The organism is Xanthomonas sp. NCPPB 1067 (assembly GCF_020783795.1).
In the GTDB taxonomy this organism is placed as follows: domain Bacteria; phylum Pseudomonadota; class Gammaproteobacteria; order Xanthomonadales; family Xanthomonadaceae; genus Xanthomonas; species Xanthomonas melonis.
Map to the genome: position 1 here is coordinate 1 of NZ_JAJGQG010000004.1, position 56786 is coordinate 56786.

47 protein-coding genes, 5 tRNA genes and 1 pseudogene (1 of these 53 running past the window's edge) are annotated in these 56786 nt (G+C 66.3%); 29 read left to right on the top strand and 24 right to left on the bottom strand.

The features are described 5' to 3' along the window. Positions 1–442 precede the first annotated feature (442 nt). The gene (locus LL962_RS04300) at positions 443–847 is read left to right on the top strand and encodes a Rap1a/Tai family immunity protein (protein WP_228316038.1); all 405 of its coding nucleotides are present in this window, start codon (positions 443–445) and stop codon (positions 845–847) included. Positions 848–1057: 210 nt separating this feature from the next. Here the strand turns inward: LL962_RS04300 and LL962_RS04305 are convergent, their stop codons facing one another. The 4 genes from LL962_RS04305 to LL962_RS04320 form a co-directional block, all read right to left on the bottom strand. Next, complete coding sequence (locus tag LL962_RS04305; protein WP_228316039.1) at positions 1058–1699, bottom strand: hypothetical protein; 642 nt, start codon at positions 1697–1699, stop codon at positions 1058–1060. Between the two features lie 44 nt (positions 1700–1743). Beyond that, positions 1744–2871 carry a Cache 3/Cache 2 fusion domain-containing protein gene (locus LL962_RS04310; protein ID WP_228316040.1) on the bottom strand — a complete coding sequence of 376 codons (1128 nt, stop codon included), beginning with the start codon at positions 2869–2871 and terminating at the stop codon, positions 1744–1746. 400 nt (positions 2872–3271) lie between these two features. Next, the gene (locus LL962_RS04315; RefSeq protein WP_104587017.1) at positions 3272–3913 is read right to left on the bottom strand and encodes a response regulator; all 642 of its coding nucleotides are present in this window, start codon (positions 3911–3913) and stop codon (positions 3272–3274) included. Next, positions 3906–7010, bottom strand: a complete 3105-nt coding sequence (locus LL962_RS04320) for a sensor histidine kinase (RefSeq protein ID WP_228316041.1) — start codon at positions 7008–7010, stop codon at positions 3906–3908. Before LL962_RS04320 ends, LL962_RS04315 begins: the two co-directional genes overlap by 8 nt. A 457-nt stretch (positions 7011–7467) precedes the next feature. Here LL962_RS04320 and LL962_RS04325 point away from each other — a divergent pair, with 457 nt between their 5' ends. The 7 genes and pseudogenes from LL962_RS04325 to LL962_RS04355 all read left to right on the top strand — a co-directional run bounded on the left by LL962_RS04325 (position 7468) and on the right by LL962_RS04355 (position 13041). Beyond that, positions 7468–7893, top strand: a complete 426-nt coding sequence (locus LL962_RS04325; RefSeq protein ID WP_104587166.1) for a helix-turn-helix transcriptional regulator — start codon at positions 7468–7470, stop codon at positions 7891–7893. Next, positions 7890–8547 (top strand): annotated as a pseudogene (locus tag LL962_RS04330) (hydrolase). The gene LL962_RS04325 and the pseudogene LL962_RS04330 overlap by 4 nt, the downstream one beginning before the upstream one ends. Positions 8548–8567: 20 nt before the next feature. Further along, a complete protein-coding gene (locus LL962_RS04335) occupies positions 8568–8981 on the top strand; it encodes a DoxX family protein (protein WP_425510050.1) in 414 nt (137 codons plus the stop codon). A gap of 113 nt (positions 8982–9094) precedes the next feature. Continuing rightward, entirely contained in the window at positions 9095–10936 is a 1842-nt protein-coding gene (locus tag LL962_RS04340; protein ID WP_228316043.1) for an amidohydrolase, read from the top strand. Between the two features lie 82 nt (positions 10937–11018). Next, the gene (locus LL962_RS04345) at positions 11019–12653 is read left to right on the top strand and encodes an MFS transporter (protein ID WP_228316044.1); all 1635 of its coding nucleotides are present in this window, start codon (positions 11019–11021) and stop codon (positions 12651–12653) included. A 2-nt stretch (positions 12654–12655) separates the two neighbouring features. Continuing rightward, complete coding sequence (locus LL962_RS04350) at positions 12656–12886, top strand: DUF1427 family protein (RefSeq protein ID WP_104587167.1); 231 nt, start codon at positions 12656–12658, stop codon at positions 12884–12886. Beyond that, positions 12883–13041 carry a DUF1427 family protein gene (locus tag LL962_RS04355; RefSeq protein WP_104587021.1) on the top strand — a complete coding sequence of 53 codons (159 nt, stop codon included), beginning with the start codon at positions 12883–12885 and terminating at the stop codon, positions 13039–13041. Before LL962_RS04350 ends, LL962_RS04355 begins: the two co-directional genes overlap by 4 nt. A 283-nt stretch (positions 13042–13324) precedes the next feature. On the opposite strand, the gene LL962_RS04360 is transcribed toward LL962_RS04355, so the two are convergent. Continuing rightward, a complete protein-coding gene (locus LL962_RS04360; RefSeq protein ID WP_228316208.1) occupies positions 13325–14149 on the bottom strand; it encodes an alpha/beta fold hydrolase in 825 nt (274 codons plus the stop codon). 500 nt (positions 14150–14649) lie between these two features. After that, the gene (locus LL962_RS04365; protein ID WP_228316045.1) at positions 14650–15984 is read right to left on the bottom strand and encodes an Nramp family divalent metal transporter; all 1335 of its coding nucleotides are present in this window, start codon (positions 15982–15984) and stop codon (positions 14650–14652) included. A 143-nt stretch (positions 15985–16127) separates the two neighbouring features. Here LL962_RS04365 and mntR point away from each other — a divergent pair, with 143 nt between their 5' ends. The 3 genes from mntR (at position 16128) to orn (ending at position 17764) form a co-directional block, all read left to right on the top strand. Further along, positions 16128–16595, top strand: coding sequence for a manganese-binding transcriptional regulator MntR (mntR, locus tag LL962_RS04370; RefSeq protein WP_104587023.1), 468 nt, complete (start codon positions 16128–16130; stop codon positions 16593–16595). A gap of 56 nt (positions 16596–16651) precedes the next feature. After that, the gene (gene tadA, locus LL962_RS04375; protein WP_104587169.1) at positions 16652–17107 is read left to right on the top strand and encodes a tRNA adenosine(34) deaminase TadA; all 456 of its coding nucleotides are present in this window, start codon (positions 16652–16654) and stop codon (positions 17105–17107) included. A gap of 72 nt (positions 17108–17179) precedes the next feature. Continuing rightward, entirely contained in the window at positions 17180–17764 is a 585-nt protein-coding gene (orn, locus tag LL962_RS04380; protein ID WP_228316046.1) for an oligoribonuclease, read from the top strand. Positions 17765–17934: 170 nt separating this feature from the next. Here orn and LL962_RS04385 read toward each other — a convergent pair whose 3' ends face one another. Together LL962_RS04385 and ppsA are read right to left on the bottom strand one after the other, a co-directional pair. After that, a complete protein-coding gene (locus LL962_RS04385) occupies positions 17935–18891 on the bottom strand; it encodes a mechanosensitive ion channel family protein (protein WP_104587025.1) in 957 nt (318 codons plus the stop codon). Continuing rightward, positions 18891–21284: a phosphoenolpyruvate synthase gene (ppsA, locus tag LL962_RS04390; protein WP_104587026.1), complete on the bottom strand. Its 2394-nt coding sequence runs from the start codon at positions 21282–21284 to the stop codon at positions 18891–18893. Before ppsA ends, LL962_RS04385 begins: the two co-directional genes overlap by 1 nt. A gap of 142 nt (positions 21285–21426) precedes the next feature. Here ppsA and ppsR point away from each other — a divergent pair, with 142 nt between their 5' ends. The 3 genes from ppsR (at position 21427) to LL962_RS04405 (ending at position 23648) form a co-directional block, all read left to right on the top strand. Next, entirely contained in the window at positions 21427–22248 is an 822-nt protein-coding gene (gene ppsR / locus LL962_RS04395; protein WP_104587170.1) for a posphoenolpyruvate synthetase regulatory kinase/phosphorylase PpsR, read from the top strand. A gap of 201 nt (positions 22249–22449) precedes the next feature. After that, the gene (locus tag LL962_RS04400; RefSeq protein WP_104587027.1) at positions 22450–22959 is read left to right on the top strand and encodes a DUF1249 domain-containing protein; all 510 of its coding nucleotides are present in this window, start codon (positions 22450–22452) and stop codon (positions 22957–22959) included. Between the two features lie 200 nt (positions 22960–23159). After that, on the top strand, positions 23160–23648 hold the full coding sequence (locus tag LL962_RS04405; protein WP_228316047.1) for an NUDIX hydrolase: 489 nt from the start codon (positions 23160–23162) through the stop codon (positions 23646–23648). Between the two features lie 195 nt (positions 23649–23843). Here the strand turns inward: LL962_RS04405 and LL962_RS04410 are convergent, their stop codons facing one another. Continuing rightward, on the bottom strand, positions 23844–24602 hold the full coding sequence (locus LL962_RS04410) for a 3-hydroxybutyrate dehydrogenase (protein ID WP_228316048.1): 759 nt from the start codon (positions 24600–24602) through the stop codon (positions 23844–23846). Between the two features lie 83 nt (positions 24603–24685). On the opposite strand from LL962_RS04410, the gene LL962_RS04415 reads away from it, so the two are divergent. The 5 genes from LL962_RS04415 to LL962_RS04435 all read left to right on the top strand — a co-directional run bounded on the left by LL962_RS04415 (position 24686) and on the right by LL962_RS04435 (position 28382). Next, a complete protein-coding gene (locus LL962_RS04415; protein ID WP_208621428.1) occupies positions 24686–25348 on the top strand; it encodes a CDP-alcohol phosphatidyltransferase family protein in 663 nt (220 codons plus the stop codon). A 58-nt stretch (positions 25349–25406) separates the two neighbouring features. Further along, positions 25407–26555 (top strand): class III poly(R)-hydroxyalkanoic acid synthase subunit PhaE, encoded by a 1149-nt coding sequence (phaE, locus tag LL962_RS04420; protein WP_104587030.1) that lies wholly within the window; start codon positions 25407–25409, stop codon positions 26553–26555. Further along, entirely contained in the window at positions 26552–27628 is a 1077-nt protein-coding gene (locus LL962_RS04425; RefSeq protein ID WP_104587031.1) for a class III poly(R)-hydroxyalkanoic acid synthase subunit PhaC, read from the top strand. The genes phaE and LL962_RS04425 overlap by 4 nt, the downstream gene beginning before the upstream one ends. Positions 27629–27729: 101 nt before the next feature. Next, positions 27730–27927 (top strand): PspC domain-containing protein, encoded by a 198-nt coding sequence (locus LL962_RS04430; protein WP_104587032.1) that lies wholly within the window; start codon positions 27730–27732, stop codon positions 27925–27927. After that, the gene (locus LL962_RS04435) at positions 27897–28382 is read left to right on the top strand and encodes a hypothetical protein (protein WP_441004851.1); all 486 of its coding nucleotides are present in this window, start codon (positions 27897–27899) and stop codon (positions 28380–28382) included. Before LL962_RS04430 ends, LL962_RS04435 begins: the two co-directional genes overlap by 31 nt. Positions 28383–28568: 186 nt before the next feature. On the opposite strand, the gene LL962_RS04440 is transcribed toward LL962_RS04435, so the two are convergent. Continuing rightward, positions 28569–29780: an NAD(P)/FAD-dependent oxidoreductase gene (locus LL962_RS04440; RefSeq protein WP_228316050.1), complete on the bottom strand. Its 1212-nt coding sequence runs from the start codon at positions 29778–29780 to the stop codon at positions 28569–28571. Between the two features lie 189 nt (positions 29781–29969). On the opposite strand from LL962_RS04440, the gene LL962_RS04445 reads away from it, so the two are divergent. Then, positions 29970–30197 (top strand): hypothetical protein, encoded by a 228-nt coding sequence (locus tag LL962_RS04445; protein WP_104587035.1) that lies wholly within the window; start codon positions 29970–29972, stop codon positions 30195–30197. Between the two features lie 103 nt (positions 30198–30300). Next, a complete protein-coding gene (locus tag LL962_RS04450) occupies positions 30301–32658 on the top strand; it encodes a Tex family protein (protein WP_228316051.1) in 2358 nt (785 codons plus the stop codon). A 276-nt stretch (positions 32659–32934) separates the two neighbouring features. Here LL962_RS04450 and LL962_RS04455 read toward each other — a convergent pair whose 3' ends face one another. Together LL962_RS04455 and LL962_RS04460 are read right to left on the bottom strand one after the other, a co-directional pair. Next, on the bottom strand, positions 32935–36690 hold the full coding sequence (locus tag LL962_RS04455; RefSeq protein WP_228316052.1) for a PAS domain S-box protein: 3756 nt from the start codon (positions 36688–36690) through the stop codon (positions 32935–32937). A 62-nt stretch (positions 36691–36752) separates the two neighbouring features. Continuing rightward, a complete protein-coding gene (locus LL962_RS04460; RefSeq protein ID WP_228316053.1) occupies positions 36753–37133 on the bottom strand; it encodes a response regulator in 381 nt (126 codons plus the stop codon). 139 nt (positions 37134–37272) lie between these two features. Between LL962_RS04460 and LL962_RS04465 the strand changes: the two genes are divergently transcribed. Beyond that, positions 37273–37359 (top strand) — tRNA-Leu (locus tag LL962_RS04465). A 298-nt stretch (positions 37360–37657) separates the two neighbouring features. Then, complete coding sequence (locus tag LL962_RS04470) at positions 37658–37834, top strand: hypothetical protein (protein WP_104587037.1); 177 nt, start codon at positions 37658–37660, stop codon at positions 37832–37834. Positions 37835–38010: 176 nt separating this feature from the next. On the opposite strand, the gene LL962_RS04475 is transcribed toward LL962_RS04470, so the two are convergent. From LL962_RS04475 to LL962_RS04500, 6 genes are all read right to left on the bottom strand, one after another. Further along, positions 38011–38086: transfer RNA gene (locus LL962_RS04475), tRNA-Glu, on the bottom strand. A 47-nt stretch (positions 38087–38133) separates the two neighbouring features. Beyond that, positions 38134–38209 (bottom strand) — tRNA-Ala (locus tag LL962_RS04480). Positions 38210–38756: 547 nt separating this feature from the next. Beyond that, a tRNA-Glu gene (locus tag LL962_RS04485) sits at positions 38757–38832 on the bottom strand. A gap of 47 nt (positions 38833–38879) precedes the next feature. Then, positions 38880–38955, bottom strand: a tRNA-Ala gene (locus tag LL962_RS04490). A 103-nt stretch (positions 38956–39058) separates the two neighbouring features. Continuing rightward, the gene (locus LL962_RS04495) at positions 39059–39520 is read right to left on the bottom strand and encodes a c-type cytochrome (RefSeq protein WP_167395292.1); all 462 of its coding nucleotides are present in this window, start codon (positions 39518–39520) and stop codon (positions 39059–39061) included. Positions 39521–39528: 8 nt separating this feature from the next. Then, positions 39529–39939, bottom strand: coding sequence for a c-type cytochrome (locus LL962_RS04500; protein ID WP_228316054.1), 411 nt, complete (start codon positions 39937–39939; stop codon positions 39529–39531). A 204-nt stretch (positions 39940–40143) separates the two neighbouring features. On the opposite strand from LL962_RS04500, the gene LL962_RS04505 reads away from it, so the two are divergent. From LL962_RS04505 to LL962_RS04515, 3 genes are read left to right on the top strand one after another with little or no spacing between them, the layout of a single operon-like run. Further along, positions 40144–41277: an efflux RND transporter periplasmic adaptor subunit gene (locus LL962_RS04505; RefSeq protein WP_228316055.1), complete on the top strand. Its 1134-nt coding sequence runs from the start codon at positions 40144–40146 to the stop codon at positions 41275–41277. After that, positions 41274–44786, top strand: a complete 3513-nt coding sequence (locus LL962_RS04510) for an efflux RND transporter permease subunit (protein WP_228316056.1) — start codon at positions 41274–41276, stop codon at positions 44784–44786. Before LL962_RS04505 ends, LL962_RS04510 begins: the two co-directional genes overlap by 4 nt. Further along, entirely contained in the window at positions 44783–47869 is a 3087-nt protein-coding gene (locus LL962_RS04515) for an efflux RND transporter permease subunit (protein ID WP_228316057.1), read from the top strand. The genes LL962_RS04510 and LL962_RS04515 overlap by 4 nt, the downstream gene beginning before the upstream one ends. Positions 47870–48177: 308 nt before the next feature. On the opposite strand, the gene LL962_RS04520 is transcribed toward LL962_RS04515, so the two are convergent. The 5 genes from LL962_RS04520 to zwf all read right to left on the bottom strand — a co-directional run bounded on the left by LL962_RS04520 (position 48178) and on the right by zwf (position 54052). Continuing rightward, positions 48178–48837, bottom strand: coding sequence for a bifunctional 4-hydroxy-2-oxoglutarate aldolase/2-dehydro-3-deoxy-phosphogluconate aldolase (locus LL962_RS04520; RefSeq protein ID WP_104587042.1), 660 nt, complete (start codon positions 48835–48837; stop codon positions 48178–48180). A gap of 50 nt (positions 48838–48887) precedes the next feature. Beyond that, positions 48888–50804 (bottom strand): phosphogluconate dehydratase, encoded by a 1917-nt coding sequence (edd, locus tag LL962_RS04525; protein WP_228316058.1) that lies wholly within the window; start codon positions 50802–50804, stop codon positions 48888–48890. Between the two features lie 97 nt (positions 50805–50901). Continuing rightward, positions 50902–51621, bottom strand: coding sequence for a 6-phosphogluconolactonase (gene pgl, locus LL962_RS04530; RefSeq protein WP_104587044.1), 720 nt, complete (start codon positions 51619–51621; stop codon positions 50902–50904). Then, positions 51618–52625 carry a glucokinase gene (gene glk / locus LL962_RS04535; RefSeq protein ID WP_104587045.1) on the bottom strand — a complete coding sequence of 336 codons (1008 nt, stop codon included), beginning with the start codon at positions 52623–52625 and terminating at the stop codon, positions 51618–51620. Before glk ends, pgl begins: the two co-directional genes overlap by 4 nt. Then, the gene (gene zwf / locus LL962_RS04540; protein ID WP_228316059.1) at positions 52622–54052 is read right to left on the bottom strand and encodes a glucose-6-phosphate dehydrogenase; all 1431 of its coding nucleotides are present in this window, start codon (positions 54050–54052) and stop codon (positions 52622–52624) included. Before zwf ends, glk begins: the two co-directional genes overlap by 4 nt. 419 nt (positions 54053–54471) lie before the next feature. On the opposite strand from zwf, the gene LL962_RS04545 reads away from it, so the two are divergent. After that, on the top strand, positions 54472–55560 hold the full coding sequence (locus LL962_RS04545) for an ABC transporter ATP-binding protein (protein ID WP_228316060.1): 1089 nt from the start codon (positions 54472–54474) through the stop codon (positions 55558–55560). Here LL962_RS04545 and ygfZ read toward each other — a convergent pair. Then, positions 55557–56429, bottom strand: coding sequence for a CAF17-like 4Fe-4S cluster assembly/insertion protein YgfZ (gene ygfZ, locus LL962_RS04550; RefSeq protein ID WP_228316061.1), 873 nt, complete (start codon positions 56427–56429; stop codon positions 55557–55559). The two genes, LL962_RS04545 and ygfZ, sit on opposite strands and share 4 nt — an antisense overlap. 39 nt (positions 56430–56468) lie before the next feature. On the opposite strand from ygfZ, the gene LL962_RS04555 reads away from it, so the two are divergent. Further along, positions 56469–56639: a DUF1674 domain-containing protein gene (locus LL962_RS04555; protein WP_104587049.1), complete on the top strand. Its 171-nt coding sequence runs from the start codon at positions 56469–56471 to the stop codon at positions 56637–56639. 56 nt (positions 56640–56695) lie between these two features. After that, positions 56696–56786, top strand: the beginning of a protein-coding gene (gene sdhC / locus LL962_RS04560) for a succinate dehydrogenase, cytochrome b556 subunit (RefSeq protein WP_104587050.1). It continues 305 nt past the right edge of the window; only the first 91 of its 396 coding nucleotides appear in the window; it begins with the start codon at positions 56696–56698; its stop codon lies beyond the right edge, outside the window.

The following is a 56786-nucleotide window of genomic DNA, read 5'->3' on the forward strand; positions in this document are numbered from 1 at the left end:
CGCGCCCGTCGACTGGTGATGCATCATGATCGACTGGCCCACGTCGCCGAAGCGTGGGTCTGGTTGACCGAAGCGAGGTTGCTGCTTCGCCGGTTAGTAACTTGATTATGTAAACACCCTCTAAGCCGTGTGGGTTTGCGTGGCCTGTTGATGATGGAGTGGGGGGATCGGACGAGGACGGCTGCGCTCGTCCGTCGCCGCCGTTGCGGTTGGCGTGGTGATTGGTAATGCGGTTTGGCGGCAGCATGTCCGGATGTATGCTTGGACAACTGCTGTGCTACCCGGAGGCGCTTGTCACGAGGCACTCAGCGGCGGACCCGCCACGGGGCGATGCAGGCGCCATTGCGCGCGTGGTGAACTCCAACTGTGCAGAGTTGTGCAAGACGCTAGCCATGGACACCGCAGCCATTGGCAGCTTACCGATCTTCCTGAGGAACCATGCATGAGCTGTGCTGTCGTTTGCAGTAGTTTTCGAACGTTGGCTGCGGTGCTGCTGTGCGCAGCGATGCCGGCAGCATGGGCGCGTCCGTCCGATGCCGGGCGCACCTGGATCCTCAGTGGAGCCGAGCTGGTGCAGGCGATGGAGGGCAAACTGGGCGATCCGGCGCACAATGGCCCTGCGCGGCGTCAGTTGTCGAGTGCGCGCGCGCGGGCCTATATCGAGGGGGTGGCCGATGCCACCAGCGGGGTGCGCTGGTGCGGGGCAGGGAAGGTGCTTCCGCACGAGCTGGTCGATCGGGTCTACACCTATCACCGGGGGTTGCCCGCCACGCAGCTGCAACAAAGTGCAGCGACGCTTGTGGTCGATGCCTTGGCACAGGCATTTCCCTGCGCTTCCAGGCCTTGATTGGAGGTGCCTGCATACGTGGACGTGCGCTGCAGGAAAGCAAGGCGCCAGATCCTGCGATGCTCATGCATGGAGTGTCTTCGCAGATGAGCCATGCGATGCTCGGCTGTGGCCTGCGTTTTGTAGTGCAGCGCTTGCCGGGTGCGACCGCCGCGGCAACAAAAAGCCGCGCGATGCGCGGCCTGATGCACGACCCGCGGTGAGTGCGCTTCAGCGCAGCTTGGCCAGTGCCACGCGGGCGTCGGCCATGAACTTCTGCGCTTCCTGCGGTGTCGCCAGATTGGCGGCGAGCTGGCTGAGTACCTGCTCGATGTCGCTGGACGCTTCCCAGGCCTCGTCGCACAGCATGCCGGCGATGGGGCCGAGATAATTCAATGCGACTTTTTCCAGCACGTCGCGGACGCGCTCGTCTGGCGCGCCGGCGCCGCTGCTGGCGGACGCTGCAGGGGCAGGCGATGCCGCCGGTGCCGGTGCGGCTGCAGGCGCTGGAACAGCTGCGGGTGTGGGCGCAGCCGGCGCGCGTGCCGGCGACGGTGCACCACCGAGGTCCTGTTCGAACCCGCCCATCAGCCACTGACGCGAGTCCTCGCTCAATAGCGAGGGCTTGCCCGTGCCGGCGCCCGGATCGGCCTGGAAACGGGCCTTCGCTGCGCCGACCATGGTGAGCCGTTGCACCGCCTCGTCGTTGCGCAGCATGCGAAATACCACTTCCTCGATCTGCCCGGCGTTGATGCGGACGATGCAGGAATGGTTTTCCTCGGTGACGACGAACAGAAAGCCGGACGCCTTTTTCAATGCCAGCGCTCTGAGCTCGCGCAGGATCTCGATCAGCGGGCGGAATTCATTGGACATGGCGTCTTCCTGGCATCGTCTGGTACGGAGGCATCTGCAGTGGCTCAGCGCTTGCTCAGCCGCTCCATGGCCAGGCGGACACTATTGGACAGGCGCGAAATGGCACGTGCCAGGGTGCCGATTTCGTCCTTGAGATTGACCTCGGCGATGGTGTGGTTCCATTTGCCCAGGCTCAGTTCTTCGGCCACGGTGGTCAGGTGCTGGATGGGGCGCAACACGCGGCTCCAGATCAGCGCCCACTGCAGGCCGAGCAGCAAGGCGCAGACCAGCAGGCCGATACCGGCGATCCACAAAGACTGGCGCACGATGACGCCGTTGACGTCGCTCTTGGGGTACGCCGAGACCAGGGTGAAGCCCCAATCGGGCACTTCCTGCTTGGTCACGACCCAGTCGTCCGGCGTTTCCTTGACGATGCGCTCGATGGTGGCAGTGTCGGTGGTAGCGCCGGTGGTCGACTGGAAGCGCAGCTTGTTCTTGCTGTCGAAGACGGCGATGAAGCCGGAATCGAGCACGCGACGGCTGCTGACCACGTTCTCCAGGGCCTGGGTGTCGGCCTTGTAGCCGACGTACCATGCGCCGATCACGCGCTTGTCGCTGCCGGCGAAGATCGGCTCGTAGCCGGTGACGTAAGGGTTGCCGAGGATGTCGACCACGCCGTAGAAGCTTTCGCCGTTGCGCAGCTTGGCGGCTGCCTGGCCAGTGGGGTCGAGCACGGTGCCGATGGCGCGGCTGCCGTCGTCCTTCTTGACGTTGGTGGAAATGCGCACGAAATCGTCGCCGGTGCGCGAGAACAGCGTGGCGGTGCCTTCGTGGATGGCGGTCACGTCATCGAGCATGCTGAAGTCGTTGGCCTGCGGGCGCTGACCCAGCAACAGATCGTTGGCGTTGCGGTCTGCGACGCGGACCTCGTTGCCCAGGCTCGGCGCGCCGTGCGCGTTGGCTTCCTTGCGCAACTGGCGCATCGAGGAATTCACACGGTCCAGCATCATCGAGCGGGTGACGGCGAACAGGGTCTGCAAGGACACCGACTGGCGCTCGATGGAGTCGCCGGCCTCGAACCTGACCCGGTTCGCTTCGGTAATGGCCAGAATGACCGTCAGTGCCACCACCACGACCAGCACCAAGGCCAGCACCGGCAGCAGCAGGCGCACCCGCAAAGAGTGACGAAGCATCGCAATTCCCCTGAACGCGTTTAAAAGATGAAGCGACTGACGCCGAAGCGAGGTACGGCGGTTTGGTCTAGCCCTTATCGGCCATCAGTGACGGTGCTGAAGCGGCCCCCATGCCGCACGCGGTGCATACGATAGCCTAAGCCGATGCCTTTGACAGTACGGCTCGAGCGCGGCGTGTGCCTGGCGTTCAAGAATCGTGGACGGTGTGGCACCCCGTCGGCCATAGTGCGGGATGAAGCTCACCGTCGGTGTGCGCCCGGATCGGCGTTGGCGGCTGCGGTATGGCCGGATGCCGCACTCCGCTCGTTGCGACGGTGCCGAAGCGAGCGCGTGCGCTGTGTGCCTGGCGCCGGCAGCCCGGCGTCTCGGGTTCGACTCGCAAGTCGCGGTCCGTCCCCGCTCAGGTGTCCAGCGACAGGATGCCGCGGCGCAGGGCCACCGTGACGGCATGCGTACGGTCGCGCACGCCCAGCTTGCCCAGGATGTTCTTCATATGCGCCTTGACCGTCTCTTCGGAGATCGCCAGGGCATTGCCGATCTGCTTGTTGGAACAGCCGGTGGCGACCAGGCTCAGTACTTCGGTCTCGCGGGCGGAGAGCGCATCGTCGAGTACATGCGCGGCGATGTTCTCGGCCACCGAGGCGGGCACCTGGCGGCGCTGACCGCGGCGCACGTCGCGAATGGTGTCGATCAGCTCGCGCCGCAGCGCGCTCTTGAGCAGGTAGCCGCAGGCGCCTGCCTGCAATGCGCGCACCGCACGCACGTCGCCGGTATAGGTGGTCAGCACGATGACCTTGGCCAGCGGGTCGACGCGGCGGATACGCTGGATGGCTTCCACGCCGTCCACGCGCGGCATCTGCAGATCCATCAGCACCACGTCGGGGCGCAGGCTGGCATAGCAGGCAACTGCCTGCTCGCCATCTTCGGCTTCGCCCACGACGCGCATGTCGCATTCGGCGGCCAGCATGGCGCTCAGGCCGTCGCGCAGCAGCGGGTGATCGTCCACCACCAGGACGTGGGTCGGTCGGACCAGTTCAGCCATCGCGGCGCTCCGTGGGTGATACGTGTCGAAATGGCCACCACCAGCGTGGCGGGCTGGCATAGGCGGTACGTGCGGGCAGTGCGATCTGGATTTCGGTGCCGCTGCCAGAACGCGACCACAACTGCATCTTGGCGCCGATGCGCTGTGCGCGTTCCTGCATGCCGGTCAGCCCCCAGTGTCCGGTGCGGGCGTGACCATGCAAGACATCCGGATCCAGGCCGCGGCCATCGTCGCGGATGCGCATGACGAAGTCACGTGAACCGTAACGCAGTTCCAGCGCGATGCGGCTGGCGTTCGCATGCCGGTCGGCATTGGCCAGGGCTTCGCGGCCCAGTTGGAACAATTCGTCGGCCACCAGCGGACGCAGCGCCATCACCCGTCCTTGCACCGACACCTGCAGCTCGGCCGCGCGCGCTGACACGCTCGCGCTGCGGGCGCGTTGCAACGCTGCAGCAAGCCCTTCGCGCAGGCCGTGGCTGTCGCGCAGGCCGTTGACCCGTTCGCGGCCTTCGACCAGCGCGGTCTCGGCCAGATCCACCGCATGTTCCAGCTCGCGCCGGCGCGGGTCGTCGCAGGGCAGCGACCGGCTGGCGACATGCAGGCGCAGGATCAGCCCCTGGGTACCCTGCAGCAGGGTGTCGTGCAGTTCGCGGGCGATGCGCTCGCGTTCGCGATAGCGCTCTTCCAGGCGCGCGCGCAGCCGGCCGGCCACATGCCGGGTGCGCAGGCGCCAGGCGACCGCAAGCGCGAGCAGCGCGGCCAGGACGCCACAGAGCCTGAACTGCCAGGTCTGCACGAACGCGGCATCGATGACGAAGTCCAGCGTGTCGCCACGTTCGTTCCAGACGCCATCGTCGTTGGCGGCGACGATACGGAAGCGATACCGTCCCGGCGCAAGATTGGTATAGAACGCCTCGTTGCGATTGCCGGCGTCCTGCCATTGCGCGTCCACACCTTCGAGGCGGTAGCGAAAGCGCACCCGTTCGGGCCGGGTCAGGCTGACCGCGTCGTACCCGATGCGCAGGCGGTCGGTCCATTGCGGCAGGTGCAGGCCTTGCGTGCGCGGGTAGGGCCGATCGTTGGCCACCACATCGGTAATGAAGACATCCGGTGCGGTGGGGTTGCGGTGGGTCTGCTCGGGGTCCAGCCAGGCCAGGCCTTGATTGGTGGTGAACCACAACAGGCCATCGGCAGCGGCGTGGGCGGTGGGTACCGGCGAAGCCTGTTGGGCGACGCCGGGCAAGCCGTCCAGGGTGTCGTACACGCGCAGCGCGGGGCTGACCACGCCGGTGCGGACGCTGTCCTGCAGGGCGCGTTGCGGCAGTTGCACCACGCCGCGGTTGCCGTTCAACCACAGCGTGCCGCGGCGATCCTGCACGATGCCGGTGATGCCTTGCAGGAGCGGATCGGCCTGGTCGGCCACCCGACGGAAGCGACCATCGGCGCCGAGCGCGGCCAGGCCGGTTTCGCCGGCGACCAGCGTGAGTGCGGCGCTGTGCCAGATCGCAGTGATCGGGCCGACCGCCAGACCCTGCCTGGCCGCATACCGCTTCGGTCGCCGGCCCTGCAGCATCCGCACCTCACCGTTGACGGTGCCCACCCACAGGCTGCCGTCGGGTGCGATGGTCAGTACCGAACAGGCGGTGTCCTGCGCATCGGCGAGCGGCAGCCAGCGTTGGCCATCGAAGACGGCTGGGCCACTGGCGTCGGGGCATACCCATGGACGGCGGCGGTCATCGACTGCGAATGCGCGGATGGCTCCGGTCGGCACGTCATGCGGCAGCGTCACCCTGTGCGGACGGCCATCCTGGACGTGCAGCAGCGACTGTTCCCCGAGCACCCAGGCATCGAGATCGGGCGGGATGGCCAGCGCGGTGGTCCGCGTGTCTGGCGACGCTGCGCGCTGCAGTCGCGCGAGGCGCTCGCGGCTCAGCGCCAGCAGGCGCCCATCGCGCAGGCTGGCCAGCAGCGGGCGCGACGAAGTGCCTGGCAATGCCTCGAAGGTGGCCACCGCCATGGCCTGGCCTGGCAGCAACGGCGCCAGAGGAAGCAATGCGCGGTGCCGGAAGCGGTTGAGTCCCAGGTTGGTGCCCGCCCACAGATTGCCTTCGCGATCTTCCAGCAAGGGCCCGGCAGTGGCCGAGGTCAGCCCCTGCGCAGCGCTGAAGCGTTCCGGTCTGGCGCCGGGCGCCGCAGGTGTGGCGATGCGGAACAGCCCGTGCGCGGCGTAATCGCTACCCCACAACGCGCCATCGCGCATGAAGCGGATGCGCCGTGCGAACAGCCCGGGAAATGCGGGCCGTGCGCGCGCGTTCGCCGGCAGCAGCGCACCGCGTGTATCGGTCAGTGCGAACACGCCACGCGACGGGTCGGCGACCCACACCGCACCGTCCGGGCTTTCGGCCAGGGTGGCGTAGTGGCCAACGGTCTGGCCGCTGGGGGCAAACCGTGCCGCACCCGGCCGCAGCGACAGAATCTGCGCCCCGTCGCTGACCCACAGCACGCCGCGGCGATCGCGCAGCAGCCACTGCGCGCGATCGCGCGAGTAGCCCCATTCCGGGCCGGCACGATGCCAGCGCTTGCCGTCGAACCAGCACAGGCCGCCGTCGCTGGCTGCCCACAGCCGTCCGCTGCCATCGCGCTCGATCCGGAACACCATGCCGGCCGGCACGTCCTTGCCGGCGGCGAAATGGGTGAGGTGGCCGTCGGCCAGGCGGTCGATGCCGGCGTTGAAGTAGCCGATCCAGGCCGTGCCGTCCGGCTGCAACGACAGCGCGGTCATGTTGTGTGAGGCGTAGGTCTGGCCGACCGGCGGCGCCTGCCTGGTGAAATGTTCGCCGTCGAACTGGAACAGACCGAAACCGGTCGCCAACCACAGGGGGCCGGTATCGGCTTGCTGGATGTCCCAGATATCGGCCGGCGCGCCGCGTTCGGTGCTCCAGGCGGTGTGATGGAACTGCAGCAGTCCCGCGCGACCGGAGGCGACGCCGGCCGCCTGTGCGGGCGCGCACGCCAGCAGGCAGGCGCACAGCATTGCCCATATCGCAACACGCAGGCGAGACGATGCTGGCGATGGAATGACAGGCTCATGCGGCATCGCGGCATTGTCGGGCGAGATCGAGGGAAGCACCAACACCTCTTTCGGGGGAGCGACGTGGACCACCCGATCGGTTACGCAGGTGGCGCGCGATTGCATCGCGCGGCGGATGGCTGTCGCGCAGCGTGCGCTACCAGGCGGGTGCAAGGTCGGCGGTGGAAGCGGAGCGGCATCGCGGAGGTGCTCGATGGCGGTGGCGTTCGCCTGTCTGCCGTGTTGCGGAATGCATCGGTGCCAGGCGCCGCATCGCACCGAACGCCGATGTTGCCAGCAGCGCTCGGGCCGGCGTTGCCATCGCGATTGGTACACGCCCGCCCCCCGAAAGAGTGAGCGATCGGCCTCACCATCAGGGGTGGGGCGATCGGCTTGGCCGCCGCACCATGGCCGCATTCCTTACCAGAGACGCCGTATGGCAGGTCCGTTTCTCGCTGTGCGTCCCGGCGCAGAGGTTGGCTGCATGTCGTTGCCGCATGCCACGCGGGCACGCGCCGTGGCCAGGGCGCTGCACTACATCGACACGCATCTGTGCGAGCCCATCTGCGTGACGCAACTGGCTGGCGCTGCGTGCATGAGCCGCTTCCATTTCGCACGCGTGTTCCGTGAGGCGACCGGCGCCAGCCCCATGGAGTATCTGCGCCAGTGTCGGCTCGAGCGCGCGCAGGCAATGCTTCGCGAGGGCCGCCACACCATCAGCCAGATCGCCACCGACCTGTGCTTCTTCGACCAGAGCCACTTCGTGCGCAGCTTCCGCAACGCCACCGGCTGCACGCCGGCACGCTTCGCTGCGCGAGTGGCCATCGATAACGGCTCAAGCGCATTCCAGGCGTCGGCACCGCGGTGCACTGCGCCTGGCTTTTCCCCTTCCCTGGAGCACCCGACATGAGCATCGCCACCGCCGTTCCCGGCAAAACCCTGTTGTCTCCCGGCGATCACGCTCTGATCCTGATCGATCATCAGTCGCAGATGGCGTTCGCCACGCACACCATCGACATCTCGGCGCTGCGCAACAACGTCGCCTTGATCGCCAAGGGCGCCAAGGGTTTCGAGGTCCCGGTGATCCTGACGACAGTGGCGGAGAAGTCCTTCTCCGGACCGTTGTTTCCCGAATTGCCGGAGATCTTCCCGGGTGAGCCGGTGCTGGACCGCACCAGCATGAATGCCTGGGAGGACCAAGGCGGTGATCGATCGCGTCAACAGGATCGGCAAGCAACGCCTGGTCATCGCCGGGCTGTGGACCAGCGTTTGCATCGTCGGGCCGACGCTGTCGGCGATCGAGCAGGGCTTCGAGGTCTATGTCGTCACCGATGCCTGCGGCGATGTCAGCGACGAAGCGCACGAACGCGCGGTGGCCCGCATGCAGCAGGCCGGTGCGGTGCCGATCACCAGTGTGCAATATCTGCTGGAGCTGCAGCGCGATTGGGCGCGCGGCGACACCTACGAGCTCACTACCGGCATCGCACGCGCGCACGCCGGCGGCTATGGCATCGGCATCCAGTACGCCAAGAGCATGTTCGGCGCGCAGGAAGGCGGGCATTGAGCGCATCCACAGCACGCGGCATGCATGGCCCTGCGGCGGCGCTGCCGATGCTGCGTCTTGCCGGAGGCGGATTCCTGCTGCCGCACGGATTGGGCAAGTTGCTGGGCTGGTTTGGTGGCCCGGGATTGCCCGGCTTCGCCGCTGAATTGCAGCAGTTCGGCGTTCCCTCTGGCGCGCCACTGCCGTTGCTGCTGGCACTGGGACAGACGCTGTCCGGCCTGGCCGTGCTGCTGGGGTTGTGGACGCGCGCAAGTGCTGCGCTGGCGGCGGTATTCATCGCCGCGACGGCGCTGGTGGCGATGCCCAAGGGCTGGTTCTGGATGCACGGCGGCATGGAATACCCGGCGATGTGGCTGTTGGTGTTGCTTGCATTGGTGGCTGCCGGTGGCGGCGCATGGTCGCTGGATGGCCTGCGCAGGCGCGGTGCGACATGACCGGCAGCGCAAGCGATCACGATCCCGGACGCCGCCGATGGATGCAGGGGGCAGCGGCGGGTCTTGCGTTGGGCGCGTTGCCCGCGACGTCGTCTGCCGAGAGGACAGTGCCGATGGTTGATCTTGTCGTTCGCAATGCACGCATCACGACGCTCGATCCACGCTTGCCCGGCGCCACAGCGCTTGCGGTGGCCAATGGCCGCATCGTGGCAGTGGGTGACGACGCGCAGATCATGGCAATGGCCGATGGCGCCCAGGTCATCGATACGCAGGGGCGGCGCCTGCTGCCCGGGCTCAACGACAGTCATACCCATCTGATCCGCGGCGGGCTCAACTACAACCTGGAACTGCGCTGGGATGGCGTGCGTTCGTTGGCCGATGCAATGGCCATGCTGAAAGCCCAGGTCGACCGCACACCGGCCCCGCAGTGGGTGCGCGTGGTCGGTGGCTTCACCGCGCATCAGTTCGTTGAAAAGCGTCTGCCGACGCTGGACGACATCAATGCGATTGCGCCGGAGACACCGGTATTCCTGCTGCATCTGTACGACCGCGCGTTGCTCAATCGCGCCGCCTTGCGCGCCTGCGGTTATGACAGGACCACACGCGATCCGCCTAGCGGCCACATCGAGCGCGACAAGCTGGGCAATCCCACCGGCCTGTTGCTGGCCAAGCCCAACGCGCTGATGCTGTATGCAAGCCTGGCCAAGGGACCGCGCCTGCCGCTGGAATACCAGGCCAATTCCACCCGCCATCTCATGCGCGAACTCAACCGGCTGGGCATCACGTCGGTGATCGATGCCGGTGGTGGCTTCCAGAACTATCCGGAGGATTACCAGGTCATCGAGCAGCTGCATGCGGCCGATCAGCTGAGCGTGCGTATCGCCTACAACCTGTTCACCCAGAACAAGGGCAAGGAGGTGGCCGACTTCCGCGGCTGGACCGAGCTGCTGCCCGTGCGCAAGGGCGACGATCTGCTGCGCCACAACGGCGCCGGCGAAATGCTGGTGTTCTCTGCTGCCGATTTCGAGCAGTTCAGCGCGCCGCGCCCGGAGCTGCCGCCGGAGCTGGAACCCGAGCTGGAACAGGTGGTACGGCTGCTGGCGGAAAAGCGTTGGCCGTTCCGTATCCATGCCACCTACGACGAGAGCATCGGGCGCATTCTCGATGTCTACGAGAAGGTCAATGCCGACATACCGTTCGATGGCCTGCACTGGTTCATCGATCATGCCGAGACCATCACGCCACGCAATATCGATCGCATCCGCGCCTTGAATGGCGGTATCGCCGTGCAGCACCGCATGGCCTACCAGGGCGAGGCCTTCGTGCAGCGCTACGGCGTGCAGGCGGCCCGGCAGACGCCGCCGATACGCCGCATGCTGGCCGCAGGAGTTGCGGTGGGCGCCGGCACCGATGCCACCCGCGTGGCCAGCTACAACCCGTGGGTGGCGCTGTCGTGGCTGGTCACCGGGCGTACCGTGGGCGGGATGGCCCTGTATGGCGAAGAAAACCTGCTCGATCGCGAGCAGGCCTTGCGGTTGTGGACGCAGGGCAGTGCCTGGTTCTCCGGCGACGAGTCGCACAAGGGCACTCTGGCGGCGGGCCAACTGGCCGATTTCATCGTGTTGTCGGACGATTACTTTCGGGTCGACGATGCCGCCATTGCCGATATCACCAGTGTGCTGACCGTCATGGGGGGACGGGTGGTGCACGGCGCTGGCGACTTCGCCGCGCTGGCGCCGAGTCTGCCACCGGCCATGCCGGACTGGTCGCCGGTCAACCGGTTCGGGGGGTATCAGGCCAGCCACAGCGTAGGCACGCTGGCCGGTACCGCGCATCGACACGGCAGCGGCTGTTCTGCGCATGGGCCGCATCGACATGCCGCGCACCATGCCGCGCCCAGCGGCGATCTGCGTGGATTCTGGGGAGCGCTGGGCTGCTCGTGTTTCGCCTTCTGATGCGGGCCATTGCTTGCCGCCGCGTGCATGCCCGGTCTGTTGCCGGGATCGTCTGTGCGGTGTCCATTGGAGCCTTGCCGCGATGATTTCTACTGGCACGCCAACCGATGGCGGCGCCTGGACTCCGCTGCGCGAGCCGATCTTCCGTGCGTTGTGGCTGGCGATCCTGGGCAGCAATATCGGTACCTGGATCAACGATGTCGCCGCCTCCTGGGTGATGGCCGGGCAAACCGGCTCGCCGCTGATGGTGGCGGCGGTGCAGGCGGCTACCACCTTGCCAGTGGTGCTGTTCGCGCTGGTCGCAGGGACGCTGGCCGATAGCGTCGACCGTCGCCGCTACCTGCTGCTGACCCAGGGCTGGATGTTGCTGGTGGCCGGCGCACTGGCCTTGTTCGCGCAACTGCAGTTGCTGACACCTTGGGTGTTGGTGGGCTTGACGTTTGCGATGGGTGTGGGCGCGGCGATGGCGATGCCGGCGCAGGCAGCGATCGTCTCGGAACTGGTGCCACGCCCGATGCTGGCATCGGCGGTGGCGCTCAATTCGATCGGAATGAACATTGCGCGTTCGATCGGCCCGGCGATCGGCGGCCTGATCGTGGCGCAGTTCGGTCCTCCCTGGGCCTTTCTGCTCAACGGTGCGACGTTCGGCTTGATGTGGCTGGTGTTGTGGCGCTGGCGTCGCGACGCGCATGCCTCGACACTGCCGCCGGAAAGCTTTGGCACCGGCCTGCGCGCCGGTCTGCGTTATGCCGCGCACGCTGGCCGGCTGCAGGCAGTGTTGATCAAGGCCGCCGGCTTCTTCCTGTTTGCCAGTGCGTTGACCGCCTTGCTGCCGTTGGTCGTTCGCCGCGACATGCAACTGGGCGCCGGCAGCTATGGCATCTTGCTGGGCTGCATTGGTATCGGCGCCATTGGCGGCGCCTTGTTGCTGCCGCGCCTGCGGGCGCGCTATGACCGCGATGTGCTGGTGTTCGTCGCCACGCTGGTCTGCGCGGTCTCGCTGCTTGGGCTGGCACTGTCGCGCCAGATCGCGGTGCTGTGCGCGGTGATGGTGGTCAATGGGCTGGCCTGGATCGCTGTGCTGTCGTCATTGCAGATCGCCGCGCAGACTGCCGTGCCCGCCTGGGTGCGTGCGCGCGCGTTGTCGCTGTACATCGTGGTGTTCTCGGCCGGCATGGCAGCCGGCTCGCTGATCTGGGGAGCACTGGCGCAACGCACCTCGATCGCGGTTGCCCTGCAGATCGCTGCCGCAGGCGCGGTGATTGCGGCGCTGCTGGTCAAGCGTGCCCGCATCGCCGGTACCGAGCAGCAGGATCTGACGCCGGGTGGTCATTGGCCGGCACCGGCGCAGGTGGAAGCGGTCGATCACGATCGTGGACCGGTCCTGGTGACGGTGGAATACCACATCGCTGCCGAGGCACGCGCGGTCTTCGTGCACCTGATGACGCAACTGGGCAATGCGCGGCGGCGCGACGGAGCAGTGGTCTGGGGGATCGCCGAAGACGCGGCCACTCCGGGCGTGCAACTGGAATACTTCATCGTTGCCTCGTGGCTGGAGCACCTGCGCCAGCACGAGCGCGTCAGCGGCGACGATCGCCAGCTGCAGGAGCAGATCCGTGCACTGCATCAGGGCGAGCGCGCCCCGTTGGTCCGTCATTTTGTCGGCGGTGGTGGGATCGGCGTGCCGCCGCACGCGCATTCGGAACCGCTGAGATGACGGTGAACTGGAAACTTGTCATCGGCCTGGCGCTGGGGATGGCCATTGGTTCCGGATGCCGGATCGCAGGAATTCCATCGCCTGCGCCGACGGCATTCGTGGGCGCGCTACTGGTATTGGCAATGACCTGTGGCTATGTGCTGGCGGACCGCTTCATGGCCAGGCGCGCCGCACGCAACCTGCGGCATTGCGGTGGGCCAAGCGGCCGTCCGCCCGGACAGGGCGAGGCGTGAGCATGGCCGTGGTCGGTGTATTGCTGGCGTTACTGATCGGCGTCGGCTGCCGCATGCTGGACCTCCCATTGCCCGCACCGCCACGCCTGACCGGCGCGTTGCTGGTGGTCGCGATGAGCGGCGGTTTCATCCTTGCGGATTGGGTGCTGCGCTAGGTCGTCGCCATCGCTGAAGATCCATCCTTGTGCGATCCCGCTCCCAGGTGGCCAATGACGCGCTTCGGGCCGCGCAGCCTGGCCGATCGCACCGAGCGTCCTGCCGACCTTGCGTCGCTTATCGCGATCTCTTTGCGGCGAAAGCACCTGCGTGGCCCGGCGCACACGTAGCGCCGATCGTGCACGGGTCGAGCCTGCGGCCCGGCCTGCGTCGCCATCGGCCAAACCTAAAGCAAAGGCCGACTCTCGCGAGCCGGCCTGCGTGGTTGCCCTGTTGCAGCAATCAGGCCTTTGCGAACGCCAGCAGATCCTTGTTGAACTGATCGGCATGCGTGACGGTCAGCCCGTGCGGCGCGCCGGCATAGATCTTCAGCTCGGCATGCTTAATGATCTTGGACGACAGCTTGGCCGACGCATCGATCGGCACGATCTGATCGTCGTCGCCATGCACCACCAGCGCCGGCACATCGATCTTCTTCAGGTCGGGGGTGTAGTCGACTTCGGAGAATTCGCGGATGCAATCGTACTGGCCTTTGTGGCCGCCCAGCATGCCCTGCAGCCAGAACGCATCGCGCATGCCCTGGGTGACCTTGTGGCCATCGCGGTTGGCGCCGAAGAACGGTGTGGTCAGGTCCTGGTAGAACTGCGAACGGTCCTTGGCCACGCCCTCGCGGATGCCGTCGAACACGCTCATGGGCAAACCGCCGGGATTGGTCGGGCTCTTGACCATCTGCGGCGGCACTGCGCCGACCAGCACCACCTTGGCCACGCGCTTGCTACCGTGACGACCCACGTAGTGCGCCACTTCGCCGCCGCCGGTGGAATGGCCGACCAGGATCGCGTCCTTCAGGTCCAGCGCCTCGATCACTGCCGCCAGGTCGTCGGCATAGGTGTCCATGTTGTTGCCGTCCCAGGTCTGGCTGGAGCGGCCGTGGCTACGACGATCGTGCGCGATCACGCGGTAGCCGTGCTGGCCCATGAACAGCATCTGCGGATCCCAGGCATCGCCGCTGAGCGGCCAACCATGCGCGAATACGACTGGCTGGCCCTTGCCCCAGTCCTTGTAAAAGATGTTGGCGCCGTCGGGGCGTTTGACGAAATTCGACATCGGGTTGACTCCGTGGGTGGACGAGTGTGACGAGGCGACAGGAACTGGCTGGAGAGCGGCGGCAGTCGCCAATGCGGGCAGCGACAACGCTGCCACGGCGGCCGTGCTGGAGACGAGAAAGTTGCGGCGGCCGGCGTCGACCGGATGCGCCTGGGACGTATCCATAGGAACTCCTGAGGGAGAGGGCATGCAGCGGCAGTCGCATGACGCGATGCAGGCCATTGGCGCATGCGCCACGTGGGTGACGCAGGTCGGGGACATGCCGGTGCATGCGGGAAGTAGACCGCTTCCGGCGGCGGTGCAGATTGCACCTGCGTGCGCTCTGTGCGACGCGGCTGCGCCGTTGCAGATCAGGTCGATCGACGCAACCGGAAGTATGCGAGGAATCGCTGCGCATCCCGCACCGGGCCATTGCTGGTATTCGCCATGATGACCGCTGCACGCTATTGATCGGCTGTTTGCCTGGGACGAGCGATGGCAGCGTGACGCGCTTGCCGGGATCAGTGCAGTGCGGTGTCCCACAGCAGCTTGACGTTCAAGGCCACGATCACCGTTGCAATCACCCACGCCATGCGCACCAGCCATGCCGGCGCCACCAACGCACCCATCAGTTGGCGGTCGGAGACGAACCGCACCAGCGGTATCACTGCGAACGGCAACTGCATCGACAGCACCACCTGGCTCAGGACCAACAGCCGCGCGGTGCCGGCCTCGCCGTACATCCAGGTCACCATCACCACCGGCACGATGGCGATGCCGCGGGTCAGCAGGCGGCGCTGCCATGCCGGCAGCCGCAGCTGCAGGAACCCTTCCATCACGATCTGCCCAGCCAGGGTGGCGGTCACGGTGGAGTTGATGCCCGAAGTGAGCAGGGCGACCGCAAACAGGGTCGAGGCCAGGCCCACACCCAGCATCGGCGCGAGCAGGGCGTGCGCCTGCTCGATCTCCTGCACATCGGTGCGGCCCTGCGCATGGAACACCGCTGCCGCCAGGATCAGGATGGAGGCGTTGATGAACAGCGCGAACATCAATGCCACCGTGCTGTCGGTGACCGCCCAGCGCAGTGCAGAGCGGCGTCCCGCATCATTGCGCGGGTAGGCGCGCGTCTGCACGATCGACGAATGCAGATACAGGTTATGCGGCATCACCGTCGCACCGATGATGCCGATGGCCAGATACAGCGCCTGTGGGTCGGTCACCACCTGGGCGCGCGGAACGAAGCCGCCCAGCACGGCCGCGACCGGTGGCGCTGCCAGCGCGATCTGGATGCCGAAACAGATGAAGATGATCAGCAGCAAGGCCATGACGAAGGCCTCCAGCGCGCGGAAGCCGCGGTTCATCAGCAGCAGCACAAGCACCACGTCCACCGCGGTGATGATCGCGCCCAGGGTCAGCGGGATACCGAACAGCAGTTTCAACGCGATCGCGGTGCCGATCACCTCGGCCAGGTCGCAGGCGATGATCGCCAGCTCGCACAGGACCCATAGCGACAGGTTCGCCGGGCGCCGATAACGCGCACGGCATGCCTGCGCCAGATCCAGCCCGGTCGCGATGCCCAGCCGCGCCGACAGGCTCTGCAGCACGATCGCCATGATGTTGGAGAGCAGGATCACCGACAGCAGCAGGTAGCCGAACTGCGAACCGCCGGCCAGATCGGTGGCCCAGTTGCCCGGATCCATGTAGCCCACCGACACCAGATAGCCGGGGCCGAGAAAGGCCAGCAGCCGGTACCACCAGTGCCCCCTGCGGGGTACGGCGACACTGGAGTGGTGGTCGCCGAGGCCCCCATCGGCGTGGGCGGGCGAGCGGGCGGGAGCGAGCTTGTCGGCGTGCATACGGGGTGGCAGGGCGCAGTCGGCCGAATGATATAGCAATTGCTATGCTATTGAGCATTGGCAAACCCAATCGTAATGATCGGTCGCGTGCTTCACACTAGTGCCCTGGGGCACCGATGCCGGGCGCAATCACGAGGACGAGGGTGGGCAAGAGCGAGAAGCTGGAGGCGGCCGCGCCGTCCCTGATCGATGCGCAGGTGCATGTGGAGAGCTTCCGCCAGGTGCGCGAGGCGCGCCGGGCAGAGCTGGTCGAGGACTACGTGGAGCTGATCTCCGATCTGTTGGTGGACGGTGGCGAGGCACGTCAGGTCGACATCGCCGCGCGTCTGGGCGTGGCCCAGCCCACCGTGGCCAAGATGCTTAAGCGACTGGTGCGCGATGGATGGGTGGTGCAGCGCCCGTACCGCGGCGTGTTCCTGACCCCGGCGGGTGAGGCGTTGGCCGCGTCCAGCCGCCAGCGACACCAGATCGTCGAGCGCTTCCTGCTGGCCCTGGGTATCGATGAGGCCACCGCGCGCCGCGACGCCGAGGGCATCGAGCACCATGTCAGCGAAGCCACCGTGGCGGCCTTCGCCGCTTTCCTGGATCGGCAGGGCGGCAGCGGGGCGTGAGCGTATCGCCCGATGGCCCCGTCGATCACGCGCCGCTGCCGGCGGATCAGCAGTGGATGCGGCATGCCTTGCAGCTGGCCGAGCGTGCCGAGCGCGACTATGACGAGATTCCGGTCGGCGCGGTGCTGATCGACGCGCAGGGCCAGCTGCTGGGCGAAGGCTGGAATCTCAACATCGCCAGCCACGACCCAAGCGCGCACGCCGAGATCGTGGCGATGCGCGAGGCAGGGCGCCGCCTGGCCAATCACCGGCTGCTCGGCTGCACGCTGTATGTCACCCTGGAGCCATGCGCGATGTGCGCCATGGCCATGATCCATGCGCGCATCGCGCGGGTGGTGTTCGCGGCCAGCGATCCCAAGACCGGCGCCTGCGGCAGCGTGTTCGACCTGTTGGCCGACCCGCGCCACAACCACCGCGTGCAGGTGGTCGGCGGCGTGCTGGCAGCCGAGGCGAGCCTGCGGCTGACCAATTACTTTCGGGCCAAGCGCGGCAAGCCGCCGCTGCTGCCTTGAGCCACATGGGCGCGGTATGATGCGCGCCCTTTCCAGCACTCGGCCGGCGACGGCCTTCCACAGGACGGCGACATGGCAGACACCCTTGCAGGCAACGACCGACTGATCTGGATCGATCTGGAAATGACGGGCCTGGATACCGACCAGGATTCCATCATCGAGATCGCCACCATCGTGACCGATGCGCAGTTGAACGTGCTTGCCGAAGGGCCCGAACTGGCCATCGCCCACCCGCTGGCGATGCTGGAAGCGATGGACGAGTGGAACCGCAATCAGCACCGTCGCTCGGGTCTGTGGCAGCGCGTGCTCGACAGCCAGGTCACCCATGCGCAGGCCGAAGCGCAGACGGTGGCCTTCCTGAGCGAATGGATCCGCGCCGGCGCTTCGCCGATGTGCGGCAACTCGATCTGCCAGGATCGCCGCTTCCTGCACCGCCAGATGTCGCGGCTGGAGCGCTACTTCCATTACCGCAACCTGGACGTGTCCACCATCAAGGAACTGGCGCGGCGCTGGGCGCCGACGGTGGCCAATGGATTCGCCAAGAGCTCGGCCCACACCGCCCTGAGCGACGTGCGCGATTCCATCGACGAACTGCGGCACTACCGGCAGTTCATGGGCGCGCTGGGCGGCGACGCCGCCGCCGGGGTGGAGGGCTGAGCGCCAGGCGCACTCCCGCTTGCGTTGGGGGTGGCCGCGCTCCAGCCTCAACAGGCGTGAGCGCCAACGTTCGGGCCGAACGAGCGCAGTCGCTGCCGGATCGGATCTGAGCCGATAGAAAAAGCCGCATCTTTCGATGCGGCTTTCTTGTCTCGATCGACTGGTCGCGCTCACCGCGCCAGTGGCGGCCCCTTGGTGAGATCGCCGTCGTCGGTGATGCCCTTGAGCAGCAGATCGGAGAGCGGCTTGCCGTCGGCATCGTGGTGATACACGTGCAGATCGCGCTGCGGATACGGGATATGCAGCCCGTTCTCCAGCAGTTGCGTGCGGATCTGCTCCAGCGTGGTGCTCTTGGCCGCACCGAAATTGCCGTTGGTGGCATAGGCGAACAACATCAGGTCGACCGTGCTTTCGCCCAGGTTGGTGACCTGCACGAATGGCGCCGGCGACTCCAGGATGTTCGGATTGTCCTTGGCGATCTGCAGCAACAGCTGTTGCGCCTTCTTCAGATCGTCGTCGTAGCCCACACCGACCGTCACGTCCAGGCGGCGGTTGGGCAGGGTGCTGTAGTTGATGATGGGGGCGGTGGTGATCGTGCTGTTGGGCAGGGTGATCATGCGTTCGTCGAAGGCGCGTAGCCGGGTCTGGAAGATCCGGATCTCGTCGACGATGCCTTCCTGCCCGGCGATCACCACATGGTCGCCATCGCGCATCGGCCGCAGCACGATCAGCATGACGCCGGCAGCGATGTTGGACAGCGAGTCCTTCAATGCCAGACCGACCGCGAGGCCGGCCGCACCCAGGACCGCGATCAACGAGGTGGGGGGCACGCCGATCTGGCTCAAGGCGCTGACGAAGACCAGCACCAGCAGCAACGCATACGCCACGTTGCGCAGGAAGTTGGTCAGCGTGGTTTCGATCCGTGCGCGCGTGAGCGCGCGATGCAGCCACTGGCTCAGCTGCTTGGCCAGCCACATGCCGATCACCACGATCAGCAGCGCCAGCCCGCAGTTGAGGGCGTACTGCGCCCAGTTCACGCTCGACCAGTCGAAGGCCGGCGACTTCGCCGCCGGCTTGGCAGCCGCTGCTCCCGCAGCGACCGCCGTCATTGCACCCAACAGTCCCATCAGCTCTCGCTCTTGAGCTTGGCCAGCCGCAGCCAGGTATCGACCACGGTGTCAGGATTCAGCGACACCGACTCGATGCCTTCCTGCATCAGCCACTCGGCCAGTTCCGGGTGATCCGACGGCCCCTGGCCGCAAATACCGACGTACTTGCCTTTGGCACGCGCCGACTTGATCGCCATCGACAGTAGCTTCTTCACCGCGAGATTTCGCTCGTCGAACAGGTGCGCCACGATCGACGAATCGCGGTCCAGGCCCAGGGTGAGCTGGGTCAGATCGTTGGAGCCGATCGAGAAGCCGTCGAAGATCTCCAGGAATTCATCGGCCAGCAGCGCGTTGGACGGCAGCTCGCACATCATGATGATCTTCAGGCCCGGCTTTCCATCGGCACCGTCGCCCTGCTTGAGCCCGTTCTGCTCCAGCACCTCGATCACCTTGCGGCCTTCTTCCAGCGTACGCACGAACGGGATCATCACCCAGAGGTTGTCCAGGCCCATCTCGTTACGCACCTTCAACACCGCCTTGCACTCCAGCGCGAACGCCTTGGCGAAGGACGGATCGACGTAACGGCTGGCGCCGCGGAAGCCGATCATCGGGTTTTCTTCGTGCGGTTCGTAACGCGAGCCGCCGATCAAATTGGCGTACTCGTTGGACTTGAAGTCCGACAGCCGCACGATCACCGTGTTCGGCGCCACCGATGCCGTCAGCGTGGCGATGCCCTCGGCCAGGCGGTTGACGTAGAAGCTCACCGGGTCGCCATAGCCGGCGATCTTGGCATCGATCTTCTTGCGCACCTCCGCATCCTGCTTGTCGTACTCCAGCAGGGCGTTCGGGTGGATGCCGATATGCGCGGCGATGATCATCTCCAGGCGCGCCAGGCCGATGCCGGCGTTGGGCAGCTGGCCGAAGTCGAACGCGCGTTCCGGGTTGGCCACGTTCATCATGATCTTGAGCGGGGCAGGCGGCATGTTGCCCAGGTCGGTGGTGGTGCGCTCGAACGGCAGCAAGCCATCGTAGATGAAGCCGGTGTCGCCCTCGGCGCAGCTCACCGTGACCTGCTGGCCATCGCTGATCGCATCGGTGGCATTGCCCGAGCCGACCACGGCCGGTACGCCCAGTTCGCGCGCGATGATCGCCGCGTGGCAGGTGCGGCCGCCGCGGTTGGTGACGATGGCCGAGGCGCGCTTCATCACCGGCTCCCAGTCGGGGTCGGTCATGTCGGCGATCAGCACATCGCCCGGCTGCACGCGATTCATGTCCTCCAGCGAGCGCACCACGCGCGCGACGCCGCTGCCGATCTTGGCGCCGACTGCGCGTCCTTCGACCAGCACCTTGGCGTCCTTCGCGTCCAGCGCGAAACGCTCGATCTGGGTGGCGTGGCTACGCGACTTCACCGTTTCCGGACGTGCCTGCACGATGAACAGCTTGCCGCTGACACCGTCCTTGGCCCACTCGATATCCATCGGGCGGCCGTAATGCTTTTCGATCACCAGGGCCTGTTTGGACAGTTCCTGCACGTCTTCGTCGCTGATCGAGAAGGTGCTGCGCAGTTCTGCCGGCGTGTCTTCGATGCGCACGCGCTCGCCCGGAACGTCCGAATACACCATGCGGATCGCCTTGCTGCCGAGCGCGCGGCGCAGGATTGCCGGCTTGCCCGCAGTGAGCGTGGGCTTGTAGACGTAGAATTCGTCCGGGTTGACCGCGCCTTGCACCACCATTTCGCCCAGGCCGAAGCTGGAGGTGACGAACACCACGTCGCGGAAACCGGACTCGGTGTCCAGCGTGAACAATACGCCTGACGACCCCACACCCGAACGCACCATCAGCTGCACGCCAGCCGACAGGAACACGTCCTCGTGCTTGAAACCGTGGTGCACGCGGTAGGCGATCGCGCGGTCGTTGTAGAGGCTGGCGAACACTTCCTTGACCTTGTGCACGACATCGTCGGCGCCGGTCACGTTGAGGAAGGTTTCCTGCTGGCCAGCGAACGAGGCGTCCGGCAGGTCTTCGGCAGTGGCCGAGGAACGCACCGCCACCGCGACCTCACCGCCGCCATTCTCGGCGCACAGCGTGTCGTAGGCGGCACGGATGTCGCGATCCAGTTCCGGCTGCAGCGGCGCATCGATGACCCAGCCGCGAATCTCCTTGCCGGCTGCGGTGAGCGCATTGACGTCTTCGACGTCCAGCGTTTCGAGCTTGTCGAAGATGCGCTTGGACAGGTCGTTGTGCGCGATGAAGTCCTTGAATGCCTCGGCAGTGGTCGCATATCCACCGGGAACCGAGACGCCCAGCCCGGCCAGGTTGCCGATCATCTCGCCGAGCGAGGAGTTCTTACCGCCTACGCGGGCCAGATCGGCCAGGCGTAGCTCATGCAACCACAGGATATTCTCGTTCAAGCGCGATGCTCCGTATGGCCATCGCCCGAGCGGGCTGGATGGCCGCGTCCGTAGGAAGAAGCCGCTATGATGCAGTGCACAGCGGAATCTGCACAAGCATGAACCCGTAAGTTTTGGACACCAGTTCAAAGAGGTGGTCTTGATGTCAACAATCCGGCCGGTGTTCTACGTCTCCGATGGAACCGGTATCACCGCTGAAACCATTGGGCATAGCCTGCTCACCCAGTTCAGCGGATTCAACTTCGTCACCGACCGCATGTCGTTCATCGATGATGCAGAAAAAGCGCGCGACGCCGCCATGCGGGTGCGCGCCGCAGGCGAGCGGTACCAGGTGCGCCCGGTGGTGGTCAATTCGTGCGTCGATCCACAATTGAGCATGATCCTGGCCGAAAGTGGCGCGCTGATGCTGGATGTGTTCGCGCCCTTCATCGAGCCGCTCGAGCGCGAGCTCAATGCGCCACGTCACTCGCGGGTCGGGCGGGCACACGGCATGGTGGACTTCGAGACCTACCATCGCCGCATCAACGCGATGAACTTCGCGCTGAGCCACGACGATGGCATTGCGCTCAACTACGACGAGGCCGACGTGATCCTGGTCGCGGTGTCGCGTGCGGGCAAGACCCCGACCTGCATCTATCTGGCCTTGCATTACGGCATCCGTGCCGCCAACTACCCGTTGACCGAAGAGGATCTGGAAGACGAACGGCTACCGCCGCGGCTGCGCAACTACCGCAGCAAGCTGTTCGGCCTGACCATCGATCCGGAACGCCTGCAGCAGATCCGTCAGGAACGTCGCGCCAATTCGCGTTACAGCGCGGCGGAGACCTGCCGGCGCGAGGTGTCGATGGCAGAGCGCATGTTTCAGATGGAGCGCATTCCGTCGCTCAGCACCACCAACACCTCGATCGAGGAGATCTCCAGCAAGGTGCTGTCGACCCTGGGGCTGCAACGCGAGATGTTTTGAGGAGCCGGCATTGGCGGGGCGGGATTCGGGATCGGCAAACGAGCGGCGCGTTCGCCATCCGGAGGCTGTCGCGATTGGTCGGACGGCCTGCTGGCAATCCAGGGAAGGCAAGCGGGCGGGGCAGTGCTCTGCCAAGGTAGGCCCGTCGTCCGGGCCTCGTCAATGCTGCCGGTGCGGCAGCGCAGCGTGTAGGATCGGTGCATGGCCCAAGCATTGAGCAAACTGGACATCATTCCCCGCCTGAGCCGGTTCGGTTGGCTGATGGGCCTGTATGCAGAGAATTTCCAGCACCTGACCCGGCTGTTCGCGCCGGCCGACCTGGCGCCGGGGTCTTATCTGTCTTCGATCGGGGATGGACTGGACCTGCGCCTGGATGTGATCGAGTGTCACCGCTACACCGTCGAGCTGCGCCTGACCTACGACCTATGCGATCCGGTGACCGGCGAGCCCGACCCGTCGGCCTATGTGCGCCTGTACCGCGATGCGCGTCAGGCCGAGACCACGCATTGCTACGTCGGCCGTCGCTGGCAGGACGTCATGGGCATGTTCCCGCCTCCGGCAGAGCTGATCAGCCACCGGATGCGCATGAACACCTTCCTGGGCAAATGGCTGGAATATCTGGCCGAGCGCGGGCATGGCGTGGCCACGCTGCGGCTAGACAGCGAACACGTCGCCCCGCCGCGTCCGGGCGCGCAGGCCGCAGTCGGCTGAGCCTCGCCCGGCGGCTCGCCGACTGTCCAGGCGAGCACGACCGGTGATTCACTCCTGCAATGCTCAGGCTTGCCCTGATGGGCCCACCCGCGTGTGCTGGATCGCGCATCGCATCGTCCCAAGCGCGGTGCAGCCGTCCTGTGCCGCTCGTTGAGGCGCCGCATCGGTCATACTGCCGCGCTTTGCGTCCGATCTCTGCCATGCCCTATACCCCGATCGTCGCCACGCTGGGTTACCTGTTGTCGCCGGACGGCACGCAGGTGCTGATGATCCACCGCAATGCCCGCCCGGGCGATCAGCACCTGGGCAAGTACAACGGGCTCGGCGGCAAGGTCGAGCCGGACGAAGACGTGCTGGCCTGCATGCGCCGCGAAATCCGCGAGGAGGCCGGCGTGGAATGCGGCGACATGCAATTGCGCGGCACCATCAGCTGGCCCGGCTTCGGCAAGCATGGCGAGGATTGGCTGGGCTTCGTGTTCCTGATCCGCAGCTTCGAGGGCACGCCGCAGGCATCCAACCACGAAGGCACGCTGGAATGGATTTCCCTTGCGCAGATGGATCGGGTGCCGATGTGGGAAGGCGACCGCAACTTCCTGCCGCTGGTGTTCGACGGCGATCCGCGCCCGTTCCACGGGGTCATGCCGTATCGCGACGGGCGCATGCAGTCGTGGAGTTATTCGCGGATCTGACGCAGTGGCATCGGCCGGAGCAGCGATGCAGCTGCGGCCGACGCCGCGCGGCAGGTCAACGACCTTGCCAGCCGCTGCAGCACAGGGTTTTCCACATCGCCTGTGGATGGACGCTGCGCAAGTCTGTGGACAACTGCAGCTGCCCCTTGCGCCGCAACGCTTGCGAAGCGGGTGGCGAAAATTTCACCAGTTCCGTCATTGGGCGGTCCAGCCGCCATCGATGGCGATGGCTTGCCCGGTGATGTTGCGCGCGGCATGCGACATCAGGAAGGCCACCGTACCGGCCAGTTCGTCGTACTCGATGAAGGCGCCCTTGGGCATCGGCTTGAGCATCACATCGCGGACCACGTCGTCTTCGGCGATGCCGCGCGTGCGCGCCTGGTCGGCGATCTGACGCTCCACCAGCGGCGTGCGGACATAGCTCGGGCACAGCGTATTGACCGTGATGTCGCAATCGGCCGTCTCCAGCGCAACGACCTTGGCCAGGCCGACCAGGCCATGCTTGGCGGCGACGTAGGCGCTCTTGTAGGGGCTGGCGACCAGCGAGTGGATGCTGCCGATATTGACGATGCGTCCGTAGCCGGCGGCGCGCATGCCGGGCAGCAGCGCGCGGCTCAGGCGCGCGGCGCCGGTCAGCATCACGTCCACCAGCAGCGCCCAGCGCTGCATCGGGAAGGCTTCCAGCGCGGCCACCTGTTGCAGGCCGGCATTGTTCACCAGCACCTGCGGCGCACACGATGCGGCAGCCAGCGCCTGCGCGATGCTGTGCTCGTCGCTCACGTCCAGCACCAGTGCCTCGGCCGAACCACCGGCCCTGCGCAGTTGCCGGGCGGTTCGTTCGGCGGCGGCCAGATCCTGGTCGCTGACCAGCAGGTGATGGCCTGCGTCGGCCAGATGGGCGGCGATGCCGGCGCCGATGCCACTGCCGGCGCCGGTGATCAGGATATTGCGCATTGGGGTCCTCGCAGGGCGGGGCGCTGCCAGGAGCGGCCGCGCGGATCGCCAGCCTAGCCGAGTGCGCCGCCACGGTCGCCTGCATGGCGCGCGCGCGTTACCCTTTGCGCCTCGCTTTCCTCGGGTCCCGCATGAAACGCCATTTTTCGATGCTGCGCGATTTCCAACTCGCAGACTGGTTCACCCTGGCCAACGCCTTTTGCGGTACCGGGGCGATCTTCGCGGCGATGCGCTTTCTGCAGGAAGGCCACCGCGGCGATCTGCTGCTGGGGATGGCATTGATCCCGCTGGCCTTCGTCTTCGATGCGCTGGACGGCCACGTGGCGCGCTGGCGCAAGGCGTCCTCCACGCTGGGCCGGGAACTGGACTCGCTGGCCGACGTGATCTCCTTCGGCGTGGCGCCGGCCGCGCTCGGTTATGCCTGCGGCATGCGTGGCGGCTGGGACTGGCTGGTGCTGAGCTATTTCGTCTGCTGCGGCGTGAGCCGGCTGGCGCGCTATAACGTCACTGCCGAAGAGATCGCCGGCGATGCCGACAAGGTGCCTTACTTCGAGGGCACGCCGATTCCGACCAGCCTGGTGCTGGTGATCCTGCTGGCGGTGGCCGCCAGCATCGGCCATATTGGCGATGCCCTGTGGTGGGGGCAGTGGCAGCTGGGTCCGTGGCAATTCCATCCACTGGTGCTGCTGTTCGCGCTTTCCGGCTCGTTGATGATCAGCAAGACACTGCGCATCCCCAAGCCCTGACCGGCAAGGTCCAGCGCACGCGGTAGGATGGCCGGACAGGCACACCAGCGAGGAGACGATGGCAAGCAGCGGTTCGGACAATGGCAATTTTCAGGACAAGGCGCGCCAGTACTGGGCGGCTTGGGCGGATGCCATGGGTCACGCTCAGGCCGGTCCCGCCGCCCGACAGCCGCCGCCCGCGTCAGCCGGCGAGGCCCCGCAGGACTGGCGGAAGGCGGTGGATTGGTGGTCGCAACTCTTGCCTGCCCAGGCCGCACCTCAGGCGCAGGAGGCCATCGACCGCTTCCGCAGCCAGGCCGGCGACTGGTTCGGCACCATGCAGCAGGTCGCCGCGCAGTTTGCCGGGCGCGACACCTCCGCCGACGAGGTCTCCGACGCCTGGCGACGTGCCGTGCAGGGGCAGGGCGAGCAACTGATGCAATGGACGCTGGGCTCGTTGCGTGGCGGCAGCCCTGGCGGCTTCGATCCCTGGTTGCAGGAGGCGGCGCAGACGCTGGGCAGGTGGCGGCAGGAGAACGCGCCATGGCTGGAGATGCCCGCCTTCGGACTGAACCGCAATCATCACGCGCGCCTGCAGAAACTGGCGCGCGCGCAGCAGGAGTTCCAGGCCCAGTCGCAGGCCTACGCCGATCAGCTCAAGGCAGCCATCGAACAGGCGTTCGGGCGTTTCACCGGTAAGTTGAGCGAGCATGAGAGCAGCGGCAGCCAGCTCACCAGCGCGCGCGCCCTGTTCGACCTGTGGATCGAGGCGGCCGAGGAGTCCTATGCCGACATCGCGCTGTCGGAGCAGTTCCGCCAGGTGTACGGCGATTTTGCGAACGCGCATATGCGCTTGCGCGCGGCGCTGCAGGAAGAGGTGGAACAGCTCAGTGAGCGGTTCGGCATGCCGACGCGCTCGGAGATGGATGCGGCTCACCGACGCATCGCCGGACTGGAGCGGCTGGTGAGGCGAATGGTGCGCAGCGCCACCCCTGCGCCGGGCAGGCCGGGGGCGCCGGACGCACCCGCCGCTGCAGCGCCGGCCGCGCCATCGCCGTCTGGCGATAAAACGGCGCCCGCCGCGGCCGCCACACGCAGGCGCAGCGCCGCAGGCAAGCCGGTCGGCTCCGCTGCGGCAGCGCCGACGTCCACGCCGGCGGCCGGCAAGGCGCCGCGCGCAACGTCAGGCAAACCCGCCGCGAACAGACCGCGTGGAGCCAAGCCATGAAAGGCCCGCTTGGATTCAGTGCCGAAGACCTGATGCAGGAGACGCTGGCGCTGCAGCGCAAGCTGCGCGATGGGCTGAAGCTGCTCCCCGGCGTGGAGGACGTCGACTATGGCGTCACCGAACGCGAGGAGATCTGGCGCGACGGCAAGGTGGTGCTGTATCGCTTCGTCGGCGAACAGGCGCCGGTTTCCAGGACGCCGTTGCTGATCGTGTATGCGCTGGTCAACCGGCCCTACATGGTCGACCTGCAGGCCGATCGTTCCCTGGTCAAGGGGCTGCTGAGCCATGGTCAGGACGTGTATGTGCTGGACTGGGGCTACCCCGACCGCTCCGAGCGCTATCTCACGCTGGAAGATTATCTGCTGCGTTACATCGACGGTGCGGTGGACCACCTCAGGGCGCATGCCGAGGTGGATGCGCTCGACGTCCTTGGCATCTGCCAGGGCGGCACGTTCTCGCTGTGCTACGCGGCATTGCAGCCGCACAAGGTGCGCAACCTGATCACTATGGTGACTCCGGTGGACTTCCACACGCCCGACAACATGCTGTCCAACTGGGCGCGCATGGTCGACGTGGACCTGTTCGTCGACACCATGGGAAACGTGCCTGCGGATCTGATGAACGCCAGTTACCTGATGCTCAAGCCGTTCCGGCTCAATCTGCAGAAGTACGTCGGCCTGCTCGATATCCTCGACGACAAACAGGCGCTGGAAGATTTCCTGCGCATGGAGAAATGGATCTTCGATTCGCCGGATCTGGCGGGCGAGGCGTTTCGCGAGTTCGTGACCGCTTTCTACCAGCGCAATGGGCTGGTCACCGGGCAGGTGGTCATCGGCGGGCAGGCGGTGGATCTGCAGGCGGTCGACATGCCGGTGCTCAACATCTACGCCGAACACGACCACCTGGTGCCGCCGGATGCCTCGCGTGCCCTGCGTGGGTTGGTGGGGAGCAATGACTACAGCGAGCTGAGTTTTCGCGGCGGACATATCGGCATCTATGTGTCCGGCCGCGCGCAGCGCGAAGTACCGGTCGCGATCCACCGCTGGCTGCAGGAACGCGACGGTAGCGATTGATGCGGGTGCGCGGCGGCTGGCACGGGATGCGCGCCTGCGCCATCACGGCGCGCTGTCGTCTGGTTTTCTAGACTGTTCGCCACGTTTCAAGGAGTCCAGTCATGGCCGCTACCGGATTAACCCGTTCCCTCAACGACCGCATGATCGCCGGCGTCATCGGTGGCATCGCGCGTCGCATGGGTTGGAGCTCCACACTGCTGCGCGTGCTGTTCGTGGTGGTGTCGATCGCCTCGGCGGCGTTCCCGGGCATCCTGGTCTACCTGATCCTGTGGCTGCTGATTCCCAATCAGACCGATTGAGGCGGTCGCCGCACGGACCGGTTGCCTTGCTGGCGTTGGGCGCGGCGTGGACGCTGCCCAACACCGCACTCGGCCTGCTGGTCGGGGCCATCGGAGTCTGCTTCGGTGCTCGCCCGCGCTGGTCTCATCGGGAACTCGCCCTGGTGTTCGATGCCTGGCCCTGGGGGCCGGGCGGGGCGATGACGCTGGGGAACGTGATCCTGCTCAAGGGCGCGTCGCTGGATCTGCCGTGCAGCACCTACGCACATGCGGCCGGCCGCTGCGAGCATCCGCCGGTACGGCTGGGCGACCACGAACGTGCGCATGTCTACCAGTACATGCTGCTCGGGCCACTGTTCCTGCCGGTGTATCTGCTCTGTGGCGGGATCCATGTGCGCAACCCGTTGGAGCGTGCCGCCGATCTCTACGCGTTGCAGGGGTATGGCTGGTGGCCATGGAGCCCGCGCCTCGGCTGAGGGATCGCGGAGCCACAAGGCCATGCGACAGCGTCACGGCCGGCGTTCTGCCGATAGTCGATGCGTATGGCGCGAGCAGCGCGCTGCGCGCATAACTGGAAGCGCGCCGGGTAGACCGGGTGCCGAAGTCGCTCCAGCCACCGGCACCGCGCATCGTTTGCCGAGATGCGCGCAAGTCCACCGCGATCAGCGCAATCGTGCGAAGCCGAACAGCTCCGACAGGGGGTGCGGTGTGCCTTCCAGCTTTGCACGCAGTAGGCCGGCGCCAATGGCGCTGTAGGTGATGCCGTTTCCACCGTAGGCCATGGCGAACGCCACGCGTGGGCCCAGTTCGGCGTGCGGGCCGAAAAACGGCAACCCGTCGGCGGTCTCCGCAAAAGTGCCGGCCCACGAGAAGACCGGGCGCAAGCTGACGTCCGGCATGGTCTTGTCGATCTTCCGCAGCAGGGTTTTCAGCTTGCCCTGCAGGCGCGCGTCGCGACGCGCCGGGATATCCACGCTGTCGTCCTCGCCGCCAGCGACCACGCGGCCATCCGGGGTGCTGCGCACATAGAGATAGGGCCGTGCGGTCTCCCACATCATGGTGTGCTTGAGTGCGCCCATCTCGCTGTCGTGCAGCGGGTCGGTAACGAAGGCGTAGCTGCTGCGATTGCGCGCCACCCGCTGCGACAGCCGACGCTGGTTGCCGTAGCCGGCCGCCATGATCACGTGCCGGGCGCGCACGCCAACGCCATCGGCGGTGCGCACCTCCACGTGTTGTCCCTGCGGCACGATGGAAGCGATGGTGCTGCGGTCGAAGATGCGTGCGCCGTATTGCTCGCACTCGGCGAACAGCCGATAGCACAGCCGATAGGGATCGACGCTGGCAGCCAGGTGGCTGAGGATCGCCCCGTCCGAGCGCACGCCATAGTCGTGCCACAACGAAGCGCGCTCGATCCATTCTACCGGAAGCCGTTGCGTCAGACGGGCGTCGAACTCGTTGCGCAGGTCGTTCACGTCGCGTGTTCGGCTGGCGTAATACAGGCTGTCCTGGCGGGTGAAATCGCAGCCGCCGAGGCCGTCGCACAGGTCCTGCAGGTCCACGATGGCCTGCGCGCATGCGCCATAGGCCAGCGCGGCCGCCGGCAGACCGTGCTGCCTGGCCAGCTCGATCATCGGCGTGTCGATTTCGTATTGCAGCAGTGCGGTACTGGCCGAGGTGCTGCCCCAACCGATCTCGCGCTGCTCGATCACCAGCACCTCGTGTCCGTGGCGTACCAGTTCATGCGCGATCAGCGCAGCGGTGACGCCGCCCCCGACGATCACGACCTCGCTGCTGGCGTCATGCTCCAGGCGCGGGTATGTACGCATCAGTCCATTGCGGATCGACCAGAACGGATAGCCACTTTTGAGGTCCATGCGACGTCATGAATGCGGGTGGACCGCGATTGGACGGCCAAGCGGGGTGAAGCGGTCGTGATGCGATACCGGCCCGCGTTCCGTCACCAAACCGCAAACAGCCGGCGTTAACGTGCGTGGAAAGCTCCTCACAGCGCGCTGGGTATGCTCGCGTCCCAAACGTAGCAACTGCAACAAAGAAGGTGTGGTATGTCGATTGTCCTGTACGTCGGTGGCAGCAAAGATGGCGACAAGGGCGTGGTGCCTTACGGTTTCAGCAAGTCGCGTGCGATGACCGATGCTGGCCCCGAGGTCTATGTGGAACGCATGGTGCCGCTGAAGAACCTTGGCCGGGTGCGAGTGATGGCGCTCGAATCGCTGCACGAAAGCATCCTGGTCGAACGCGCGGCCACCCATTACGCCCATCGCGCCAGCTGAGCGCGACCGCACCGGTTTGCCGCGGCGCTGTCAACGGGTTTCCGCGGCGGGCCTGCGCTGCGAAAATGCGTTTTTTCAGTGAAGCGGTTCACTCCGCGCCGTCATGCACGATAGCCAGCTCGCTCAGCAGATTGCCCGCACCATCGCCGATGAGATCGGTGCCCAGCCCGCGCAGGCGCGCGCTGCCATCGCCTTGCTCGATGAGGGGGCCAGCGTCCCGTTCATCGCCCGCTACCGCAAGGAAGTCACTGGCGGCCTGGACGATACCCAGTTGCGCAACCTGGAAACGCGCCTGACCTACCTGCGCGAGCTGGAAGACCGCCGCGCGGCCATCCTGGCCAGCATCGACGAACAGGGCAAGCTCAGTGACGTTCTACGCAACGAGATCGCCGCCGCCGACACCAAGTCGCGCCTGGAAGACCTGTATCTGCCTTACAAGCCCAAGCGCCGCACGCGCGCGCAGATTGCGCGTGAAGCCAGATTGGAGCCGCTGGCCGATGGACTGCTGGCCGATCCGAGCCAGACCCCCGAGGCGGCCGCTGCCGCGTTCGTCGACGCCGACAAGGGCGTGGCCGACGTCAAGGCCGCGCTGGAAGGTGCCCGCGCCATCCTGATGGAGCGCTGGGGCGAGGACGCCGCCCTGGTCGGCGAGCTGCGCAGCTGGTTGAGCGACAACGGCGTCATCCGCGCGCGCGTTGCCGAGGGCAAGGAGGAGGCCGGTGCGAAATACCGGGATTACTTCGATCATGCCGAGTCGCTGGCGAAAATCCCCTCGCACCGCCTGCTGGCGTTGTTCCGCGCGCGGCGCGAGGAGTTTCTGCACCTGGACCTGGACCCGGGCACCGACGCAGAAGCCGGACATCAGTACGCCGAAGGCCGCGTGGCCCGCAACGCCGGCATTTCCAACACTGGCCGCCCGGCTGATCGCTGGTTGCTGGACGCCTGCCGGCTGACCTGGCGCGCCAAGCTGCACATGCACCTGCTGCTGGACCTGTTCAATCAGGCGCGCGAAAAGGCCGAGGCCGAAGCGATCGCCGTGTTCGGCGACAACCTCAAGGATCTGATGCTGGCCGCCCCGGCCGGCCCGCGCGTGGTGTTGGGGCTGGATCCGGGCATCCGCACCGGCTGCAAGATCGCCGTGGTCGATGCCACCGGCAAGCTGGTGGCCACCGAGACGATCTACCCGCACGAGCCCAAGCGGCAGTGGGATCAATCGCTGCAGACGATCAGGAAGCTGTGCATGCAGCACAACGTGGAGCTGATCGCGATCGGCAACGGCACCGCCAGCCGCGAGACCGACAAGTTGGCCGGCGAAGCGATCGCGCTCTGCGACGGCGCCAAGCTGCAGAAGATCGTGGTCAGCGAGGCGGGCGCGTCGGTGTACTCGGCGTCCGAATTCGCCGCCAAGGAATTCCCCAACCTGGATGTGTCGTTGCGCGGCGCGGTATCGATCGCGCGGCGATTGCAGGACCCGCTGGCCGAACTGGTCAAGATCGAGCCCAAGGCGATCGGTGTGGGCCAGTACCAGCACGACGTGGATCAGTACCGCCTGGCCAAGGCGCTGGACGCGCGCGTGGAAGATTGCGTCAACGCGGTGGGCGTGTACGTCAACACCGCCTCGGCGGCGCTGTTGTCGCGCGTCTCCGGCCTGTCCAGCACCGTGGCCGAAAACATCGTGCGCCACCGCGACGACAATGGCCCGTTCAAGCGCCGCAAGGACCTGCTCAAGGTGCCACGCCTGGGCGACAAGACCTTCGAACAATGCGCAGGCTTCCTGCGTATCGCCGATGGCGAGGAGCCGCTGGACGTGTCTGCGGTGCATCCGGAGGCGTATCCGGTGGTCGAGCGCATCGTGGCCAACACCGGCAAACCGATCAAGGCCTTGCTGGGCGATGGCGGCTTCCTGCGCGGACTCAAGCCGGAGCTGTTCACCGACGAACAGTTCGGTGTGCCGACCGTGCGCGACATCCTCAAGGAGCTGGAGAAGCCCGGCCGCGATCCGCGCCCCGAGTTCAAGGCCGCGCAGTTCGCGGAGGGGATCGAAGACATCAAGCACCTCAAGCCGGGCATGATCCTGGAAGGCGTGGTCAGCAACGTCGCCGCATTCGGCGCGTTCGTCGACATCGGCGTGCATCAGGATGGGTTGGTGCATATCTCCGCGCTGTCGGACACCTTCGTCAAGGATCCGCGCGATGTGGTCAAGGCCGGCGATATCGTCAAGGTCAAGGTGCTGGAAGTGGATGTCGCGCGCAAGCGCATCGCCTTGACCCGTCGCCTGTCCGACACGCCGCCGGCCGATGCCGCCACCCAACCGCGCGATGCGCGCGGCAGCGGTGGGCCGGGGCAGGGACGTCGCGACGGTGGTACTCGTGCTGCCGCCGGCAGCAACAAGCCGCGCACCAGCGCTCCGCCGGCGGACAATGCATTGGCTGCCGCGTTCGCCCGCGCCAAGCGGAGTTGAGGCGATCCGCTCCGGCGGCATCGCCGGGGCGGTTTGCGTATCGCGGTGATGCCCAGCGCGTGCGCGAACATCCGCGCGCTGGCCCCGGAGGCGGCAGCGCACCGCAGCAAGCGCCGTGATCCACCGGTCGCAGCGCTGCTGCGGCCGGTAAGGCTGCAGGTCATCGCCTGTCGGCCTGCTTCAGCAATCGCGGGCGATTGCATGCAATGCAGGCAGGCCGTATGCACCGGGCGGCGCGTGGCACTGGGCGCTTGGCCTGGCTGGGTGTGCGCCGATTTAGGATCGTTCGGGAAGCGCGCGTACCGGAGCCAGCAAGCGTTCGATCAGATCGACCAGGCCGGGCGGTTCGACCGGCTTGCCCATATGCGCATCGAAACCGGCGACCACGGCACGGTCGCGATCCTCGTCGCGCACGTAGGCGGTGAGCGCGATCGCCGGCAGATGCCGGTGCGGCCGCGCGCGATCGCTGCGCAAGGCGCGGATCAGATCGTAGCCATCGCGATGCGGCATGGCGATGTCGCTGACCAGGACGTCGAACGAGGCTTCGGCCAGATGGCGTTCGGCGAGGTCGACCGAACCGGCCGCCTGCACCTGGGCGCCGGCCTGCTGCAGGAAGTGCAGCACTGCCTCGCGCGAATCCTGGTCGTCGTCCACCAGCAGGACGCGCACGCCCTTCAGACGGTCATGGCAGTCCGTCGATGGCGGGCCCGGCGGAGCCGGAGGCGGGCGCAGCGCGGTGACGCCGTGCTGGAACGGCAATACGACGGTGAACGTTGCGCCCTGACCTTCGCCTGCACTGAACGCACCCAGGCTGCCGCCATGCAGGTCCACCAATTGCCGCGAGATCGACAAGCCCAGTCCCAGCCCGCCAGCGCGGCGCGTCGTGCCGGCATCGGCCTGTCGAAAGCGGTCGAACACATGCGGCAGAAAGTCGGGCGCGATGCCGATACCGGTATCGTGCACGCATAGCCGCACGCGGCCGTCTTCGGCATCGAGCGTCACCCGCACCGATCCGCCCGCAGCGGTGAACTTGAGTGCATTGCTGAGCAGGTTGGTCAGCACCTGTTGCAGGCGTCCGGCATCGCCGAAGAACCACAGTTCGCAACCGGCCGGTGCATCGAGCTCCAGCGCGATCTCGCGCGCCAGCGCTGCCGGCTGCATCAGTTCCACCGCGCTGCGCGCCAGCCCGGCGATGTCGAAATGTTCGGCGTGCAGGCGGAGCTTGCCCGAAAGGATGGCGCTCATGTCCAGCAGATCGTCGATGATCTGGGTCTGCCCACGCGCACTGCGTTCGATGATGGCCAGCCCCTTGCTCAGGTTGCCCGGTTCCATTTGCTGGGAGCGCATCAGCCGCGACCATCCCAGGATGGCGTTGAGCGGCGTGCGCAGCTCGTGGCTGAGGGTGGCCAGAAACTCGTCCTTGACCCGATTGGCATGCTCGGCCTGATTGCGGGCGGCAGTCTCCGCCCGTAGTGACTGTTTGAGCCTGGCATCCACGCGGGCGCGCTCGATCACGATGCCGGCCAGGTGCGATGCCGAGCGGGCCATGGTCTGCTCCCGCAGCGAGGCCAGGTGAGGGCGGTCGTAATAGATGTTGAGGGTTCCCAGCACCTGGCCGTTGCTGGACAGGATCGGGGTCACACAGCATGCGGCGATGCCCAGCGTCGCGGAGATCGCGCGATGACGGTTGAAACCGGGCTCGCTCTGGATATCGGCGCAGATGACTTGCCGGCCCAGGTGCGCCGAACGCGCACAGGGCGGCCCGTCCGCCGCGATCGGTACGGCCTCGAACGGGCCAGGATGATCGAGCGGAAAATGCGCGGCCGATCCGAAACTCAGGGTATGCCGAACCTCGTCGCGCACCATCACCGAGCAGTACAGCGGAATCTCTCCACGTGCCTCCACGCTCAACGCGATGGCATCCAGCACCACCTTCAGCGGTGCGCCGGTGGTGATCAGGCTCAGGATCGCGCGATCGGAGGCGGTGGCATCTTCGATATGTTTGCGTTCGGAGATGTCGGTGAGCGAACCGATGTGCCCCAGGAACCGCCCATCGCTGGCGAAGTGGGGCGAGGCGGTGTCGATGCACCATCGGTACTGCCCGTCATGCCGGCGTACCCGGTATTCGGCGACGAATTCGCCGCGTCGCTCCAGCGCCTGGGCGAATGCCTGCCGCACCCGCGTCGCGTCATCGGGGTGCATCACGTCCCACCAGCCCTGATCCAGCGCCTGATCCTCGCCCTGACCGGTGAAGTGGTACCAGCGCGGGTTCCAGTACACGCAATCGCCCTGCGCGTCGGCCATCCAGATCATCGCCGGCACGGTCTCGCAGAGCGCGCGGAAGCGGATCTCGCTTTCGCGCAATTGCTGCTCGAAGGCGCGACGGTCGTGGATATCGGTGTAGGTGCCGATCCATTCGCTGATGGCGCCGTCATCGCCGCGGACCGGCAATGCACGTGCCAGATGCCAGCGCGCCCGACCGTCCTGGCCGCGCAGCTCGCATTCGACTTCATAGGCGCGCTCGCATACCAGTGCCTGCTGCCATGTCTGCACCGACAGTCGCAGCCCGTCGACGGTATGCGCCTGTTGCCATGCGTCGGCTTCGCTGGTGGTCGGATCCTGCCCCGTGTAGTCGTACCAGCGCTGATTGAAGTATTGGGGCTGCCCATCCGGGCCGGCGATGAAGATGATCTGTGGCAGTGTGTCCGCCAGGCGGCGCAGGCGCGCCTCGTTGGCGGCCAGTTGCTGCTGCGCCCTGGCGCGTTGCATCGACTCCCAGCACCGCGCCGCGACCAGTCTTACCAATTCGATCTCGGTGGATAGCCAGCGCCGTGGAGCGCGCTGGTGGACGCCGATCGCCGCCACCAGTCGCCCGTGCTTGTGCAGCGGAATTGCCAACGATGCACGCAGGCCAGAGCGCCGATACTGTTCAACCACATAAGCCGGTGCCCCCGGCGCCATCGCGTCGGTGGTGGACCAGGGGCGGTTTTCCAGCAGGGCATCGCGCAGGCCGCGCGCCGCCTCCAGCGGAAAGTCGCCCTGCAGGCTCGGCATGTCCTGGACGTGGTCGCTGATCACATGCATGGTGCTGCCGTCGGCGGCGGCCAGTCCGAACGCGCAACGGTTGGCCTGCAGATGCTCACCCAGCAGGCGCACGCTGGTGTCGATGATGTGGCGCGGGTCGGAGACGTGCTGCAGCGCATCTTCGAGCGTCAGCAGGAAACTGTCGCGACTTTCGACCCGCCGCTGCGCAGTGACGTCGAAGCCATGGACGAGGATCGCATCGATCCGGCCATCGCTGTCGCGCATCGGCTGGTAGAGGAAATCCACCAGCGTCTCTTCGAGCCCGTTGCCGGGCGTGCGCTGCAGATAGGCTTTCATCGCCTCGCCGATGAAGGGTTGCCCGCTACGCCGCACCTCGTCGAGCAGATCCAGGTAGCCCTGCCCGAGGATCTCCGGCATTGCCTCCAGCAAGGGGCGGCCCAGCAGTACTCGCTCGCCGACCAGATCGTGGAAGCGCTGGTTGACACTTTCGATGACGTAGTCTGGTCCGCGCAGCACCGCCATGAATGCAGGCGATTGCTCCAGCGCCTGCGAGGTGGCGCCTGCGTTGATGTCCACCTGCGGGTGGCTGCCGTCGGCCGTCGCGCAAGCCACATAGAGCGCACCCACCTGTTTGTCGCCCTCCATCACCGGGCTGCGCGACCAGCGCGACAGGTCCAGCGGGGCGCTTGCGCTGCCGTGCCGACCATCGGCGGCAATGTCGGACAGTTGTGTGAGTGGCTGCCCGAATGCGGCAGGGTGCCGCGGGCCCAGCAGCGCGATACAGGCATCGTTATAGATGCAGCGCGCGTCGTCGCCCCACAGCAGCAGCATCGGATGTCGCGCATGCAGGCAAAGCGACACCGTGGTGCGCAATGCGGCCGTCTCGTGCAGCGATGCATCGACGCCGTTGCCAGCCGCCGTCAACAAGCCTGCTGTTTCGCTCGCCTGGGGCAATAGCCCTGCAAACGGCGTCACGGCCATTTCCATCCGTCGGCCCGCCCGTGATTCTTCGATGCACGGATTCTAGTGGCAACCCGACACTGGCGTGCTCAATCGTCGGTGTCGCCCGATTGCCGCGCCCGCGACAAGGCACCGACCAACTCTTCGGAGAGATAGGGTTTGGTGAGGATGACGCCGCGTTCGAAACCGCTGGGAATGCTGTCGCGGGCCACTCCTGTGGCCAGCACGAAGGGAATGCCCCGCTCGGCCAGCAGGCGCGCGACCGGCTGGCTGGTTTCGCCATTGCCCAAGCGGTAATCCAGCACCGCGATGTCGGGCGTGTCGGTCTGGATGAGCTGCATGGCAGCTTCAACCTGGCCGACCGGTCCGAGAACGACCGCGCCTGCATGGACGAGCTGCAGATCGAGCAGCATGGCATTCATGTCGTCGTTTTCGACCACGAGTACCCGAACTCCATGCAACACCGACATTGCTGACTCCTTCACCGAAGTCGGCCAGTATATCGGGGCAGGTAGGTCGCAGCGCTGCCGACGTCGCTTGCAGCTGAATTCGTCAGGCGCGTGTTGACACTGTTCGTTTCATTCGTGAGTCGCTATACTGCGCGGCCACGCCGAAGTGGCGGAATCGGTAGACGCAGCGGACTCAAAATCCGCCGCCCTTAAAAGCGTGTGGGTTCGAGTCCCACCTTCGGCACCAATGACTTACGGCAGCTTCGGCTGCCGTAATCATTTCCGCAATCTGGACGGCCTTTCCGCAATCCGCGCAGCGTCTGCAGTAGCGGGAACTGAAGACGTCTGCGCGCTTTACTCGAGTGCGAGATGCGCCCGGCTGCCCGCACCCTGGTCGGTAAGCGGCGCTGGTCGCGCAACGGCAGTGACGGTCTGCCGTGACTCAATCGCATCGCCATCGCTTGCGGGCCGGATGACGCTGCAGGCACGTCGCCATCACGGCCGGTGCGTACCTTGAAGATCTCCCCTTCGAGCCGGTAGCCGTCATGAACGTCGATGCTTCACAACAACTGCGCATTCTCCGCGACATCCACGACACCAAACCGGTATCGGACGAAGAAGCCAACTGGGCGGTGCGTGCAGGCTACGCCGCGCAGGCCGAGGATGGCGACATCGATCTAACGCACGAAGGTCGCAAGGCATTGGACGAAGGTCGGGCGTGATGGCTCGATGGCTTGCGCGGACGGACACATCATCGTTCGCAGTCGCCTGCCATCGCTCGGTGCCGCACCCTGGGTTCGTAGGCGGGCAGGTCGCGCGTTGCAGGTAGAGTGCAGCGGCAGAGCGTCCGCAACCCATGGATAAAAAAAGCCCCGGCATTGCCGGGGCTTTGGATGATTGGCGTCCCCACGGGGATTCGAACCCCGGTGTCCACCGTGAAAGGGTGGTGTCCTAGGCCTCTAGACGATGGGGACGCGTATCAAAACCTCGTTGTCCAATCCAGACGGCCTAATGTCTGAAGTGGTGGAGCCAGGCGGGATCGAACCGCCGACCTCCTGCATGCCATGCAGGCGCTCTCCCAGCTGAGCTATGGCCCCGCGCTACTGCGAGCCGGCAATCATAGCGATGGTCTCGGCGTTTGGGAAGAGGGGGTTGCTAAAAATTTTCCTGACGTCCGTGCCGGTGGCCGCGACGGAGGTGATGCGCAGCGACTCCGCATCCGGAGACGGCGTCGTTGCGGGTTGGGTGCGATCCGTGGCGCCCATGTGCGCTGGCCGGTAGGGATTGCGCATCCATTGGCGTGATCGCGGGTCTGCTTGCGTGCCCCGCGGGACCGCGACGATCCGGCTCGCGGAGGTTGGCGTAGCGATGCGGTCTGCACCGTCACCTCGTGTTCGTTGCCACGATCGTTGTCGTTGTCGTTGTCGCAATCGGACTGCAATGGCGTGAGGTATCGTGATCGCACGCATCGCGTGCCGGCATCATGTATCCCGGTGCAAGCGAGTACCGGGCGGTGTCGATCGTCGCACGCAAGGGCGAGCATCGATGCCGGCGTGCGCTGATCCCGATCACCAACAGGTTGCAGGGCGGGGCCGAACGATCAAGCATAAAAAAAGCCCCGGCATTGCCGGGGCTTTGGATGATTGGCGTCCCCACGGGGATTCGAACCCCGGTGTCCACCGTGAAAGGGTGGTGTCCTAGGCCTCTAGACGATGGGGACGCGTATCAAAACCTCGTTGTCCAATCCAGACGGCCTAATGTCTGAAGTGGTGGAGCCAGGCGGGATCGAACCGCCGACCTCCTGCATGCCATGCAGGCGCTCTCCCAGCTGAGCTATGGCCCCACGAAACTGAGAACGAAATGATAGCGGCCTGTTAATGTTCGCGCAAGCGCTTTTTCATTCCGATTGAGACGGCGCGTCTGCGCCATCGCCACCGGTCGCCCGGCTATTTGACCCCGTGCAGATCACGCAGCTGCGTCGGGCGCGCGCCGAAGTAGGCGGCAAGATCGGCGATGTCCTGATCGCTCAACGCGGTGGCCTGTGCAGTCATCAACGGATGTTGACGATCGCCGCTGCGGTAGGCCTGCAAGGCATGCGCAAGATAGTCGCCGTATTGGCCGCCGAGTTTGGGATAGCTGGGATCGATCGGTGCGTTGCCATCGGCACCATGGCAATCCACGCAGCTCTGGCCGGTGGCCTTGCCCTTGGCGTGGGCGAGCTTGTCGCCGGCGTCGGCGCGGCCGGTCGGCAGGCCGGCAGAAGAGCTGGAGCCATGTTCGCCGCTGGCGTGGCCGGCATCGCCGGCCGAGTGATCGGTGGATTCGACTTGAGACTGGGAGCAGGCCGCCATCATCAGGGCAGCGACCAGGACGATGGCTAGACGCGGAGCGTACAGGGCGTTCGGCATGTGGGCGCTTATTTGAGGGTGGACAGGAAGGCGGAGATGTCGGCGATGTCCTGCTCGGAGAAACTCTGCGCCTGCGCCTGCATGGTCGGATGCTTGCGCTTGCCCTGGCGGTATTCGGTCAAGGCCTGGGTCAGATACTGGCTGGACTGTCCGCCAATCTTGGGCACGCGATAACTGGGGTAGGCGTTCTTGTAGCCGGTGACGCCGTGGCAGCCCTGGCAGGTATAAGCCAACAGGCGGCCGTTGGAGGGATTGCCAGTCGCCGCGGCAGGCGCCGCTGCGGCGGTGGCAGGCGCGGCCGCAGAGGCAGGCGTCGCCGGGGCCGGTGTCGCAGGCGTGACGGACGGTGTGGCTGATGCGCCCCCAAACGACAGGAAGACGACCAGAGCGAGACAAGCGGCGAGCGGCTGCGGGCGCATGGTTTCGTATCCGGAAGACTGATTGAGCGTCCGCACGTGGGGGCGTGTCGGAACCTGACCGAGTATGCCTGCGATTTGGCGCGGCGCAAACGGGGTGAATACGCGAACTTGAATGGACCATGACCTTTGGCGCATTGGCGACATGCGTGGGCAGGTGGTCTACTTGCCTACAACACCTGTTCACGCATCCACTAGGACACGACGATGTCGCCAATGACCCTCTTGCCCCGCCGCAGCGGACCCTGCGCCGCGGCGTTGTTGATCACCACCAGCCTGCTGCTGGGCGGTTGCAAGGCCGGCGAGGGCCAGGCCAAGGCCTCGGATGAAAAGAAGGCCGTGGATGCCGTGCCGGTGGAAACCGCCAAGGCGGCACGCCGGGCGGTGGCTGCCAGCTATACCGGCACCGCGGCGTTGGAGCCGCGCGCTGAAGCGCAGGTGGTGGCCAAGACCTCCGGGGTGGCGTTGGCAGTGCTGGTGGAAGAGGGGCAGAAAGTGTCGGCCGGCCAGGCGCTGGTACGGCTGGATCCCGACCGCGCGCATCTGGCCGTGGCGCAAAGCGAAGCGCAATTGCGCAAGCTTGAGAACAGCTATCGCCGTGCCACCCAGTTGGTGGGGCAGCAACTGGTCAGCGCGGCCGATGTGGACCAGCTCAAGTTCGATGTCGAAAACAGCCGTGCGCAGCATCGGTTGGCATCGCTGGAGCTGTCCTACGCCACGGTGCAGGCTCCAATCTCCGGGGTGATCGCGTCGCGCTCGATCAAGACCGGTAACTTCGTCCAGATCAACACGCCGATCTTCCGCATCGTCGACAACTCGCAGCTGGAAGCCACGCTCAATGTGCCCGAGCGCGAACTGGCCACGCTCAAATCCGGCCAGCCGGTGACCTTGCTGGCCGATGCGCTGCCGGGCCAGCAGTTCGTGGGCAAGGTGGACCGTATCGCGCCGGTGGTGGACTCGGGCAGCGGCACGTTCCGGGTGGTGTGCGCCTTCGGCAAGGGGGGCGAGTCGCTGCAGCCGGGCATGTTCGGGCGCATCCGCATCGACTACGACCAGCGCAAGGACGCCTTGGTGATTCCACGCCTGGCCTTGCTCGACGATGGCGAGCCGGCGGTCTTCGTGGTGCGCAATGGCAAGGCCAGCCGCGTGCCGGTGAAGCTGGGCTACGCCGAAGGACCGTGGCTGGAAGTGCGGCAAGGGTTGAAAGAGGGCGACCAGGTGGTGACGGCCGGCAAGGTCGCGCTGCGCGACGGCACCGCCGTGCAGGTGATCGGCCAGCCCGATCGCAAGCCGGTGGCCGCTGCCGCACCGGCCGTTGCACGTGACGGGTCGCAGGCATGAGCGAACACGGCAACCCGCACGATCCCGTGCACGACCCGCATGCGCCATCGCCCGGTGGCGGACTGGTCGCCTTCGCCACGCGGCGGCGGGTGACCATCGCGATGATCACCGTGACCATGCTGCTGTTCGGCCTGATCGCACTGCGCAGCCTCAAGGTCAACCTGCTCCCCGATCTGAGCTACCCCACGTTGACCGTGCGCACCGAATACACCGGAGCCGCGCCGGCGGAAATCGAGACGCTGGTGACCGAGCCGGTGGAAGAAGCCGTTGGCGTGGTCAAGAACCTGCGCAAGCTCAAGTCGATCTCGCGCACCGGGCAGAGCGACGTGGTGCTGGAATTCGCCTGGGGTACCAACATGGACCAGGCCAGCCTGGAGGTGCGCGACAAGATGGAAGCCTTGTCGCTGCCGCTGGAAACCAAGCCGCCGGTGTTGCTGCGCTTCAATCCGTCCACCGAGCCGATCATGCGGCTGGCACTGTCGCCCAAACAGGCGCCGGCCTCCGATGCCGATGCGATCCGTCAGCTGACCGGGCTGCGCCGCTATGCCGACGAGGATCTGAAGAAGAAACTCGAGCCGGTGGCCGGCGTGGCGGCGGTCAAGGTGGGCGGCGGGCTGGAGGACGAGATCCAGGTCGATATCGACCAGCAGAAGCTCGCGCAGTTGAATCTACCCATCGACAACGTGATCACCCGGCTCAAGGAAGAGAACGTCAATATTTCCGGCGGGCGGCTGGAGGAAGGCTCGCAGCGCTACCTGGTGCGTACGGTCAACCAGTTCGTGGATCTGGACGAGATCCGCAACATGCTGGTGACCACCCAGAGCAGCAGCGGCAGCGCCGCCGAAGCGGCCATGCAGCAGATGTATGCCATTGCGGCGTCCACCGGCTCGCAGGCGGCGCTGGCGGCGGCAGCGGAGGTGCAGAGCACCTCGTCGTCGTCCAGCAGCAGTATCGCCGGCGGCATGCCGGTGCGGCTGAAGGATGTGGCGCAGGTGCGCCAGGGCTACAAGGAACGCGAGGCGATCATCCGCCTGGGTGGCAAGGAAGCGGTGGAGCTTGCGATCTACAAGGAAGGCGATGCCAACACCGTGTCCACGGCCGCGGCGCTGCGCAAGCGCCTGGAGCAGCTCAAGGCGACGGTGCCGGGCGACGTGGAGATCACCACCATCGAAGATCAGTCGCACTTCATCGAGCATGCGATCAGCGACGTCAAGAAGGATGCGGTGATCGGCGGTGTGCTGGCGATCCTGATCATCTTCCTGTTCCTGCGCGATGGCTGGAGCACGTTCGTGATCAGCCTGTCGCTGCCGGTGTCGATCATCACCACGTTCTTTTTCATGGGGCAGCTGGGGCTGAGCCTCAACGTGATGTCGCTGGGCGGCCTGGCCTTGGCCACCGGTCTGGTGGTGGACGATTCGATCGTGGTGCTGGAAAGCATCGCCAAGGCGCGCGAGCGTGGTTTGAGCGTGCTGGATGCGGCCATTGCCGGCACCCGCGAGGTGAGCATGGCGGTGATGGCGTCCACGCTGACCACCATCGCGGTGTTCCTGCCGCTGGTGTTCGTCGAAGGCATCGCCGGGCAGTTGTTCCGCGACCAGGCGCTTACGGTGGCGATCGCCATCGCCATCTCGCTGGTCGTGTCGATGACGCTGATCCCGATGCTGAGTTCGCTCAAGGGCGCGCCACCGATGGCGTTCCCGGACGAGCCCAGCCATCCGCAATGGCAGCCCGAGCAGCGCTGGCTCAAGCCGGTGGCGGCCGGTCAGCGTGGTGCCGGGGCGAGTGTGCGCTATGCGTTCTTCGCTGCGGCCTGGACGACCGTGAAGCTGTGGCGCGGGCTGAGCAGGGTGGTGGGACCGGTGATGCGCAAGGCCAGCGACCTCGCAATGGCGCCGTATGGACGTGCCGAGCGTGGCTATCTTGCGATGTTGCCGGCCGCCTTGCGCCGGCCGTGGCTGGTGCTGGGGCTGGCAGCGTCGGCCTTCGCCGGCACGGTGTTGCTGGTGCCGATGCTGGGCGCGGACCTGATTCCGCAGCTGGCGCAAGACCGTTTCGAAATGACGGTGAAGCTGCCTTCCGGCACGCCGCTCGCGCAGACCGATGCGTTGGTGCGCGAGTTGCAGCTGGCGCACGACAAGGACCCGGGCATCGCTTCGCTCTATGGCGTGAGCGGGAGCGGAACGCGGCTGGACGCCAATCCCACCGAGAGCGGCGAGAACATCGGCAAGCTCACCGTGGTGATGGCCGGCGGTGGCAGCGCAGAAGTGGAAGCGGCAGCCACGCAACGGCTGCGCAGCAGCATGGTCGGACATCCCGGTACGCAGGTGGATTTCGCGCGGCCGGCGTTGTTCAGTTTTTCGACGCCGCTGGAAGTGGAACTGCGCGGGCAGGATCTGGGCGAGCTGGAGCAGGCCGGGCAGAAGCTGGCGGCGATGCTGCGCGCCAATGGCCACTATGCGGATGTGAAGTCCACGGTGGAGGAGGGCTTTCCGGAGATCCAGATCCGTTTCGATCAGGAGCGTGCCGGTGCGTTGGGGCTGACGACGCGCCAGATCGCCGACGTCATCGTCAAGAAGGTGCGCGGCGATGTCGCCACGCGCTACAGCTTCCGCGATCGCAAGATCGATGTGCTGGTACGCGCACAGCACAGCGACCGCGCCAGTGTGGATGCGATCCGGCAGTTGATCGTCAATCCTGGCAGCAGCCGGCCGGTGCGCCTGGCGGCCGTGGCCGAGGTGGTGGCGACCACCGGCCCCAGCGAGATCCATCGCGCCGATCAGACGCGGGTGGCGATCGTGTCGGCCAGCCTGAAGGACATCGACCTGGGCGGTGCGGTGCGCGAAGTCGAATCGATGGTGCGCAACGATCCGTTGGCCGCTGGCGTGGGCATGCATATCGGCGGGCAGGGCGAGGAACTGGCGCAATCGGTGAAGTCGCTGTTGTTCGCGTTCGGGCTGGCGATCTTCCTGGTCTATCTGGTGATGGCATCGCAGTTCGAGTCGCTGCTGCATCCGTTCGTCATCCTGTTCACCATCCCGCTGGCCATGGTGGGGGCGGTGCTGGCGCTGTTGATGACCGGCAAGCCGATCTCGGTAGTGGTGTTCATCGGCCTGATCCTGCTGGTGGGGCTGGTGACCAAGAACGCGATCATCCTGATCGACAAGGTCAACCAGTTGCGCGAAGAGGGCGTGGCCAAGCGCGAGGCCCTGATCGAAGGCGCGCGCTCGCGTCTGCGGCCGATCATCATGACCACGCTGTGCACCCTGTTCGGCTTCCTGCCGCTGGCGGTGGCGATGGGCGAGGGTGCGGAGGTGCGTGCGCCGATGGCGATCACCGTGATCGGCGGGCTGCTGGTATCCACCCTGTTGACCTTGCTGGTGATTCCGGTGGTCTACGATCTGCTGGATCGTCGCGCGGACGCGTATTACCTGGAACGTGGCCGGCGCATGGCGCGTCGGCAAGCGCGCACGCAGGCGGAGGGCCACACCGATGGCCTGGAGGCGCTATGAGCGTTGCCGCCTTCAGTATCCGTCGGCCGGTTACCACCATCATGTGCTTCGTCTCGCTGGTGGTGGTGGGCTTGATCGCCGCGTTCCGGCTGCCGCTGGAAGCACTGCCGGACATCTCGGCGCCGTTCCTGTTCGTGCAGCTGCCGTATACAGGCTCCACCCCGGACGAGGTGGAGCGCAACCTGGTGCGGCCGTCCGAAGAAGCCTTGGCCACGATGACCGGCATCAAGCGCATGCGCTCGACCGCCACCGCTGATGGCGCCAATATCTTCATCGAATTCAGCGACTGGGATCGCGATATCGCCATTGCCGCGTCGGACGCGCGCGAGCGTCTGGATGCCATTCGCGACGATCTGCCCGACGATCTGCAGCGCTTCCATATCTTCAAGTGGTCCAGCAGCGACGAACCGGTACTCAAGGTGCGCCTGGCCAGCCAGACCGATCTGACCGGCGCGTACGACATGCTCGACCGCGAGTTCAAGCGGCGCATCGAGCGCATCCCGGGCGTGGCCAAGGTGGAGATCTCCGGTGCGCCGCCCAACGAGGTGGAGATCGCGATCGCGCCGGACCGGCTTACCGCGCACGATCTCAGCCTCAACGAGCTGAGCGAGCGCCTGGGCAAGCTCAACTTCTCCGTCTCGGCCGGCCAGATCGACGACAACGGCCAGCGCATTCGCGTGCAGCCGATCGGCGAGCTGCGCGACCTGCAGGAACTGCGCGAGCTCGTCCTCAACGCCAAGGGCCTGCGCCTGGGCGATATCGCCGAGGTACGCCTGAAGCCCACGCGCATGAACTACGGACGCCGGCTGGACGGGCGCCCGGCGATCGGTCTGGACATCTACAAGGAACGCAGCGCCAACCTGGTGGAAGTCTCGCGGTTGGCGCTCAGGGAGGTCGAAGACATCCGCGCCGAACCGGCCATGCGCGACGTGCAGGTCAAGGTGATCGACAATCAGGGCAAGGCGGTGACCTCGTCGCTGGCCGAACTGGCCGAGGCAGGTGCGGTGGGCCTGTTGCTGTCGATCACGGTGTTGTTCTTCTTCCTGCGACACTGGCCGTCGACCTTGATGGTGACGCTGGCGATCCCGATCTGCTTTGCGATCACGCTGGGCTTCATGTACTTCGTCGGTGTCACGCTCAACATCCTGACCATGATGGGGCTGCTGCTGGCGGTGGGCATGCTGGTGGACAACGCCGTGGTGGTGGTGGAGAGCATCTACCAGGAACGCGAGCGCATGCCCGGGCAGCCGCAGCTGGCGGCACTGCTGGGTACGCGCAGCGTGGCGATCGCGCTCAGCGCCGGCACCTTGTGCCACTGCATCGTGTTCGTGCCGAACCTGTTCGGCGAAACCAACAACATCAGCATCTTCATGGCGCAGATCGCGATCACCATCTCGGTGTCGCTGCTGGCCTCGTGGCTGGTGGCGATCAGCCTGATCCCGATGCTGTCGGCGCGGATGAAGACGCCGCCGATGGTGACCTCCGAGCGCGGCGTGATCGCCAGGTTGCAACGACGGTACGCGCGCCTGTTGGCCTGGACCCTGGCGCACCGCGGCTGGAGCGTGGCCGGCATCGTCCTGGTGAGCGCGATCAGCCTTGTGCCGATGAAGCTGACCAAGGTGGACATGTTCGGTGGCGAAGGCGGCAACGAGGCCTTCATCCAGTACCAGTGGAAAGGCTCGTACACGCGCGAGCAACTGGGCGAAGAGATCGGGCGCGTCGAGCGGCACCTGGAGGCCAACCGATCCAGGTACCACATCACCCAGATCTATTCGTGGTTCAGTGAAGTGGAAGGCAGCAACACGGTGGTGACCTTCGATGCGAGCAAGGTCAAGGAGCTGACGCCGCTGCTGGAAACGATCCGCAAGGAGCTGCCGCGCTCGGCGCGCGCCGATTACAGCATCGGCAACCAGGGCGATGGCGGCAGCGGCAACCAGGGCGTGCAGGTGCAACTGGTCGGCGATTCGACCGAAGCGCTCAAGGCGCTGGCCGAGGATGTCGTTCCCCTGTTGGCGCAGCGCAAGGAGCTGCGCGATGTGCACGTGGACAACGGAGACCGCACCAGCGAGTTGGCGATTCGCGTCGATCGCGAGCGCGCTGCGGCGTTCGGCTTCAGTGCGGAACAGGTGGCCAGCTTCGTCGGCCTGGCGCTGCGCGGCACGCCGCTGCGCGAGTTCCGGCGTGGCGACAACGAAGTGCCGGTATGGGTGCGTTTCGCCGGCGCCGAACAGAGCAAGCCAGAAGACCTGGCAAGCTTCACCGTGCGCACCAAGGACGGCCGTAGCGTGCCGTTGCTGTCGCTGGTGAACGTGCAGATCCGGCCTGCCGCCACCCAGATCGGGCGCACCAACCGCCAGACCACGCTGACCATCAAGGCCAATCTGGCCGACAAGGTCACGGTGCCGGAGGCGCGTGCGGCGATGGAAAAGCCGCTCAAGGCGATGAGCTTTCCTGCCGGCTACAGCTACACCTTCGACGGCGGGGACTATCAGAACGATGGCGAAGCGATGGGCCAGATGGTGTTCAATCTGGTGATCGCACTGGTGATGATCTACGTGGTGATGGCGGCGGTGTTCGAATCGCTGCTGTTCCCTGCGGCGATCATGAGCGGGGTACTGTTCTCGATCTTCGGGGTGTTCTGGCTGTTCTGGCTCACCGGCACGTCGTTCGGCATCATGTCCTTCATCGGCATCCTGGTGCTGATGGGCGTGGTGGTGAACAACGGCATCGTGATGATCGAGCACATCAACAACCTGCGCCGGCGCGGCATGGGCCGTACGCAGGCACTGGTGGAAGGTTCACGCGAGCGGTTGCGGCCGATCATGATGACCATGGGCACCGCGATCCTGGCGATGGTGCCGATCTCGCTGACCAGCACCACGATGTTCAGCGACGGCCCGCCGTACTTCCCGATGGCGCGTGCCATTGCCGGCGGCCTGGCCTTTTCGACCGTGGTGAGCCTGCTGTTCCTGCCGACGATCTACGCCATGCTCGACGACATGAGCAGCGGCGCAGCGGCACTGGTGCGGCGTGCACGCGGTCTGCCGAAGACGCCGCCGGCAAGCGTTGCGTTGGAGTCGTGATCGACCCACCACGCGTCGTTTGAAGCCGCTCTCCCGGCGGGAGCGCCGCTGGCGTGATCGCCTGCCGACAAGCCTCCCCCATCCGCCCTGCGGGCACCTTCCCCCGCACGCGGGGGAAGGGACGTCGTAGCTGGGGAAGGGACGGCGCACGCGAGGAAGGGGCCTCGCAGGTGTGCTGGAACACCAAGATCGCCTTGCGCCTTAGCCCCTCTCCCGCCTGCGGGAGAGGGGTTGGGGTGAGGGCGCAGATACTCCAAGTACAGCCACTCAGCCGCCCAGCGTCACCATCAGATGCAGCGCTCGGTCAATCAGCCCGCCCGCACCTGCCGCACGATCGCCGCCGCCTTGGCCGAGCTTTCCTTGACCTTGTCCCACTGACCCTGGGCCAGCCAATCCTTGGGCACCATCCACGAACCGCCGATGCAGACCACATTCGGCTGCGACAGGAACTCGGCGGCATTGGCTTCGCTGATGCCACCGGTGGGGCAGAGCTTGAGTTCGGACAGCGGGCCGGCCAGGCCCTTGAGCATCTGCAGGCCGCCCACGGCAGTGGCCGGGAACAGCTTGCACACGCGGAAACCCAGCCCCATCAGGGTGAGCAGCTCGGTCGGCGTGGCGGCGCCGGGCACGGCCGGAATCGGCGCATCGGCCAGCAGGCGCGCCAGCGGGGCGGGCGTGCCGGGAGTGACCAGGAAGTCCGCACCTGCATCCACCGACTGGCGCAGCTGCAATTCGCTCAACACGGTGCCCGCACCGATCACGATGTTGGGCAATTCGCGCTTGAGCATGGCCAGCGCATCGATCGCCACCGGCGTGCGCAAGGTCAGCTCGATGGCGGGAAGGCCGCCTTCCAGTAGCGCGTCGGCGACGCGACGTGCCTGGTCCAGCGTGTCGACGGTGACCACCGGCAGGATGCCGGCGTCGCGCAGCAGCTGTTCGGCGGTGTTCTGGGTCTGGGCAATCGTCATTGCAACTCCATTAGACGGCGGCGCCGAAGCGGCCGCGCAGAGGGAAGGGGTCAGGCGTCCTTGGACTCGTGTGGTGCAGCAGCGGCAGCGGCGTCGGCGCCCAGTTCGTATTCGGCGTCGTAGCTCCACAGTGCGCCGTCCGGATGGGTCGGGCCGCAGGAAATGGAGATCGCACCCTGGTCGGCCGGACCGACGACCTGGCGGTTGATGCCGAACAGGTTGCGGCCCAGGTCGTTACCGGCCACGGCGGTGTTCGGCGCGACCTCGCGCGAGGCCCATTCTTCCGCCGAGACCAGGACTTCCAGCGTGCCCGCTTCGCCGTCCAGTCGCACGATGTCGCCTTCGCGCACACGGCCGATCGGGCCACCGCGCGCAGCTTCGGGCGTGAGATGGATCGCCGCCGGAAACTTGCCCGAGGCGCCGGACAGGCGGCCGTCGGTGACCAGTGCCACGCGACGGCCCTGGTTCTGCAGCAGGCCCAGCAGCGGCGCCATCGAATGCAGCTCCGGCATGCCATTGGCCCGCGGGCCCTGGTAGCGCAGCACCACCACGAAATCGTGCGGCAGCACGCCGGCCGCATGCAGCTTGTTGAGCACCTGGGGGGTGTCGATCACCACCGCCGGCGCTTCGATCCTGCGATGCTGCGGCTTGACTGCCGACAGCTTGATCAGCGAACGGCCCAGGTTGCCGCGCAACAGGCGCAGGCCGCCCTGGGATTCGAACGCATCGCTGACCGGGCGCGCGACGCTGTCGTCGGCGGTGGTCGCGGTGCCCGGCACATAAACTACCTTGCCGTCCTGCAGACGCGGCTCGTCGACATAGGCGCGCATGCCGCCTTCGACCACGGTCGGCAGGTCGTCGTGCATGTAGCCGGCGTCCATCAGTTCGCGGAACACGAAGGCCGTGCCACCGGCGGCCTGGAAGCGGTTCACGTCGGCCTCGCCATTCGGATAGACGCGGGTCAGCAGCGGTACGGTCTGCGAGATCAGGTCCATATCGTCCCAGGTCAGCACGATGCCGGCCGCGCGCGCCACCGCGATCCAGTGGATGGTGTGGTTGGTCGAACCACCGGTGGCCATCAACGCGACCACTGCGTTGACGATGGCGCGCTCGTCGATCAGCCGGCCGAACGGGCGGAAATCCTGGCCCAGTGCCGAGATCGCCAGCGCACGCGCGGTGCCCTCGCGGGTCAGCGCATCGCGCAGCGGCTGCTCCGGGTTGACGAACGAGGCACCGGGCAACTGCACGCCCATCGCTTCGAGCAACACCTGGTTGGAATTGGCGGTGCCGTAGAAGGTGCAGGTACCGGGCGAGTGGTAGGAGGCCGATTCGGCTTCCAGCAGCTCGGCACGGGTGGCTTCGCCTGCGGCGTAGCGCTCGCGGACTTCGGCCTTCTGCTTGTTCGGGATGCCGGGCGTCATCGGGCCGGCCGGCATGAAGATCGCAGGCAGGTGCCCGAATGCCAGCGCGCCGATCAGCAGGCCGGGCACGATCTTGTCGCACACGCCCAGGTACACCACGCTGTCGAACATGTCGTGGCTGAGGCCGATCGCCGCGGCCTGGGCGATGTTGTCGCGCGAGAACAGCGACAGCTCCATGCCGGCGCGGCCCTGGGTCACGCCGTCGCACATCGCCGGCACGCCACCGGCCACCTGCGCCGTGGCGCCAAGCGCACGCGCGGTGTCGCGGATCAGCTGCGGGTAGTGCTCGAACGGCTGGTGTGCCGACAGCATGTCGTTGTAGGCGGTGATGATGCCCAGGTTGGGCGTGGCCGCGCCGCGCAGGCGCGATTTGTCGGTGGGCTCGGAGGCCGCAAAGCCGTGTGCGAGATTTCCGCAGCTCAACCGGCTACGGAACGGACCCTCGCGCAGGGCGGCGTCGATGCCGGCCAGATAGGCCGCGCGCGAGGGCGCGCTGCGCTTGCGGATACGGTCGGTGACAGCTTGGATGTTCGGATGCAGGCTCATTGGCTACCGGCTATGAGAAACGGGGGGAAGAAATCACACTGTTTCGTAGTTCAAACATCCGCGCATGGATGTGCGGGCTTTTGCGAGGGACTCGCATTCAAGCACACCAGTGCACACGCAGCCGCGGCCCGGGCTGCTGCAAGGCCACGCGAATCGGGTACTCGTCGATCGCTTCGCCGGCCAGCGCCGCCTGCAGCATCTCGAGCTTCTGCTTGCCGCGCAGCAGCAACAGGCGGTTGGGGATCGGCGCCAGCCCGGAAGGGGTCAAGGTGATGCGTAACGGCCACTGGTTGGCGCCCGGGCAACCGGTGGCGTCCAGTGCGGCATACGGCTGCGGGCTGGCCAGGGCCTTGGGCAGATCGGTGGCTCCGGGAAACAACGAGGCGGTGTGCCCATCGCCGCCCATGCCAAGGACGGCCAGACAGGCGGGCTCGGCGTGCGTGGCCTGCAGGTTGGCCGTGTGCACGCACTCGGGCAGTTGCTTGCCAGGACGCACCAGCGGAATGAAGGTCGCCGCGGGCGCGTGGGTCAGGAAGCTGTGATTGACCAGCCACGCGTTGCTGTCCTTGTCCTGCGGCGACAGCCAGCGTTCGTCGACCAGGCCGACTTCCACCCGCGACCAGTCCAGTGGGCGGTGCGCCAGGGATTCGTAAACCGGTGCAGGCGTGGTGCCGCCGGACAGCAGCATGCGCGCCTGGCCGCGGCGGGAGATCTCCTGCTCCAGCAGATCGGCCATCGTACTGGCCACCGCCTCGGTCCACTCGGCCGGATCTTCGTAACGCACCAGCGTGATGCGTGGGTCGTTCGACAGGCTCATCGCTGCGCTCCAGAGTGCTGGCGCTGCGCGTCCACCGCGTAGGCCGCCGCGCCGAGCAGGCCGGCATGTGGATGCATCACCGCCAGCGACGGCACGCGCGACATGATCGCGGAGAACCGCCCCTTGTGCTCGAAGCGTTGACGGAAGCCGGAATGCTGCAGCGAATCCAGCACCTTGGGGACCAGGCCGCCGGTGAGGAAGACTCCGTCCCATGCGCCCTGCATCAGCACCATGTCGCCGGCGATCGCGCCGAAAATGGCGCAGAACAGGTCGATGGTGCGCGCCGCGCGTGGATCGCCGGCGGCTGCACGCGCGGTGATGTCCTTGGGCTGCAGCGGGCCGGGATCGACGCCGCCGATTTCGCTGAGCGCACGGTGGATGTTGACCAGGCCCGGGCCGCAGATCAGTCGTTCGTTGGACACCCGACCGAACTGTTCGGACAGGATTTCCAGGATGCGGATCTCCTCCGGCGTGCCCGGCGGAAAGCTGACATGGCCGCCTTCGGTTTCCAGCGGAAAACAGCGCCCGTTGCGGATGATCAGGCCACCCACGCCCAGGCCGGTGCCCGGCCCGATCACGCCATAGTTGCGCGGCTGGTCGATGGGCGCCGGCCGCCAACTGGCACCGCCCACTTGAACCACGTCCTGCGGGCGCAGCAGGCTGATCGCCATGGCCTGCGCCGCGAAGTCGTTGATCAGGTGCAAGGTGCTGAAGCCGAGCATGCTGGCGGTACGCGTGCGCGAGATCACCCAGGGATGATTGGTGATGCGTGCCTCGTCGCCGTCCACCCGGCCGGCGACCGCGAACACGCCCTGGGTGGCCTGCACGCCGATCTGGTCCAGGTAGTGACGTGCCGCTTCGCCGAGCGAGGCGAATTCCACGACCGCGAACTCGCGCGAAGTATCGTCCAGCAGCGGCACCGAGGCATTGACATCGGCCAGCGCGAAGCGCGCATTGGTTCCGCCGATATCGGCGACCAGCACCGGCTTGGAGAGAGCGGTCATGCGTTGTTTCCCTGTGCGTCGGTGGCTGGAGGCAGGAACGGGGTGGCGGATTCCGGCCCCCAGCTGCCGGCGGGATAGGGCTGCAGCGGCAGCGCCGCGCTCTTCCAGGCATCGCTGACGCTGTCGATCCACGCCCAGGCGGCCTTGACCTCGTCGTCGCGCACGAACAGCGCCGGGTTGCCGTTGAAGGCATCCACGAACAGGCGTTCATAAGCGATGCGGCGGTGCAGCCCGGTCGGCACCGACAATTCCAGCTCCAGCGGCTGCAGTTCGATCGCGCCCCATTCCGGGCCGGCCAGGCTGCTCATCAGGCCCAGCTCGATGTTCTCCTGCGGCTGCAACTGGAAGGTGAGACGGTTGGGCACCGCGGTCTGGCGATCCGGGCGCTCGAACAACCAGTGGGTCACCGGCTTGAGCGTGACTACGATGCGGGTGGAACGCTCGGCCAGGCGCTTGCCGGTGCACAGGTGGAACGGCACGCCTGCCCAGCGCCAGTTGTCGATATGCGCGGTGACCGCAACGAAGGTCTCCACGTCGCTGCCTTCCGGCGGCTGGTAGGCCTGGGCCGGCTGGCCATTGATGCTGCCGGCGGTATACCGGCCGCGCACGCTGTCGTGACCGGCATGCTCGGCGGTCATCGGGCGCAGCGCGCGCAGCACCTTGACCTTCTCGTCGCGGATGCGGTCGGCTTCCAGCGAGGCCGGCGGCTCCATCGCCACCAGGCACAGCAGCTGCAGGATATGGCTCTGCACCATGTCGCGCAGCGCGCCGGAGCGGGCGTAGTAGGCATCGCGCCCGTCCACGCCTTCGCTTTCGGCCACCAGGATCTGCACCGACTCGATGTAGGTGCGGTTCCATACCGCCTCCAGCAGCGTGTTGCCGAAGCGCAACGCCACCAGGTTCTGCACCGCGGCCTTGCCCAGGTAATGATCCAGGCGGAACACGCGGTCTTCGTCGATCAGCGCGCCGATCGACTGCAGGATCTCGCGGGCACTGTCCGAATCGTGGCCGATCGGTTTCTCCAGCATCAGCCGATGCGGTGCCGCCAGCGCCCCGCCCAGCGCCAGGCCCTGGCAGGTGCTGATGTACAGGCCCGGAGGAATGGCCAGATAGCTCACGATCCGGCGGCTGGCCAGTTCACGCACCGCATCTGCCACCGACTCGGCGTTGCGCAGGTCTACCGAGCGGTAGTCGATCCGCTGCAGCAGGGCCTGGATCTGTTCGGGCGTGGCGATCGGCAGTGCATCGGTCAGGCGCGGGCGCAGGACCTCGCGGAAGGCCTCCGTGTCGTGCGGCGACAGCGCCAGCGCACGCACACGGAAGTCGTCGGGCAACAGCCCATCGACGAACAGACGCAACAAGGAGGGAAACAGATAGCGCTGGGCGAGATCGCCGGTGGCGCCGAACAGGATCAGGGTGTTGTGCATGGACCGAGTTTCAGATTCTGGGGACATCGTTATCAACGGCTTGGCGGAAGGGCGCCGGGCAGCCGGCGGTCGGTAGTCTGTTCCTGGGCGACACATGGGTGCGCACAGCGGGATGGAGGCTGACGCACAACCTCCGATTGTTGCAGCAACTGGCGGCCAGCGGTTAGCGCATCTGCGACATACCTGCACGGGCGTGGCGGAATGTCGGCACTGTGCGGCAATCGACGCGGTCGCTCACCGTGGCATGGCGCGGTTGCGGCATGATGGCTCCGATCCCGATGTTGCCATGTGAAAACGATTACATGTCAGAATAAACCAATGCATTCGTTTGCAGGGAGAGTTCCTTGCGGGCGGGTCGGTCGTCATTGCCATCGGGAGGGCCGGGGGCAGGGCGCATACATGAGTGTTGAGGCCGAACGATGGCGAAAGTGCAGTTGGAAGGTGTCCGCAAGGTCTACGACAATGGTCAGGTGGCCGTGCAGGGGGCGAGCTTCGAGGTTGCCGATGGCGAGTTGATGGTCCTGGTCGGTCCGTCCGGCTGCGGCAAGTCGACCCTGCTGCGCATGATCGCCGGCCTCGAGGACATCAGCGCCGGTACGCTGAAGATCGGCGAACGCGTGGTCAACGATGTCGCGCCCAAGGATCGCGATATCGCAATGGTGTTCCAGAGTTATGCGCTGTACCCGCACATGACCGTGGCCGAAAACCTGGCCTTCGGACTCAAGCTGCGTGGTCACCCCAAGCAGGTCATCGCCGAGCGAGTCAGCAACGCCGCCGAGTTGCTGGGGCTGACGCCGATGCTGGACAAGCTGCCCAAGGCGATGTCTGGCGGGCAGCGCCAGCGCGTGGCGCTGGGCCGGGCGATGGTGCGTGAGTCGTCGGTGTTCCTGCTCGACGAGCCGCTCTCCAACCTCGACGCAAAACTGCGCCACAGCGTGCGCACCGAGATCGCGCAGCTGCACCGCAAGCTCGGCACCACCATGATCTACGTCACCCACGATCAGGTCGAAGCGATGACGCTGGGGCAGCGCATCGTGGTGCTCAAGGACGGCGTGATCCAGCAGATCGACAGCCCGATGGCGCTGTACGAGCGCCCGGCCAATCTGTTCGTGGCCGGCTTCCTCGGCAGCCCGGCGATGAACGTCCTGCAAGGCAGGCTGGAGGAACACGAGGGCGTGCACCTGGAGCTGGCCGATGGCTGGCGAGTGCCGCTGGGTGCCGCGCGGATCGATCGCCAGTGGGTCGGGCGTGAGGTGGTCGTGGGTGTGCGGCCGGAACACCTGCAGCCCTCCAGCGATCCGGTGGCCGGATTCGACGCGCGCATCGAGGTCATCGAGCCGGTCGGCAACGAAATCTTCCTCAATCTCGATCGTGGCGGGCAGCCGCTGGTGATCCGGGTCGCACCGCAGCCGCTGCCGGCGGTGGGCCAGCCGCTGCGCCTGGCACTGCGCAGCGATGCCTTGCATTTCTTCGATCCCGCCAGCGGTCAGCGGTTGCAGCCGGCCTAGCGCTCCAGCCCCCGCATGATGTCGAGCGGGTGCGCAGCATGCGCGCCCGCCAGCAGGGTGGCGTCGGCCGCCGGCACCGCATCCAGCGGCAGCACGGCCAGCGCAAGCTCGGCGGCAACACTGACCACCGTACCGAGGGCGGCGCCATCCAGTGCGACGGCATCGCCGGCCTCGGCGTTGCCGTCGGTTTGAAGCAGCTGCAGGGTGCGCTTGGCCTTGCCGAGGAAGTGCGTGCGCGCCACGATCTCCTGGCCGGGATAGCAGCCTTTCTTGACGCTGTAAGCCTGCAGGCGATCGAGCGCCAGCTGTTGCGGCGTCCATTGCTCGCGCTGTGACTCCGCTAGCCTCACCAGTCCAAGGCGCAGATCGGTATGGCGCCATTCAGCATCGATGGCCGGCCTCACGATAGATGCGTTCAATGCCTGGTCGTCCAGCAACAACAAGGTGCGGGGCAGGGCGGTACTGCCCAGATCCAGCTCGATGTGCTGCGCTTCGATGGTGGCGCGTGCGCCGCTGGCATGGCGCGGTGCTTCGAAACCGCCGTAGGCCAATGGCGTGGCAACCGCGACGGTGAGCTTGCGTCGAAACACGAACCGCCCCAGCTGTGCGGCGATCTCGGCCGCGTTGCCGTCGGGCAGCAGCATCAGCAACTGCGTGTCGCTCTCGCGCAGGAGTGCGAAGATGGCGATCACGCGCCCCTTCGCCGTCAACCACGTCGTCCATTGCCAGTGCCCGACAGCCAGCGCCTGCACGTCGTTGGAGAATTGGGCATGCGCAAACGCCGCTGCATCCGGTCCGATCAATCGGACGTATTGCATTTCGTGTAGCGAGCCAAAACCCTGCGGAATAAGATTCAGGTTGTCAGCCATGGAAGGGGAGGACTAAAATCGCAACGTTGTGAGACCACTATGATAGGCCATCCAACCCCCACCCCAGCGCAGGATTCCGAGACGCAGCCTTCTTCTCAGGAGCAGATTCCCGAGAAGCGGCCCCTGCCCAAGGAGATTGGTGGGCGCGACGGCCCTGAGCCAACGCGCTACGGCGACTGGGAAAAAAATGGACGCTGCATCGATTTTTGAGCAGCTTTTAGCCACAGCGGCCTAGTGCCGCCCAGCCGAGATAACGAGCCCAGCGAATGGCGATCCGCGAACGTCCTCTCTCCCCGCATCTCCAGGTGTATCGCTGGCAGATACAGATGGTGACCTCGATCCTGAATCGGGCCACCG

Excerpts from the sequence above, each read along its gene's own strand:
- LL962_RS04335 (WP_425510050.1), top strand. The coding sequence starts at position 8,568 with ATGCATGGCCCTGCGGCGGCGCTGCCGATGCTGCGTCTTGCCGGAGGC.
- LL962_RS04515 (WP_228316057.1), top strand. The coding sequence starts at position 44,783 with ATGAGCGTTGCCGCCTTCAGTATCCGTCGGCCGGTTACCACCATCATG.
- LL962_RS04320 (WP_228316041.1), bottom strand. The coding sequence starts at position 7,010 with ATGCCGCATGAGCCTGTCATTCCATCGCCAGCATCGTCTCGCCTGCGT.
- LL962_RS04500 (WP_228316054.1), bottom strand. The coding sequence starts at position 39,939 with ATGCGCCCGCAGCCGCTCGCCGCTTGTCTCGCTCTGGTCGTCTTCCTG.
- orn (WP_228316046.1), top strand. The coding sequence starts at position 17,180 with ATGGCAGACACCCTTGCAGGCAACGACCGACTGATCTGGATCGATCTG.
- LL962_RS04440 (WP_228316050.1), bottom strand. The coding sequence starts at position 29,780 with ATGGACCTCAAAAGTGGCTATCCGTTCTGGTCGATCCGCAATGGACTG.
- LL962_RS04340 (WP_228316043.1), top strand. The coding sequence starts at position 9,095 with ATGGTTGATCTTGTCGTTCGCAATGCACGCATCACGACGCTCGATCCA.
- LL962_RS04455 (WP_228316052.1), bottom strand. The coding sequence starts at position 36,690 with ATGGAAATGGCCGTGACGCCGTTTGCAGGGCTATTGCCCCAGGCGAGC.
- LL962_RS04555 (WP_104587049.1), top strand. The coding sequence starts at position 56,469 with ATGATAGGCCATCCAACCCCCACCCCAGCGCAGGATTCCGAGACGCAG.
- LL962_RS04430 (WP_104587032.1), top strand. The coding sequence starts at position 27,730 with ATGGCCGCTACCGGATTAACCCGTTCCCTCAACGACCGCATGATCGCC.
- LL962_RS04450 (WP_228316051.1), top strand. The coding sequence starts at position 30,301 with ATGCACGATAGCCAGCTCGCTCAGCAGATTGCCCGCACCATCGCCGAT.
- LL962_RS04460 (WP_228316053.1), bottom strand. The coding sequence starts at position 37,133 with ATGTCGGTGTTGCATGGAGTTCGGGTACTCGTGGTCGAAAACGACGAC.
- tadA (WP_104587169.1), top strand. The coding sequence starts at position 16,652 with ATGCGGCATGCCTTGCAGCTGGCCGAGCGTGCCGAGCGCGACTATGAC.
- LL962_RS04470 (WP_104587037.1), top strand. The coding sequence starts at position 37,658 with ATGAACGTCGATGCTTCACAACAACTGCGCATTCTCCGCGACATCCAC.
- LL962_RS04345 (WP_228316044.1), top strand. The coding sequence starts at position 11,019 with ATGATTTCTACTGGCACGCCAACCGATGGCGGCGCCTGGACTCCGCTG.
- LL962_RS04325 (WP_104587166.1), top strand. The coding sequence starts at position 7,468 with ATGTCGTTGCCGCATGCCACGCGGGCACGCGCCGTGGCCAGGGCGCTG.
- zwf (WP_228316059.1), bottom strand. The coding sequence starts at position 54,052 with ATGCACAACACCCTGATCCTGTTCGGCGCCACCGGCGATCTCGCCCAG.
- LL962_RS04545 (WP_228316060.1), top strand. The coding sequence starts at position 54,472 with ATGGCGAAAGTGCAGTTGGAAGGTGTCCGCAAGGTCTACGACAATGGT.
- LL962_RS04410 (WP_228316048.1), bottom strand. The coding sequence starts at position 24,602 with ATGCGCAATATCCTGATCACCGGCGCCGGCAGTGGCATCGGCGCCGGC.
- LL962_RS04400 (WP_104587027.1), top strand. The coding sequence starts at position 22,450 with ATGGCCCAAGCATTGAGCAAACTGGACATCATTCCCCGCCTGAGCCGG.
- LL962_RS04425 (WP_104587031.1), top strand. The coding sequence starts at position 26,552 with ATGAAAGGCCCGCTTGGATTCAGTGCCGAAGACCTGATGCAGGAGACG.
- LL962_RS04365 (WP_228316045.1), bottom strand. The coding sequence starts at position 15,984 with ATGCACGCCGACAAGCTCGCTCCCGCCCGCTCGCCCGCCCACGCCGAT.
- LL962_RS04385 (WP_104587025.1), bottom strand. The coding sequence starts at position 18,891 with ATGGGACTGTTGGGTGCAATGACGGCGGTCGCTGCGGGAGCAGCGGCT.
- glk (WP_104587045.1), bottom strand. The coding sequence starts at position 52,625 with ATGACCGCTCTCTCCAAGCCGGTGCTGGTCGCCGATATCGGCGGAACC.
- phaE (WP_104587030.1), top strand. The coding sequence starts at position 25,407 with ATGGCAAGCAGCGGTTCGGACAATGGCAATTTTCAGGACAAGGCGCGC.
- LL962_RS04300 (WP_228316038.1), top strand. The coding sequence starts at position 443 with ATGAGCTGTGCTGTCGTTTGCAGTAGTTTTCGAACGTTGGCTGCGGTG.
- LL962_RS04495 (WP_167395292.1), bottom strand. The coding sequence starts at position 39,520 with ATGCCGAACGCCCTGTACGCTCCGCGTCTAGCCATCGTCCTGGTCGCT.
- LL962_RS04315 (WP_104587017.1), bottom strand. The coding sequence starts at position 3,913 with ATGGCTGAACTGGTCCGACCGACCCACGTCCTGGTGGTGGACGATCAC.
- edd (WP_228316058.1), bottom strand. The coding sequence starts at position 50,804 with ATGAGCCTGCATCCGAACATCCAAGCTGTCACCGACCGTATCCGCAAG.
- LL962_RS04510 (WP_228316056.1), top strand. The coding sequence starts at position 41,274 with ATGAGCGAACACGGCAACCCGCACGATCCCGTGCACGACCCGCATGCG.
- ygfZ (WP_228316061.1), bottom strand. The coding sequence starts at position 56,429 with ATGGCTGACAACCTGAATCTTATTCCGCAGGGTTTTGGCTCGCTACAC.
- LL962_RS04360 (WP_228316208.1), bottom strand. The coding sequence starts at position 14,149 with ATGTCGAATTTCGTCAAACGCCCCGACGGCGCCAACATCTTTTACAAG.
- LL962_RS04520 (WP_104587042.1), bottom strand. The coding sequence starts at position 48,837 with ATGACGATTGCCCAGACCCAGAACACCGCCGAACAGCTGCTGCGCGAC.
- ppsR (WP_104587170.1), top strand. The coding sequence starts at position 21,427 with ATGTCAACAATCCGGCCGGTGTTCTACGTCTCCGATGGAACCGGTATC.
- LL962_RS04415 (WP_208621428.1), top strand. The coding sequence starts at position 24,686 with ATGGCGCGCGCGCGTTACCCTTTGCGCCTCGCTTTCCTCGGGTCCCGC.
- LL962_RS04305 (WP_228316039.1), bottom strand. The coding sequence starts at position 1,699 with ATGTCCAATGAATTCCGCCCGCTGATCGAGATCCTGCGCGAGCTCAGA.
- LL962_RS04310 (WP_228316040.1), bottom strand. The coding sequence starts at position 2,871 with ATGCTTCGTCACTCTTTGCGGGTGCGCCTGCTGCTGCCGGTGCTGGCC.
- LL962_RS04445 (WP_104587035.1), top strand. The coding sequence starts at position 29,970 with ATGTCGATTGTCCTGTACGTCGGTGGCAGCAAAGATGGCGACAAGGGC.
- pgl (WP_104587044.1), bottom strand. The coding sequence starts at position 51,621 with ATGAGCCTGTCGAACGACCCACGCATCACGCTGGTGCGTTACGAAGAT.
- LL962_RS04405 (WP_228316047.1), top strand. The coding sequence starts at position 23,160 with ATGCCCTATACCCCGATCGTCGCCACGCTGGGTTACCTGTTGTCGCCG.
- LL962_RS04505 (WP_228316055.1), top strand. The coding sequence starts at position 40,144 with ATGTCGCCAATGACCCTCTTGCCCCGCCGCAGCGGACCCTGCGCCGCG.